This window comes from Rhizobium sp. A37_96, from assembly GCF_053521765.1.
In genome coordinates this window covers 1-55,647 of the sequence record NZ_JBNWDS010000016.1, presented here as the reverse complement: position 1 = coordinate 55,647, position 55,647 = coordinate 1, and the positions used below count along the sequence as shown (strand labels likewise).

The following is a 55,647-nucleotide window of genomic DNA, read 5'->3' as shown; positions in this document are numbered from 1 at the left end:
TGCCGTCAGCGTCGGAAAATTCCTCGAAGAGCTGCACGGGGAAGGAGTGCATCAGGTAGTCGATGACATATTCCCGCGGCGTCACGTCGACCTGCAGATCGCCCCATTCCTCGGTCGGGATCTGTGCCAGCCGGCGCTCGGTCAGCGCTGCCCCGGTTGAAACGAGCTGGACGATGGCCGCATGTCCGTCCTCCAGGTCTGCTGCAGTCGTTCTGAGAAGAGCCGGCGTCTTCATCGAGGTCAGGAGATGATTGAAGAAGCGCTGCTTGGAGCTTTCGAAGGCTGAACGCGCAGCAGCCTTGGCATTTTTGTTCAGCGTGACGGATTTGCCGGCCGCGCTGGTCGCACCAGTGATGCCCGAGGCCTCCATGGCAGCGTCCAGATGGTTGTGGATCACCTGGAACGCCTCAGCATAGGAATCGTAGATGCGCACCTGTTCCTCGGTGAGCTCGTGTTCGAGGATTTCGTATTCGACACCCTCGAAGGAGAGTGAACGCGACGCATAGAGACCCATCGCCTTGAGGTCACGGGCCAGCACCTCCATGGCGGCGACTCCCCCGTCTTCAATCGCGGCAATGAACTCGGAGCGCGTCGGGAAGGGGAAGTCGCTGCTGCCCCAGAGACCGAGCCGTTCGGCATAGGCGAGCGATTCGACTTCCGATGCGCCGGTCGCCGAGACATAGACGACGCGGGCGCTCGGCAGGGCGCGCTGCAGGCGAAGACCCGCCCTGCCCTGTTGCGATGCCGCCTTGTCGCCGCGCTCGGTCTTGCCGCCGGCGGCATTGGCCATGGCATGGCCTTCGTCGAAGACGATAACACCATCGAAGTCGGCGCCGAGCCAGTCGACGATCTGCTGCACGCGCGATCGCCGGCCCTCGCGTTCATCGGTGCGCAACGTCGCAAAAGTCGTGAACAGGATGCCTTCCTCCAGCTTGACCGGCTTGCCCTGCCGGAAGCGGGACAGCGGCGTCACCAAGAGCTTTTCCTGCCCGAGCGCGCTCCAGTCGCGCTGCGCGTCCTCGATCAGCTTGTCTGACTTGGAAATCCAGACGTGGCGACGGCGGCCCTTCAGCCAGTTGTCGAGAATGATGCCCGCGACCTGGCGGCCTTTTCCCGCGCCCGTGCCATCACCGAGAAACCATCCCCGGCGAAAACGAACGGCATGCTCCGTGTCGGGTGCGACGGCCTTCAGATTGTCGAAGGAGGCGTCGACGATCCAATGGCCGGCGAGATAGCCGGAATGAGCTTCGCCGGCATAGATGACGCTCTCGAGCTGGGCATCGGAAAGATCGCCGCTGGAGACGATCCGCTTCGGCAGTTGCGGGCGATAGCTTGGCTTCGGGGGCGCGACCGAGGCCATGGCCACGGATTCGACCAGCCTGTCGGGGTGAGGCTGGGTGCCGCGGATGTGGATCGCCTGCAGCCGATAGGGCTCGTAGATGCCATCGGCTGCGCCCGCCTCGTCCTTCGCCACAGCATCCCGCAATTCGTAGTTGAGCTCGATAATCTCGTCATCGACAGGCAACGAGCGGACCGTCGGAATGTGAGAAACCTGACCGGCGGCGGCTGGGCGATGCAGGGGAGCCGTGACGGCCGGCGAACGCATAGTTCCTGCGCCCTTTCGAACTGCAACCGTTCGAAGGGTGCTAGCGACGTTCGTCTCCATCGACGGCAAGCGCGGTGAAAGCCCTTCAATCCAGGCAAGCAACGTTTCCAGATCGGAGGCGACGCCCTTCGAGGCGACAAGCCTCTTCGGGTCGTCTGCCGGAACTTTGTCGATGACGGTAAGGCGCGTTTCGGTCGTCGTGCCATGGCGGGCATAGATGCTGCCGTCGATCGCCGCGGTGAACAGGACCGTGCCATGCCCCTGCAGCCGGACGAAGTCGTCGCGCCACGCAGGATTGTCGGGGGTGAGGCTTGAACCGGTGATCGCAACAAGCCGGCCACCGGGCGCAAGACGCGCGAAGGCTGAGGTCAGATGCCGCCAGGCGGCGTCAGCGACGCGGCCTTCGACATGAATAACCGCAGAGAATGGCGGATTCATCAACACGACGGTCGGCCGGACAGCATCATCGAGATAGTCGTCGATATGGGCGGCATCGTGCTGCGAGACCGAGACACCGGCGAAGAGCTGTTCGAGCAATGAGCGGCGCACGACCGCATACTCGTTGAGCGCCAGACGCGCGTCTGCGAGCTCGGCGAAGATCGCCAGCAGGCCGGTTCCGGCAGACGGCTCGAGAACGATATCGTCGGCCATGATGCCCGCGGCGCGGGACGCCACATACGCGAGTGGCATCGGCGTCGAGAGTTGCTGCAGCGCCTGGCTCTCCTCGGAGCGTCGGCTATGGGTCGGCACGAGCCTTGCCACCTTCGTCAGCATCGTAAGCGCCGACTGCGGCGCATGGACGCGCGCGATGATCGCCGCGCCGAACTTGCGGAGAAACAGGACCTGAGCGACCTCGGTCGCCTCGTAGGCGTCTTTCCAGAGCCAGAGGCCCTCGGCGTCGCTGCCGCGGAGGGCCTCGATCATGATCTGTCGCAGGTCGCCTGTGGTGACGACTTTACCTTGCTCCAGAAGCGACGTGATTCGACCGGCAGCACCTATAAGTGCGTCAGCGCGGGTTTTGGTCTCAAGACGCGGAGAGGTGGAAACGGTGTGAGGATGCGAGATGATATTCATCGGTCGAGGCTCCGAATGAGAGGGGAATGGGTCTGACCAAGTGCTCTCTTCCGAATTTCGGGAGGAGGAGAACTTGCGGCGTGAGGGTGTGGGAAATGATCGCAGATTGAAGGATGCCGGCGATCGTCAGCGTCTAGGTGGTCGGACCTACGATGAAGCCAGCGGGATCTTTTGGGTCCGGCGGCAGATAGGCGTCGTAGGGATTGCCGTCGGCGAGATGGCCGAATGGCGTGAAGACGTATTCGCCGTCACTGCGGCCGACGGCGCAGAGCACGTAACGCGGCTCGCGTGTCGCGGCATCAAGGCATTCCATGAGAGCAAGATTGCCATCGGACGCGGCGCGCAGCAGCGTGTCGAAGTTTGTACGGGCATGATTGGGGATAGCCATTGGGGTGCTCCAGACAAAATGAGGCCCGGCACTTGACCGGGCTCTGGGATGACGACGATCGGGTTCGCAGACGCGGCCGGGTCTGAGCCAGGCGCGCATGAACATGTCAGGCGGCGCTTTCGAGCAGCTTCTTTGCTTTGCCTTCGAGCTCCAGGCGCGTGTCCTGATTGGTCTTGGTGCGGGCGAGCGCCGTAATGCCCTGGACGAAATCGAAGATCGATTCCGGCGGCCGCCCCTCCTCCGACAGCACCATGTCGATCACCTTGCCGGTCTCGCCTTTCGAAAATCCACGCCGGCGCAGGAAGGTTTCGCGATCGTCATCCTTTCGCGCGACGATCCGCTCCCGTGCCGCTTTGATGCCGGCAATGAATGGCGCAGGCGACGAATTGGCAAAGCTGGTCAGCGCGGGCGCTGCCTCATGCGCGAACCGCTGGGCGGCAAATTTCGAGTGGCGGATGGTGATCTCCTCGAAATTCTCCGTGCCCCAGAGGTTTCGATTGGCGCAGACCGCTCGCAGATAGAAGGAGGCGATGCCGAGCGTTTTCGAGCCGACCTCGGAATTCCAGGCATAGAAGCCGCGAAAGTAGAGATCTGGCTCGCCATTCGGCAACCGGCCGGCCTCGATCGGATGGGTGTCGTCGACCAGGAACAGGAAAACGTCCCGGTCGCTGGCATAAAGCGTCGTGGTGTCCTTGGTGATATCGACGAAGGGATTGTGGGTCATGGTCGCCCAATCGAGCACCCCCGGCACTTTCCACATCGTGTCGCCGGTCCCATTGCCCGCAATCTTCATCACTGCCGAGACCAGTTCGTGGTCCCAGATGCGGCCATATTCCGGTCCGGTGACGGCCCGCAGTTCAACCCGACCATCGTCCAATTCTAACGTCTTGACCAATTCGGCGCGGTGATTGAGCAGGCCATGCTGCAGGTTGATGGCAGCGAGTGGCGCCGGTAACTGGCGCATATAGGTGGCGGGTGCGCCCACGAGGCTGCAGAGCTGACCGTAACTCCAATGGGTCGGTGCAATCGGCTGGCGCTGACCAGGGACGAGGAGTTCGAGCCGTTCGGCGTTGTCGCGTGTCGCCTCGACGCGGATCGCGGCGCTTTCGAGGGTTCGTGCATGCGCGCGGTCGGCGCGGGATCGAACGGTATCGTGGAGTTCGGTCAGCGACAGGAACCGCTCGTCGTCGGGGCGCGAGAACCATTCCGACGAGACACGTCCGATGCGTTCACCGCGGGAGATATCGACCTTGAAGCCGGAGGAAGCGGGCTGGTTAGTGGAAGCAAGGGAGTTCATTTGGATTGTCTCCATAAGACGAAACCCAGGCGCGGTGGCCGGGCGAGGTTGAGGGATGTCTGGGGAAGAAGAAGGATTAATCGGAGGTCAGTCGACGATGCGCCGAGCGGATCGCCGAGAGCGCGGCCTGGAATTCGGCGCTTCCCACCACGTCGGAAAAATCCATCGTGGTGGCGATGGACAGGCATGCGGCGTGGACCTCGTCGTCGGTCACGGCCTCCCGCCCTACAGCTTTGAAACTCGGATCGACTTCGAGCACCGCCGTGATTGCGTCGCGCACACCATCCTCTTGAAGCCTGACCAGGACGTGGGACGGCTTTGGCGGGTCGACCGGCTCTTCAGGATCCGGGTCTCCGGCGAGAATGGCTTCTCCTCTGGCAATCGCCCAGGCAGATCGCGCGAGCCAATCGAGCGACGGTGGCCGGGCCGCACGGACGTCATCGAACAGGATCTTCAATAGTCCGAGCAGGATCTCGAAATGACGCGCCCGGCGCTGGACAGGCTCTTCGAATTGCTGCGGGACCTGGATGGGCGGACCCGCATAGGCCGCATGTGCGCCGTTCCAGATGCCGGTGATATGAATTGGTCCCGAGGAATCGAAATCCTTCTCGGCGATATCCCAACTGTCATCCTCGATAGCAGCACGGCACGCCGCGTCCAGTGTGTCAGCCGCGTAAGTGCGATGCCGGAAGACCGGCAGGTGGTAGGTGGTCTCAATCGTGAAGTCGGGCATTGGTGCCTCCTGAAACGGAAAAACCCGGCACGGGGGCCGGGCTGGTTGCAAAGAAGACCCGACCGCAAAGGCGATCGGGTCAGCGGATGCGATGCTTATGAATCTATTCGGCGGCGGCGAGGTGCCCGCCGTCAATCTCATTCTCCGTATCGCCGGCGTTATCGTTCGATGTTCCTGGCTCATCGAGCAGGAAGGCCGGCAGGTCTGAAGCTTCGAATACAGGCTCAACCACCTCGGGCTGGACGGCACTATCTGCGACAGCGTCGCTTTCGATCGTGCCTTCCCCGATCGTCATGCGAAGCGGTTCCGGTAACCAGCCGCAACCTGTCATCAGTCGTTCGGCCTCGCGGGCCATATCGGTCTTCTTGAGATGGCCGATCAGCTCCGCCGCCTGGTCACCCTTGGCTTCTCGGACCGCCTGCAGGATGCGGGCCTTGGTGACGCGACCGAGATAGTTGTCGGCTGTCGGTGTCCAGCCGGCCCCCACCATGTCGAAACCAATCGAGCGGGCCAGCTGGTCAGCATGGGCGATCGCCCGGGTCCGCTTGTTCCAGGGTTCGATGACCGCGTTGACCGACAGCGAAGCGCAATGGCCAAACAGAGCCTGCCGGCTGACCTCGTCGAGCTTGATCAGGAACTCCCAGAGATCATTCGGATCCTTGGGAAGATCCTGGCCCCAGCCTTCATGCCGCTGCTCAATCTCCTTCGCCCATACCGTATTGCCGAGGCCGGGAGTCTGGCTGAAGCGGGCGCTTTGCAGCGTTACCTCCACGCATGAATCCGAGCCGTAGACGTAGAAGATCTTCAGGACGAACGCGTGCAGAACCGCGATGAAGGCGATGACCGGATTGTTCGCCAGCGCATTGCGCAAAGCAACCGTGCGCGCCGCTGTCAGATCGAGAACCAAGCGGTCGGGAAGCGGCTTGAGCGTTTCGTCCTCGTCGTCCGCCTGAACGCCGTCGCCGCTGGGAGACGACGGGTCGCTACCATGATCTGTGATATCGCCGCCGACATCTTCGGTTGAACTTCCCACGGCCTGTGGTTCGTCTACCGGCCGAACGAAACCGCGCTCGATCTTGAGCTCACCACCGGCGCCGAGCGAAACGAAGACACCGCCGCGGGCGACCTCCTGCGGGTCGAACACGTAAGGGCGGTCGTTGAGCCGGTCGAGCTCGGCACCAAGCTCCTCTAGTTTCTGTTCGGTCGCTTCCGAGTACTCGTCCGCCTCCGCATACTCTGCGTCCAGCTTGTCGTATTCCGCACGGGTTGCGTCAAAGCGGGCCAGTTCGTCTTCCGTCATTTCGGCCTGCTCGCCGTAGAAGCGGCGCAGACCGGACGTGTGGCCGTAGGGAAAATCGAAGGCGGCTTCGACCCATTTCCAGCCTTCGTTCACCCGGATCGCCTCGGCGTCAGCCTTGAGCTTATCCATTACGAGCTGCTCCAGGAGCGCCGGATCCTGCAGCCAACCGCCCTGATCTTGGTCGAACAGATCGCGCATGGTCACACCGCCGGCGGCCTCGTAAGATTCAGTGCCGACGTAGACGGCGCGGCGGTCGCTGGCACGGATTGCGGTTTCGGTCAGCAGCCTGCGAATGTAATACGGCTCGCGGCTATGCGAGCGCGAGATCGTGTCCCAGACCTGCTCCTGGCGAACGTGATCGTTCGCAATTGAGAAAGCCATGATTTGCTCCAGCGTCATCTCGTCATCGGCATAGAGATCGAGAAGCCGCGTCGAGACGGAAGCCAGCCGTAGGCGCTGCTTGACGGTGGCTACCGAGACGAAGAAGCGCGACGCAATCTCCTCCTCCCCGAGGCCCTGCTCGCGCAGGGTCTGAAAGGCGCGGAACTGATCGAGCGGATGTAGGCTGACGCGTTGGACGTTTTCGGCGAGCGAGTCCTCTACCTCGAGCGTTTCGCCCTTACTGACGATGCACGGGACACCCGCAGTCTTTGCCAGACGCTTCTGCACGACAAGGCGTTCAAGGGCGCGATAGCGACGACCGCCGGCAGGAATACGATAGATTCCGGTCTCGTTGCCGTCGCCGTCGAGTTCGGGACGGACGTTGAGGCTGGTGAGCAGCCCGCGATGAGCGATGTCTTCCGCCAGATCCTCGATCGAGACGCCCACCTTGATCTTGCGGACGTTCTGCTGGCTGAGCACCAGCTTGTTGAAGGGAATATCCCGAGCTGCACTGAGGGTGATTTTCTCCATAGCCTGAGCCATGTCAATTTCTCCATGACGGACCGGGCGGAGCCTCTCTCCAACCCTCTCAATCCGTCACAGCTTTCACCTCCCTCCTCTCCCTCTACCCCCTTCTCCATGCCCCACCGTCCCTTCCACCGGCGAAGCTTCTCGTTCGGCCAAGATCCGGCAATATTGCGTGGATGGAAGCCTTTCGGGTGAAGGCTGCCGCGGGCGGCAACCACAGAAGTGCCAAACGCCATTTCAATACCAGTCACTCGGTCTCAATGGCCTGCTGGAAATCGATCGTATTCCCGGCTTACCGGACGCCGGAACGCGACGCGTCGATAACGGAGTCCCTCGATTATTTTTCAACAGCGTCTGCAGCCAGCCCTTGGTCGACTAGAGGTAGGCTCTTGCAAAGAAAATGACGGTGGTCAGGAGGGCAACCACGACGGTGATAGCCCGGACAATCGGCGCCGGCAGCCTGCGCCCGAGATGGGCTCCGCTCCAGCCACCCGCAAAGGCACCCGCAATCATCGGCAGGCATTGTTGCCAGGCGATTGCGCCGGCCAGCACAAAGACGATCACAGCCACCGCATTTGCGGCGGTCACCATGACCATGCGGGTCGGATTGAGACTTTTGATATCACCGCCGCCAAGCAGGCTCCACGCGGCGAGCATCATCAGTCCCACCGCTCCGCCGAAATAGCCGCCATAGATGCCAAGCAGTAATTGGATCGGCAAGACAAGCGCGGTCTGCGAGCGTTTTGCCCGTTGCAGCCGAATGCCGAGCTTGGGTCCGAGAATGAGCATGGACGTGGCGATGAGCAAGAGCCATGGCAGCATGACGTCGAATGTCGTCGTGGGCGTTAAAAGCAAAAGGATACTGCCGGTGACACCGCCTGTGATGGTGGCAACTGCAATCGGCTTGACCCCGACACCGCATACATCTCTTACGCCCTCACGATAGACCCAGGAGCTTGCCAAGCCTCCCGGAAAGAGAGCGAAGGTGCTGGTCGCGTTTGCGATCACGGACGGGACGCCAACGGAGATCAGGGCGGGCAACGACACGAACGAACCGCCACCGGCCAGCGCGTTCATACTGCCGGCGAGGAAGCCAGCCACGAAAAGCAGCAAAAGATCGAACATGGTCGGAAAAAACCCCGGGCGATGCGACCATCCGCCTTCGTCTTCGAGGCAAAGGCGACGATCCTATGGATCACCTTCTAACCAGATCGCTGCCGCGCCCGCAAGAACAGTCCATGCACGGATGAATGCGACGCTTCGCAACAGGAGACGTCGGGGAGCTTGCCTGAGATGCGCCGACCAACCTCACTCAAATGGCAAAAAAACCGCTTTCGCCCAGCGCCTTCTTCATTCGGTATCGAACCGGCACAACATCGTCTGAAGTGCCCGATTTTCGTCACGGAGCTTGGCCATCAGGAGACGTTTCAGGCGGCGGTTTTCTGCGTCGAGTGCGTTGAGGTCATCCATGTGGTTGTCTGGTGGTAGGCCCGCCCGGCGATCGTTGACGGGGGTCATCGCCGGGATCGATGCAGGCTCAGTCTGCACCGAGGCAACGACGGTCCGCCTCGACGCAGCGGGAGTGCGCACATGCCGCGGCGTCGGCGGCACGGACTTCTCGGTTGCCGCAGCCTCTGATGAAAGCTCCTGCTTCGCCGCGCCAATTCCCTCGGGTAGGATGCCAGCAGCAGGTCCCTGGGGATTATGTTCGGGTATGGCAAGGAGATCCGGCGACGGGACGGGGGTTTCAGCCGGTTTTGGGTCGTTGACTGTCGGCCTCGCAACCGAATGTCCGGTATCAGGCAAAATCCCGTCGGCCTCGACCTGTCGGGCCACAGCCTGCAGATCAAGGCTGCCCCAAATGGAAGAAGGTCGCGTCTGGGTTTGCCGCCTGTTCGCCTTGTATTCGACCACGAAGGGCCGTTGTGGTATTTTCATAATTCGTCAATTTCATCGACAGCGGCGGCCAGTAAATCCTGTCCCGCGCAGCGTCATCGTCAAAACCAAGTTGATCAGGTGATCCCGAGCCGCTTGCGCAGTTCGGCGTTTTCGGTGCGGAGTTTTTCGCCAAGCAGTTTGCGCAGTCGGCGATTCTCTTCCTCGAGCTGAATGAATTCGGCAAACTCGTCGTCAACAGCAACTGGGCTGGACGACGTCCCAGACGTTGGTGCGGCGACGGCTTTCTTCCATGTATAATAGGTTTGGTCGGAGATCGAGGCCGCACCCACGGCATCTTTCAGGGTTGCCCCGCCGGCGACGGCTACCTCGATCTGCCTGATCTTCTCAAGCTTGTCCGTGTCACTCAAGCCTCGTGCCTTCGGCTTGTCGCTCTTCTGAACGCTGCTGGCAACCTTGCCCGCCGCAGCCTTGTTGGGGCTCGACCGTTTGCCGCGTCCGGTCACTTTCGTCTTCTCGACTTCAGCTTTGGTCTCGGCGCTATCCGGTTGTGTCAGAACGTCGTCTTCGATCATCGTTGATCCTCGCATCGTTGCATGCGTTTTCGGCCAGGCGCGGGAAAGAGTCAACGTCGCCTGGTCCACGGCCTTTTACACCAGCATGAAACACCCGCGGCAGTCACCGTTGACAAAATCGTTGACTACCCCTATCTGTAACATAACAGGAGAAGCTCATCATGCGTAACCCCTTGTGGAATAGCTTCGATATCGTAAGAGATCTAATCGCAAAAGACGATTTCAAAACAGTTGCCGAGAGAGTTGACTTGGCTCTCAATGCCTCAATGGAGACTGTCGCTGACGTCCTGCCCACTGCGGCGGCTCCGGTGTTACGCCAAGGTGTCGAAGCAGCAACAGGAGCGCTCAGCACGTTGCGAAGCAAGATCCGGGCTGATCGTTTGTCCCCGGATTACGCTGCCGGGCGGCTGGCAGCGGCCTTGGATATCATGGGGTATGCAGCGTCAGCCACAGCTGACGAGGACGCGATCAAGAAGGCAAAGCAGCAGCCGTTCGCGCGCATTCTTGATATGCTGGCCGTAAAATCTCTACGCAACACCGAGATCGCCGCAGCACTTGGCCAGGACAAAGGATATATTTCGCGTCTGCTGGACGAACTGCGGGCGATGGAGATGGTCACCAGCCATCGACACGGACGGAACCTTTACAACGCTCTGACGCCTGTCGGCCGGCTGGTTGTCGATGAAGGTGTCGAGGCTGCGCGCCGCGCGCCATTGGCCCAGAGCAAGATTGTCAATCTCGGATTCAGCCTCGACAACCGGCCCACCCCGCCCGATGTGCGCACGGCTGAGGTTCCCAGAATAAGTGCGACAGGTTAGCCATGGCAAAGTCACAGGTTACGACCTTCTACTCTTACAAGGGCGGAAGTGGGCGCAGCATGACGCTGGCAAACGTCGCCTGGGCACTGGCTTCGAACGATGAAAGAGTGCTTGCGATCGATTGGGATCTGGAAGCACCAGGGTTGCACCGCTATTTTCATCCGTTCCTAAGCGACCCGGATCAGGGCGAAAGCAATGGCCTGATCGACCGCGTTTGGGACTATCTCGAGCAACTCAACGCGCAGCCGGATCGCAAGGACAGATTCAAGCTCGGCGACTGCAGCGACATCGTCCAGCCTCTTGATCTGCCATTGAAGGGATCAGGTTGTCTGGACTTTATCGGCGCCGGTCGCCAGGACGAGCATTATAGCCACAAGGTTGGCGGTCTCGACTGGAACGGTTTCTATCAACGTTTCGACGGTGAGCCGTTTATCAATGCCATTCTGAAGTGGGCTCGAAACCGCTACACCCATGTTCTAATCGACAGTCGAACGGGTGTTGCCGATACCGCCGGTATTTGCACCTCACAGCTCCCCGACGCTCTCGTCCTTTGCCTTGTCTACAACCGTCAAAGTATCGAGGGGACGGCTGCGATCGCGCGTTCGATCAAGGAGGCGCGCAAAAGTCAGAAGAAACCGGCGCTTAAAATGGAGTTTGTACCCAGCCGGGTCGAGGAACGTTCGACTGTCGAGGCGGCGCGACGTCACACCGCGCAGCGGTTCATCGACCTTATCGAGGGCGGACCGCGCAAGGTCGAGCAAAGTCTCCGGCGGGCGGAAGTGCGCAATTATCCGTGGTGCGCTTTCGAAGAGAAGCTTGCTGTCTTTGAAGAGTACCCAGATGAAAGAGGGTCTCTCCTAGATGCCATGCACGACCTGGCCCGCCGGATTACCGGCTCTACTAAAATAGGCATTCGGCCAGTCGATGCAGACGTTCTATCATCATACTGGCGCCGCGCCGCATTCGACGATCCCCGGCTGTTTGACCTGCGAGCCATCAGCGACCAACCGACTTTGGACGCCTGGAGCCAGGTCCAGTTCTGGTTGGACAATGCGGTCGCAGACGATGGTGAAAGGCCCGAATGGCTGATGTCGCTTGCCGAAGCCGCATTGAGTTTCGTCCTGCGGCGCGACAACCGGCTTTCGTTCCGAACCGGAGCAACCTTCGCCGAAACAGCGGAACAACTTGCCCGCCGCGCCTACAACGAGGAACCAACCACGTATGCGACGCGATATGCACTGATCCTTGACGATATCGCCGGCTTGCTGCAGCGCAATGGCGAGTTCGAGAAAGCCCTCGGCTTGAGCCGCAATGCTGAGCGCCTGTGGCGGGCAGAAAAATCGCCGATCGCAAAATGGCGTCACGCGCGACTGCTCGACCGTCAGGCCGCAATTCTCGACACTTTGGGCCGCGCCGACGAGGTCATCGAGACGTACAAGGAGATAGCCGAGATCTATCGCGCAATTGGGAGACGCGCTCTACCCGTTGGCAACGAGATCGAACCGGCGAGAACCCAGCGTCTGCTGGCCAGCAAGCTTCTCGAAAGAGGTGACGGAAGTGGCGCCGAGCGCGCGATCGTCGCAGCGGTCAAACTTCTTTCGCAAACCTCCACCGCCCGCGACAGGGATCTCGGCGAGATCATAGAGATCCTTATCACGCGCCTCAAGGTCGCGATGGAGATCGGGGATGAGCGTTTTGAAAAAGTTTCAGGTCAGGTATTACTGCACGCCGACCGACTTCTGCCGGCAGATGGCGGACGGGACCGCGTCCAGGATGAGCTGTTCCTGTGCCAGTCGGAATTGTATCGGCGTCGCGGCCAATTCGACGAAGCGCTTTTCCGTATTAAAAGCACCTCAGCCGATTTCCAGTCGCTCCCGAGAGTGGCGCTCCAAGAAGCAGAGATCCTTCTCGATGCCGGCCGGGAACACGAGGCAATGGAGACACTGCTGTCGAATATCCGCAGCGGCGCACCGCTGACGGAGCAAGCGCTCGGTCTTTTTCAACGGGCGATCGCAAGCTCGGAGCATGGCGATCTGTATTTCAATGAACTGTTGTCAACGCTGACCAGGAGTGATGAACAAGGCGCCTCAACCTTCGTTCCGGCCATGCGAGCGCTGACCGACAAGATGCGACATGACGGAACGGACTTCTCGCAACTTGTCCCCCTGCTGCAAACCTTCATCCGCAAGCCGATCTGACGTCATGAAACCGGGACAACTATTCGCGGAATTGTGGCAAATCGTCGAACCCTATGAGGCTGAGGCGACGCTTGCCCCATGGTCCGGACGGCACGCAGCTGAATTCGGGCGGCTCGTCGAGCTCTTGGAGGGAGCGTCAACTGCAGACGTTCCAGCCATGGTAACCGACTATCTTGGCCGCCGGTTGGTGGCGTTCAGCTGTGAGGTCGACACGCCCCATGAACGTGCCTTTGTGGTGATGTGCGCCCTCGACCAGGTAGCGATGCGCATCCATCCCTCTATCAAGACGCGGCTCCCTGGCCGCTCATCGGCAGGTGGACAGATGTTGGCGGCGATGCGGGCGGAGCGGACGATGACAGGCGCCTATGCCGAGTTGTCTGGCAAAGGCTTCGTCCTTCCCAAAGGCCTGTTGATGCCGGGCAAGGAGCGGACAAAGGGATTAGAACAAAGTGGGGTTGCGCTCGCTCATCAGTTTTCCTTTCTGAGCTTCGTTCCTGACCTGCAGAAAAGTTTCAAATTGCGGCCGATGGCGCCGCCGCCAAGTCAAATCTATGTTTCGCACGACGCGGCTCAAAAAGTGGGCCTTGCGCCAATTGCCGAGGATCGTGACGACTTCGAATTTTCGGTGTCGGACCGACGCCATAAAGCGTTTCTGGACACGGTGCCGCGTTCGTCGATTACGGACGTCAGGATCGAAAACGAAGTCTCGGCTCTGTTGGATAAGGGAGCGGGCCTCGTTGTCTTGCCTGAACTCGTCGCCACCAGCTCAGCGGTTATGGGCCTTGCCGAAACGTTGCGCCGGGCGGCCCGCTTAGGTCACTCGTTGGTACTGACGGGAAGCGGCCCTTCCGAAGAGAGGTCAAAAGGGCTCGACAGGCCGTTCAATGAGGCCGTTGTCATGACGGGTGCCGGCGAAGTCCTGTTTCGTCAACGCAAGCTGAATGCGTTCAACATGGCCGCGCCCCGTATGAAGCAGTGCGCCCTACCCCGCGCAGACGGTCACGACGATGACTCGCACATGGAAGATTGCGCCACCGGAAGCGAATTGGTGCTTTGCGACATCCTCGGACTTGGGCGGGTGATGGTGCTGATTTGCGAAGATCTTGAGCAACAGACGCCGGGCGGAGACGCTGCGCTGCATGCACAACCCGACTGGATCTTGACGCCGGTCCTGGATGTGGGCCTCGTATTCGGTCGGTGGGAATACCGTCGCGCCGTTGAAATTGGTCGCAAGACCGGCTCGCGTGTTGTCGTCAGCTGTTCTGCCACCCTCGAGGTTCGCAGTCTCGGTAAGCAGAACCTCACTGAAACCGGACCGAACGCCGTCCGCACCGGCTTCTGCTTCGATGGATCGGTCGAGATGCGTGCTCTGCACCTTGAAACGGGCGGGCCAGCCTTAGGCCATCATATGCTGGTCGAATGGAACCCGAGAACCTGGAAAAAACACAAGCTGGTCGAGGAAAGCTGAACCCGCGAACGCGACGGCCTCGCTTTGGTAATGTCGTTTTGCATTTAATCGCAAGACTCCGCATCCAATAATTCAACAAGATAGCGCGGCACTTAAATTGAGATCAGGCACTTAATCTGAGATTCGCCGGTTCGATTTGGCACTTAGTGTGAGATTCACCACCTGGAAAAAGATGACCACCGATGGCCAAGCTTCATCGGAAAATGCGAAATATTACAGAACGCTATTTCGGAATCGGAGAGCGTCAAGCGCCGAAAAACCAACTGGCGAATCTCAGATTAAGTGCCATGAGCTGCCGGAACGGGCGCATTCTTACAGTTAAATGCCAAACGACAGCGGCTTGTTCGAAGATCTCAAAAGCCGCTTGAATCCCCGCGTTGGAACGACTGTCCTGAGACGCGCAGTCGCTGCGTATGTCCATTCAAAGCGGTACTATTTCGCGAGCGCCCAGCCAAACGCCATGCGTTATGATTTAGAAGGTGAGTGGTTGAGCCGGTCTCTGCAGCTGACCGAATGCTGGCGCAGGAGCGCTTTATGACCTTGAAGCGGGACAAAGGACCACCCTCGCCTGCTATCGTTGATGACAATGTCGCGGCTATAATACCAAGCAAAAATGGAATACTCCGCGCCGCCCTGCTTTCACGAAAAAGAACTCCCGGTCCGGCACCCCACTAGATTTTTCGCACCGCTGCGCGCGTCGACACGTTTGAAGTTAGGCGCGCCTAACTCGTAGCCACCCATCATGTGTACGCTTCAAGGTCGCCCGTTAGCCTGCCCCAAATCTCGCACCCTGTCTTGGTGCCCTAGCTGGCAATGATCGAGCCATGTTAAAGGATGACCGGCGAGCAGAGGTCGAATCCATGTTGCGCGCGCCACTGACACAGGCAAGTTAGGCGCGCCTAACTTCACACCGCAGAAGTGGGCCTGCCCTCACCTCTTTACGCTGCCCAGGTGCCTCTCCGATCGGTGGCGTCGAACCCCTATTCTGGCGGCGATCGGGAGTTCCAATGATCGTCGCGCATGCACCAATATGTTCAAGGCTCAGATGTCTGCATACGCCTTGTTAGACTCCCACCGAACAACCTCGACACCTCGTGTCTACGCCCATCTTGAAACACCGACCAATTCCGCATTTCTATATCACCGCCCGGATCCGGCTCGACACCGAATGCCCTGCACCCTTGAGGGACAATCACCCCGAGACGAATTTGGCGAGGCCACTCCCGGAACGGCGGGAACACGCATCAAACGGCTTAAAATTGACGCGAGATAAAAGAGGCGCGACTAAAACTCCGGGCAGCAGCTAGGCGCGTCTAACTGCTGCCCCACTGTTCACCTTCAGCTGCGCCATGACCATCGGGCCGAGCGAAAACTCTCCTCGTTCCCAGCGCCCGGTCAAATCGCGCAAGTAGCCACCAGGCGAGGTGATAAAGTTCGCCCTCTCGAGAATACAGGCGATCGCGATTGCCGCATTTTCCGGCCCCATCACATCGCAAGCATCTTGATAAGCCGATGGGCTCACACCCAACATCGATCTGACAACAACGGCAGCCAACATCAGATCACGCCAGCCTCCCACCACACCGCCTTGTCCATAGTCGCAAATCTGCGGGCACGCCTTTAGCACAACGCTCAACGGAAAGGATGTGGTCGCCAGACGCGAGGGCAAATCAACTCCACCAGACCTCGCCCCCTGCTCTTTTTCAGAGCGAGGTTCAAGTTCACGGATGGATTCGGGTTTTGAATTCTGTATGTGGCGCTCATTATGAGCATCATTGGTGCTATTAATTTCGATTTCCTCGTGAATATTCAGACGCCTAAGCACTTCAGCATAAAGCAACTGCATTTCGCTGAGCACGTTACCGACGTCTGCCTGCGACGGTGTGCGGGGGAGGCGAGCTATTAGATTGAGATAAATGTCCTCGATTGCTTGCCAATCGCCCTCCGCGCCTTCCTCGATAGCCGCGCTGATCAGTTTACGAACGTCCCTTCGGCATATTGTTAGTGTCTCCTTTGCCCTTCTGAACGCAACACGGGCAGCCACGACCTCCTGCGCCATCAAAGCAAGTTCATCAGCCCGCGCCAGAAGCGGAGACAGGTCGAAGCCGAAGGCCGTTTCGATATCGCCGTCACGATCCTTCCGCGCAAATCTCTTTCCGTTGGCGCTGTCTTTTCGCACAATCAGACCGGCGTCGACGAGGATTGCGAGATGGCGCCGAAGCGTGGCCCCAGCAATGCCGTGGGCGCGCAGTGTCAGCTGAGCATTCGAAGGAAAGACAATCATCTGTCCGTCCTGGCGCAGTTCATTGGTCGGAAGGAACGTTAGAAGCGCATCCAGGATGGCGACGCTGCGATCCTGAAGGCCAAGCGTTTCCCGGGCCTCAGCAACATCTCGGAACACTTTCCACTTTTCGACAGACTTACCAGGCTTGATCTCGTTCGCAGCCAGTTGCCGCTTCACGAGGGCAAGCGTCATCGACCGCCGCCCAAACGGCGTCGTCACATTTCCCGTATGCATCGTCTTTCACCTTTCAGAAGGCAAAAAAAATGAGCTCACCAAAATGGCGCCGAGACTCTTGACGAAGATTCATGGAAATGCGATTCTCTGTCTTGCTACAGAACAGATAAGGGCTTCCACGACGGCGACGTTGAGGGGGCTCTTTTCTTTTGCGGTTTTGACTCCGTGGCTTGTTGATCCAGCGTGCTATTTCGCTGAGCGGTGCTCGCGATACAGTTTTTCAAGCTTCTCCAGGACGAGCGCGGCAAACTCAGGCGCTTCTTTCCTGTCGATGGCGATTTCCAGTTTCCCGTCCGTGTTCAGCACTCTCGCAAGGCGCTTTCCGTCGTCGGCGGTCCACACGTCAACAGCCGCTCGAGCTGGCCGCGGTTTCAAGTGCGCGACAACAGCCTTGAAGCGTGCCTCAGAGGGGAGGGCCTTAGTTTCCGCCGATTCGAGAAACAGCTTGGCCGAATCGAGCGATCCGTCCTTGGCAAGCAGGTCTGCGAGCTCAACCCAGCTTCGGCGCCCCACACCCGGGGCGGCACCGATTGCATTGATTAGATCCCGGGGGATCCTGACCACGACAGACAGCATGTAAGATAGATCGCTCTTATAGACAGACAGGGCCGACATGATGACGTCCCTGGAAAAGCGCTGCTGCAAATTGTCGGCAAAGAGGGCTTTCTCGATATAAGTGAGATCCTCGCGCTCGTTGTTCTCCTGTCCCTGCGCCACAACGAGTTGCTCATCCGTCAAATCGCGAACGATTGCCTTGACCGGGCGTTTAAGCGCCTGAACGGCGCGAAGCCGACGGTGACCAAACGCCACTTGATAGCGGCCGGCCTGGTCCGGGTGCGGGCGGACAAGAATAGGCACCTGCTGGCCTTGCTCCTTAATCGAACTAATCAGCCCGTCGATATCGCCGGGCATGCGGTCTTGCACAAAGGAAGGCTCGACCTCGCCGGGGTCGATCTCGATCACAGTCTGGCCCTCTGCAAGTCGCCGCTCGATCTCATCTGCACGGGCCTGACGGGCCTTCTCCTCACGGATCGTGGACCCGACCTGCTTGACAAGCTTGTTGTCCGCCGAGGATTCGTCAGACTGCACAGACGTTGAAAGCAGCGGGCGGCCCTGTGTCTTTGCCGGACGCGCAGCATCGACCTGTACGAGGTTTAGAAGGTTCTTCCGGCTCATGCGGCTCTCCCCCAGGATTTCTTGATCAGGGTTTCGATTTCCTCATTGACGTTGTTCATCGCCTCGAGGGCACGGTCGTATGTGCTGCGCGTAAACTGACCTCTCTCGACCTCGTAAAGGGTCTGGTTGGTCAGTCCGGCATCAGAAACGGCCGTCGTCTTGAGCATTGGGAAATTTAAGACGTGGGAACCAAAGATCGACCGCAAATAGCCCACCATCTGGTTCTGCGGCCCATCGGCAGGCTCAAAGCGCGTAATCAGGTAGCGCATCCACGAAAAGTCGACGTTTCCCCCCGCTGTGGCCACCTCCCGAAGGAGCTCAGCCACCATCGCCAGGAACTGGTTCATCGACATAACGTCCAGCATCTGGGGATGAACCGTCACTATCACCGACGTCGCCGCGGTGAGGGCGGACAGCGTGAGATAGCCAAGCTGCGGCGGGCAGTCGATGACAACCACATCGTAGTTGCTTTCAACCTCGTCCAAAACCTGGCGAACCCGGTCGAAGAACATCACATCGCCTACTTGGCGCTTCATCAGCGCGCGCGGGGTATCGTGCTCAAATTCCATAAGCTCCAGATTTCCCGGGATCAGGTGGAGATCGGGAATGTATGTCGAACGGATGATCTCCTGGACGGGCCGGCGCTCGTCATCATATCGGATCGCGCCGTACATGGTTTCGTTGGAACCGACATCCAGTTCGGGCTGGTTGCCGAAGAGCGCCGACAGGCTCGCCTGCGGATCCAGATCGAGAGCAAGAACCCGGTACCCCCGCAATCCCAGATACTGCGCCAGGTGCGCCGCCGTTGTGGTTTTGCCGGAGCCACCCTTGAAGTTCATGACTGATATAACTTGTAGCGCTTCGCCATCGCGTCGGTGCGGAAGATACCGCCTGTCAGCGCGGCCGACACGATCGAGATGCCTGCGGATCTTGTCGATGTCTTCGACCGAATACGAACGGCGGCCGCCCGCCGTCGTGCTCACCTCAAGATCTTCGATATCGTTCGATACCTGACGAAGGTAGACCTCCTTGACACCCACGAGCTTGGCAGCTTCTGATGGCTGGAAATGCCGAATCCCTTTCTCGGCAACCGGTGGGAAAGTGCTCAGGTGATGAGCTTGAAGCTGCGCTGCAAGCGCAGAGGAGTGCCGTTCGATGAGTTCGACCAACGTCTCCTGTGCCGCCAATTTTTTCTCAGCCGTTCGCTTCATTTTTCAGCCCGATATTTCACAACAGCGCTTTGGGGCGGCCAAAACCGATTTACACCGCTGTTGCAATAAGCCCCGATTCTGGCGTGCGGGCAAGCTATTTATGGTAAACGAATTCTTAACGAACCTGCTGGTCTTAAAGGAAAATCGGCTCTCTTCACCCGCAAATTCCAAGCGAAACAAGCGTTTGACGTATTTAGGCGCACATCCGAAAGTCCTCGCAAAAAGCAGTTGAGAATACAGGCGCATGCCTCGTTTTCCTGCGTCGGAGCTTGCTTTCGGGTGGAGAACCGAGCGACTCAGTGCGGTGGCGTGTCCAGCCCACAACCTTATTCGACTTCAAAGGCGCCGCGGATAGCAATACCGACAAAACAAATGACTACGAGAACAATCGGGCCGCGCGCCCGGTCCGTCGGGTAGCGCTGTTGTAATAACTCGACGCCTGCTGCACCGAACGATGACGAGATTGCTCCATCGCCTCCGGAAGAGAAATGCCCCGATTGGCGGCTTCGGTCAAATATCCAGACCGCAATCCGTGTGCGGAAAACTCCCCACGCTCTAATCCAGCCAGTTCCACCCGCTGCTTGATGATCGCATTGACCGACTGCGGATCGATCGCCCGTCGCGAAACAGTACCCCAGCGCCCGATTCCCCTGAAGACGCTGCCCTTGTCGATCTTCGCCGCCGCCAGCCAGGCCTTCAACGCCTCGACAGGCCGACCTGTGAGGTAGACGACGTCATCCTGCTCGCCCGTCGTGTTTTTGGTTCGGCCGAGATGGATGGCGAGTGAGGGGAGGGGAGGGCCCTCGGGCGCCTCGACAGGCGGCTCGACTGTCAACTGCTCGACGCGTAAAGCGGCAACTTCACTGCGTCGGCGGCCGCCGGAGGCAAAGGCGACCATGAGAATTGCTCGGTCGCGGACATCACGCAGGCTGTCCGTTGAGCACGTCGCCAGCAGCTTTGCCAGAACGTCGCCTGTGACGGCCTTGGCGCTCTTCCGCTTTCGGGTCCGCGGGACCGCGCGCACGGCAAGGCGAATGGCGGATTTGAGGGCAGGGGAGGCGAAGGCGCCTTCGAGGCCGCGCCATTTCGTCAGTGTCGACCAGTTGGCCAGGCGACGGCGCACGGTTGCCGGCGCATGCGGGCCGGTCGATTTCAAGAAACCCTGCCGGCGCAGATTGTCGGCGACGTCGGGCGGCATGCCATGATCGAGATCGACTGCCCGCTTTTCCGGATCCCACAAATGTTGCGCGACGAATTTGAGCAGCAGCGCCTCGGGCGCCGGCCAGGGCAGTGATTTTCCGGTGGCCGCCAGTCCCCAGGCCTCGAGGTAAGCGAGATCGGAGGTCAGCGCTCTGAGTGTGTTGTCGCCCATGCCTTGGTTGACGAGATGGCGCAGCGTCTCGACATCCTGGTCGGTCAACAACTCCGCGAGCTCGTCGCGCCGTTCTAGCGGCAGGACGGCGGCAATGTTGTCGAGTTCTTCCGATCGGCGTTGGACGGCGGATTTCTGCGATGGCGGCATTTTGGCTCCTGATCGGGCACACCGAGTGTCGATCCGCTTGATTGAGCAGAATCAATTCCGTTGGAATGTTACAGCTTATTCCCTGCCAGGATCATTGGAATCTTCCGGATTCGCCGGAATGCGCGATGTGTGGACATGTTCATCATTCAACCGTTAACCATACGGCGTAAGACGCCACACAAGGACGCCTATTGTCTGAACAGACATCCTTGCTGAAGATGCGTATGGCGATCACGTTGTTTTTTAGATTGCCTTGCCGATCAGCGCGCCGACGATGCCCGTGGTCACCATCGCAAGCGCTCCCCAGAAAGCCACTCGGAATGCCGGCTTCGGAACGTTGGCACCCCCGGCGCGTGCGCTGAGAGCACCAAGTAGAGCCAAGGCGACAAGCGACACTGCCGGAATGGCCAGATGTATTGAACCGCCAGGTGCCAGAATGGCGGTGAGCAGTGGAATGGCCGCGCCGGTCGCGAATGTTGCGGCTGACGTCAACGCAGCTTGTACCGGACGGGCGGTGGATGTGTCGGTGATACCGAGTTCATCGCGGGCATGTGCGCCCAGCGCGTCATGGGCGGTCAACTGCCGCGCCACCTCAAGCGACAATTCCGGCGACACACCACGGGCTTGGTAGATGCTTGCCAGCTCCTGAAGTTCGAGTTCGGGGGCGTCTTCGAGTTCACGTTTCTCGCGCGCGAGGTCTGCGGCCTCGGTATCCGACTGTGAGCTGACGGAGACATATTCACCAGCTGCCATGGCCATCGCGCCGGCTGCAAGCCCGGCGAATCCGGCGACGATAACCTCATTTGCTGTCGGCGAAGCGGAGGCGATCCCGACCATAAGGCTGGCGGTGGAGATGATCCCGTCGTTTGCGCCCAAGACGGCGGCGCGCAACCAGCCAATGCGATCTATCGAATGTCGTTCACTGTGGGTCATTGCTACCAGCCTTCCTTGCGACGAGGGAGAACCGCGAATGTTCGCGTTATTTTAGAAGCATTCTAATTTTGACATACTGTCGTGTGCCGCTACGAAAATCTGATCTCGAAGGTTTGGCCCGAAGACGCTTCCGACCTGATCAGAGAAGCTCCATGAAGTTCGGCGATGCGGCCAACAATCCTCAGCCCTATGCCAAGCCCGTCGTGCGAGCGCGTTATACCGGGAGCCCGCGTCGTTGACGGTGGATAACGATCCTCGATCGTGATGCTTCTTTCACCGACCTTCAAGGAGATCACCGAGTGATCCGGGGTGTGCCGAACCGCATTCTCGATCAGATTGCGCAGAGCATCTCTCAAGAGAGATGGCGCTCCCCTCACATGACTGCTTGTGACATCTGGTAAGAGTTCCAGCGTGTGTTCGTTATCGTACACCCACGGAGCCAGCTGTTCGACCACGGACGATGACAACGCGACCAGGTCGATATCCTCGAACATGCCGTGGTCGACGCTGTCCAGTCGTGCGAGTGCCGTGATCTGCGCGACGAAACGCACGAGATCATCGAGGTCAGCCTCCGCTTTCCTCGCGCGTGGATGATCGATCTGGCCGAGTTCGAGCTTCAGCGCAGCGAGCGGCGTCCGGATTTCGTGGGCAATCCCCGACGTCAGCACCTTCTGTGAGGTCATCAGTTCGCCCACGCGTTCGAACGCCTGATTGACCGCAGTGGCGAGATGGGCAATCTCTCGCGGCATATCCGAGGGGTCCAGATGCGACCGCGAATCCAGGGGATCGATGCGGTCGGCGGCGTCGGCGGCCGCGCGCACCGGCCGCAGGGCCTGTCGTATTGCAAACAAGGTTCCGCCGAACACCAATAGCAGCAGAATGCTCATCGGCACGATCATGTGCTCCAGCACTTCGTTCCAGAGGACATCGGACATGACGTCGGCGGTATCGTCGATCGTCGCGATGTCGACCAGGAAGCGCCGTTCGCCAATCATGAACGCCCGTCCACCGACGAGCGAAAGCGGTTTGCCCGGTTTGATCGATCGCAGCCAGAAGTCCGGCGGGTTAACGTCGCGCGGGAGGAAATGATCCTGACATGCCCTGTCACAGGATTCGAAGACCAGCGTTCCGTCAGCGTCGCGTATCCGGGCGACATAGCCCGTGCTCTCGTTTCGATAGCGATCCTTCACGCTGTCAGGCAAACTGTAGTTGACCAAGCCGTTGTCGATCGTGATTCCGGATGCGAGGCGCTCGGTCTCTTGTTCCACGAAAAGCCGTGAGAGCTCGCCGACATTCCAGTAGTAGTCCGCAAAGACGTTGGCGAGTTGCAGGAGCATGGCCAGCACCGCGAAGAAGGCGATGCGACGTGCCAGAATGGCTCCAAGTGTCGGACGCAGGCGGCTCAATCCCGAACCTCGCGCATCAGGTAGCCAACGCCCCGTATCGTTTCGATCGACGCGCGCGTCGGGTGGCTTTCGAGTTTCTTGCGCAGACGGGATGCCGCCAGCTCGACGGCGTTGCTGCTCCTCTCGTCGCCGAACTCGGAGAAGGCGTGCTCTATCTTGGACTTGGAAACGACCTTCCCGCCATTACGCATCAGGAGTTCGAGCAGTCCTTTCTCCGACGGAGTGAGCGCGATCTCGTTGCCCGCGCAGAAGACTTGTCGCGACGCGACATCGAGCGTCAGCGCGGCGAATTCCAGGACGGGCATCGCGGTGCTGGGCGATCGACGGATCAGGGCCCGTATGCGGGCGGTGAGCTCCCCATTGTGAAACGGTTTCGTCAGGTAATCGTCCGCGCCCGCATCGAGACCGGATATTCGCTCGTCGATCGCAGCCCTGGCCGTCAGCACGAGGACCGGCGTTTGTATGCCGGCAGACCTCAAGGATTTAAGGACGGGAATGCCATCTTCGTCAGGCAGGCCGAGATCGAGGAGAAGAAGGTCATACCCATTCTCCCGAAGAGCGAAGCGTCCTTCTTCGGCGGTTCCGAAGGCGTCGATCTTCCAACCCTCCTTGCGCACGAGCTCGCAAACGAGTTCGCGAAGCCGGGCGCTATCCTCGATCAGCAGAATTCTCATGCCTTCTTTCGACCTGTTACCATAGACCACACCAGGTTTTCCCGATGCCTCCAGCTCTCCACGATGGCTGCGCCGGCGTGGATGAAGGCGAGCACCATAATGCTGTTGGCAATCGTGCCGTGCAATTGCTCAAGCCACTTCTCTCCCCAGAAAGCATCGAGCGTCGTCATCCATCCAGTCAGAGCGGTCGTCGCCAGAAGCGCCATCAGGAGGAGCATCATGACCGAGGCCAAGGGATTGTGGCCGAGATAGCGCTTCTCGTTTCTGCTGACGATAGCCCGAAGCTGATTTTTCAACCTGCGGGGGGTCGGGAAGAAGTCGGAGAACCTTGCATGTCGGGTGCCGACGAAGCCCCAGATCATCCGCACGGCAATGGCGGCCGCGACAACATAGCCCGTCATGCGATGCCAGTATTTTCCTTCTTCAAGGATGAAGAGGTTGAGCATGCAGGCAGTCACGATGGTCCAGTGAAAAATCCTGACCACCGGGTCCCAGACCTTTATGTCCTGCTGGCCACTGTTGGAGGGCGAGCCGCCCCCCGGTCTTGAACGGATGGCGGTCATCGATCAATCACCCTTCTGGACAATGTCGCCGGAGACAGGGTTGAAATAGACCTCGGCGCGCTTGCCATCCTTGTCCTTGCCGTAGATTTCGTAGCAGTTGCCCGTGACCTCGAACGTCTTGACCTTGTAGCCGAGCGCGTCGATCTTGGCCTTCATGGCGTCTTCGGTCATCCACTTGGACTTGGGTTCCTTGGTGCAGCTCGGGCTAGCGAAGGCCAGTGCCGGCGTTGCTGCGATGACTGCGACTGTGGCGATGAGTTTCAGCATGTTTCGATCCTTTGGTTACACCCGGTCGGGCGACGACCGATGGATAGCGGCGGTTTCCTGTCTGTTTGCTGTACGGCCATGTACTTGGTGATGAGCCGCCCAATCCGCACATTGGCACAGCAGCCACGTCGCCAATCTCTCGATGAGGCGCAAAAATCACGTGCTGCGTGGTGGCTGGCCAGTGCCATGCCGTGATCTGCCGTTTCTCATCGCAGAAGTGGTGCATGGCAAACTCGATGTGTCTTCTGACTGTCATCGTTGCGGGGCATTCTGCTAGGTGCAGCGATTGATCGTGGCCGAGCTGATAGCTCGGCTAGGAGGTTCCAATGGCGCAGACACCCGACAGGATGCTTGTCAGAGAGGCCGCTTGGCAAAAGGCGGTTAATCGCGAAGCCGTCATCCGGCCCATCGCTTTCGAAAAGAAGTTGACCGCTCCGGACAGACTTGCCGCGTGCAGGGAGTTGGGCCTCAAGCCAACAAGGTTCTATCAGCTGCTCGCCCAATTCCGGCGAAAACCGGTCACCTCCTCATTGCTGGATGAAACGCCCGGGCCAGAGAAGGGGAGGCGGCTCTTGTCATCGGAACAGGAAGATGCCGTCACCTGCGCCATCCAGGAAACCTATTGCCGTCGTGAGCGGCCGACGATCACCGCCGTTCATGATCATGTCCGCGTCATTTGCCGTCAGCGAGACATACCTGCACCTTCCTGGAAAGCCGTGAAGGTTCGCATCGATCGCTCCGACCAGAAGAAGCTGGCCAAGGCCCGAGAGGGGGCCAGCGTCGCCCGTCAGCAATACAAACCCGTTACCGATGAGTACTCAGCCGGAGCCGCGATGGAGGTCGTTCAGATCGATCATACCTTGGTCGATCTCTTCGTTGTCGACGCTGTAAACCGCCAACCATTGCAGCGTCCCTGGCTGACGTTGGCGATCGATGTCGCCAGCCGCATGGTGGCCGGCTTCTACCTGAGCCTTGAACATCCATCGTCAACGTCGGTCGCCTTGGCCATCCGGCACATGGTTTTGCCGAAGACATCGTGGCTCGCGGAGCGAAACGCGGCTGGCGACTGGCCCGTCCACGGTCTGCCCACCGCCATCCATCTCGATAATGCTCGGGAGTTTCGGGGAAAAGCGCTGGCGTGGGGAGCGGCCGAGCACGGCATCAATCTCATCCATCGACCAGTTGCTCGCCCACATTACGGCGGTCACATCGAGCGGCTTATCGGCACCATGATGGGCGCCGTTCACTTTCTGCCCGGTTCAACGTCGAGCGATATTGGCTCTTGTGGCGATTACAATCCCCAAAAGCATGCAGTCATGACTTTTGACGAGCTGGAGCGGTGGCTCACCCTTGAGATCATCGGCCGCCATCACGCTGATATCCACCGGGCGCTAAAAATTCCGCCTCGGTTGGCCTGGGAAGATGCCGTCCTCTCGCGTCGGGAGCCTCTGCGGCTTCCCTATGACGAACACCGTTTCGTTCTGGATTTCCTGCCGTTCGAGGAACGCATCATACGTCGCGACGGACTGCACCTGTTCGGCCTCAGATATTGGGATGATGTCCTGAGCCCGTTGACCGGTGTTCCGGACAAGATGCGGGTCCGTTACGATCCTCGCGACATTTCCTGCGTGTTCGTCGACGGGCCAAACGGCGAAAGCTGGCCGGTTCGGTTTGCAGACCTCAGCCGGCCGCGGATCACGCTCGGCGAGCACCGGCAGGCCGTCGCCGCTTTGAGGGCTCGTGGTCTGCAATCGGTCGATGAGCATCTAATCTTCGAGACCATCGAAGCCCAGCGACAAATTGTCGAGGTGGCAGGCCGCCAAACACGGAGCATCCGCCGGGGAGCCGAGAGACGGTCGCGAGCGCTGGCGGCGACCGACCGGCAGCATGTGGAGACAATAGATGATGCCGACGAGGACAATTTCTCCGATCTGGCACCGTTGTCGGTGGAGGAATGGTCGTGACGGAGGACCCCCATATCCTACCAGCCTATCGCCAGTATGCCGAGATGGGGATCGAAGAACGGGTCGCCTGGATCCGTGCCGATCGCTGGTTGGAGACAGCCGATGCAAAAGCTGCGCTGACGCGGCTTGAGGATCTGCTCTCCTATCCGCCGCGGGACCGAATGCCCTGTCTGCTTCTCTACGGCGATACCGGCATGGGAAAGACAAAAATCATCAGAAAGTTTCTTCGCAATCATCAGCCCGTCTTCGATCGTGGAACCGGGGTGACGAACATGCCGGTCGTGGCAATGCAGATGCCAGCCGAACCCGTCGAACGCGATGTCTACGGTGAGCTCCTCAATGCACTGAGTGCACCGGGCCCAAGTGGAGACGCAACTTACCGACTGAAGACTACGTGCCGAACCCTGATGCGGAGGATGGGTGTACGGATGCTGATCATCGATGAGATCCATGCCATGTTGACGGGGACATATCGGCAGCAACGAGTCTTCCTCAACGTCATTCGCTTTCTGGCGAATGATCTGAAAGTCCCGTTGATCTGCGCCGGGACCGATCTTGCCCGACAGGCGCTGTTGACGGATCCGCAGCTTGCCGAAAGGTTTGAAGCCCTTCACCTGAAGCGCTGGTCCAATACGCAGCAGCTTGCCCAATTGCTCGCAAGTCTCGGGAGCATACTGCCTCTGCGTGAGCCATCACAGCTCGGGACCGCAGCAGTGCGCCGCAAGGTGCTCGATATGACCGACGGCGTTACGGTGCGAATTTTTCGCCTCATCGAGACTGTTGCGGTCGAAGCGGTCCGGAATGGGAACGAGAGGATTATCTTGGAGAGCTTCGACGCCGACAACCTTGTCCTACCTTTGGTCGCGATGGCGCGGCGCAGTGAAACGCGCCTGCAGCGCCGTGCAATCCCGTGAGACCGGTGCGGCTGCTGGCGATCGCCCCACGGCCCTATGAGGATGAACTTCTCAGCTGTTGGCGTTGGCGTGTAGCGAGCCATTACTCCAGCTCGCCCCGGCAGATCGAGAACTGGATACGTGGTGCTTGGGACGTCTCCAAGCCGCATCTCCTCAGCGATGACATCCCGACCGAACCATCGGCGGCCCGTTTATGGGCGTTAGCCTGTCGCCTGAAGCAAGCAGATGTAGAGCGACTGTCTCTGCAGAATACCCGGCGCAGCAGGGCGTCATTTGTCAGCGAACCCGCGCACCGAGGCGTTTGTCCGACATGCCTTGACGAGGATGCCGAGGAGGGGAGGGACCACTATTGCCGACGGTCCTGGGCATGTGTCGAGGCCGTGGTCTGCCCCCGGCACAAGACTGGGCTCGAGATCAACTGCGGCGGATGTTTCCGCAGCGGGCTGTTTCAGTTTCGGTCTACGCCTGCCGGCCTCGCCAGACTGTTTTGCCGTGAATGCGATGCTGTTATCTCGGCGAGGAGGTTCCAGCGCCGCGATCAAACAGACTTGCTGCAGGTCGCCTCGCTTATCGGCGAGGCCATCGGCAAGGGCGGACCGCGGTTTGAGCGTATCGAGACGGCAAGCCGATTCCTCTGGTCGCCTCAGCCGGAAGGGATGCCCTTTATCACCGCGCTGGGCTTACCGCTGCCATATGGCCAGCGACCGTCAGTTACAGCAGGGGCGGCGGCGCTCGCCAGCCTTCCACCAGCATGGCGGGCCGTGACCATTACGGCCATAGCCGACCTCCTCTTTGAGGAGACCGCCACGGATCCTCTACTCTCTGCCTCTCTCCGTGAAGCCTTCCGCCAATTCGAGCGCGGGCCGGTCCGAGCGTATCATCAGGCGCCTCCTCAAAGGCTGGCCGCGTCTGTCCTAAATCTCCGTGCGGAAACCGAATACCGGCAGCTCGCTCGCGGCATTGTTGAAAGCGAAGGCTGGAAATCTCTGCCGTCCAAAGCGGGGCGCGCAAGAAACCGGGCAATCGGCAGGCTGATGCTCCGCGCCCTCAATGACGAATGAGGCCAAATCGATGTGCTTCGTCCAGCAGGTGGCGAACAGAGGAAGGCTGCCATTTGCGCCCACCGCGCGCCGGCCGCTCTCCCATCTGATCAAGCTGGGCGGCAATATCGCGCAGCGGCGGGCCGGGATCAGCAATGGCAATCGCCGCAACGAGCTTAATCAGGTGATCTTACGGGGCGCGACGGAGCGAGCGCGCCAAAAGCTTGGGGTCGGCCCGCTTCTCGCGGACCATCCGATGCACCGCATAGCGCAGGCGTTCCTTCATCCAGTCATGGCGGCTAGCTACGCCACGCCGTATTGTTGATCGCGACGATGGACGCGGGGAGGCGAGGGGCCTTTTTTGGTCCTGAGCCCGCTGCAACGGCGGGATCACAGGGCGCGCTTGAAACATTCACAATATACGTTATATTAGAATGTATAATGTTTCATCTGACTTCGGAGCCAGCCATGTCTATCATTAAGATTTCTGAGAAGCTGTCGGTCTCGCCGCAGCCGAGCGTCGACGACATCAGGTCCCTGAGGGACAGGGGATTTGCTATGCTCATCAACAACCGCCCGGACGCTGAGGACGCGACACAGCCGGGATCGGAGGCCGAACGCCAAGCAGCCGAACATTGCGGCCTCTCCTACTCCTTCGTTCCGGTCACGCTCGGCACTGTCACCGAAGCGGACGTGCGCGCGTTCCAGAAGGCGCTTGATGCCTCCGAAGGACCGGTTTTCGCGCACTGCAAGTCGGGCACGAGATCTCTCAGCCTGTACTTGATCGGTGAGGTTCTGGACGGGCGGATGGCTGCCGAAGAGGTCGCTGCATTCGGACGTGCCCACGGCTTTGACGTCAGTTCCGCTGCGGCTTGGCTCAAGCAGAACGCGGCAAGCCGACCGCATGTGAAGGGCTTCTTCGACAAGCGCACCTGGAGCGTCCAGTATGTGGTGTCCGATCCCGCAACCGGCAGCTGCGCCATCATCGATCCCGTTCTCGATTTCGATGAGAAGGCGGGAGCCACTGGCACCATCAATGCCGACGCGATCCTCGACTACGTCAAGGAGAATGACCTGACGGTCGAGTGGATCCTCGACACCCATCCTCACGCCGATCATTTCTCCGCAGCCCAGTATCTCAAGGAGAAGACCGGTGCCAGAACCGCAATAGGCGAACGTGTTGTCGATGTTCAGAAGCTCTGGAAGGGCATCTACAACTGGCCCGAGCTCGCCACCGACGGCGCGCAATGGGATCGGCTGTTCGCGCATGGAGAGATGTTCAAGATCGGAACCATCGACGCCAAGGTGATGTTCTCGCCAGGCCATACGCTCGCTTCGATCACCTATGTGGTCGGAGACGCAGCTTTCGTCCACGACACCCTGTTCATGCCTGACAGCGGCACGGCGCGCGCCGACTTCCCCGGTGGCGACGCCCGCATCCTTTGGAAGTCGATCCAGGACATCCTTGCTCTTCCGGACGAGACCCGCATCTTCACCGGACACGACTACCAGCCGGAAGGTCGCGCTCCGCGCTGGGAGAGTACGGTGGCCGAGCAGAAGAAGTCCAACCCGCATCTTGCCGGCGTGACCGAAGAGCAGTTCGTGGCGCTCCGGACGAAGCGCGACAAGACGCTGCCCATGCCGAAGCTTATCCTGCATGCCCTGCAGGTGAACATCCAGGGCGGTCGTCTGCCTGAACCGGAAGCGAATGGCATGCGCTACCTCAAGTTTCCGCTCGACGCATTGCAGGGAGCCGCATGGGAATGAGCACCAACTCAGAGAACGTGATGAAGGTGCAGCTCTCTCCCGCCCAGATGGCCGGCCGGGCCGGCGAGGTTGCCGATCTCCTGAAGACGTTGTCTCACCAGGCCCGGCTGTTGATCGTGTGCACGCTGGTCGAGGGCGAGTTCTCGGTCGGCGTGCTTGAGGAAAAGCTCGACATCCATCAGCCGCATCTTTCGCAGCATCTGACCGTGCTGCGAAACTCCGGCATTGTCGACACCCGGCGGGACGGAAAGCAGATCTACTACCGACTGACCGAGGAGAAGGCCGCGCAACTGGTCTCCGCCCTCTATGACATCTTCTGTGTAAAGGAAGCGACATGACCATCTATCTCCAGTCGCTGAGCGGCGGCATGCTGATCGGCGCCTCCGCGGTCATGCTCCTGCTTCTGAACGGCCGGATCGCCGGCATCAGCGGCATCGTCGGCCGCCTTGCCCAAGGTATCGGCCTGATCACCAATCTTGCGTTCGTGCTTGGCCTCGTGCTCGGGCCGCTCGTCTACCTGCTGCTCGCCGGTGGATGGCCGACCGTCGAGATTACAGCGGGCTGGCCGCTGATAATCGTCGCCGGACTGCTGGTCGGCTTTGGCTCGCGCATGGGATCCGGCTGCACTAGCGGCCACGGCGTGCTGGGGCTTGCCCGCCTTTCTCCGCGATCGATGGTTGCTGTCGCCACCTTCCTATCGACCGGGATTATCGCAGTCACCGTTCTACGAGGTATCGGATTATGAACAGAAACATCTTTCAGTTCGGCGCCGCCCTCGCCTCTGGCATCGTCTTTGGTTTCGGACTGTCGCTTTCGGGCATGCTCAATCCGGTTCGCGTCCAGGGCTTCCTCGACGTCTTCGGAAACTGGGATCCAAGCCTTGCCTTCGTCCTAGGCGGCGCCGTCGCCGTGGCCTTCATCGGAGTAAAAGTGATGAAGCGATTGCGCCGTCCCGTCTTCGACGACACCTTCCACGTGCCCACGAACCGGAAGATTGACGTGCCGCTGGTCATCGGCTCGGCCCTGTTCGGTCTCGGCTGGGGGATCGGCGGCTTCTGTCCCGGCCCGGCCGTCGCCTCTATGTCGGTCGGTATTCCACAGACGCTGCTGTTCGTGGTCGCCATGCTAATCGGCATGACATTCTACGACCGGGTTTGGAGCAGAAGGACATGAGTGACTCCATTCTACTGGCCGTCGGTTCCGGCGGGATCGTCGGCTTCATGCTCGGCCTTCTCGGTGGCGGCGGCTCGATCCTGGCGACCCCGCTCCTTCTTTACGTCGTCGGCGTCGCGCAGCCGCACGTGGCCATCGGAACCGGCGCGCTTGCAGTCTCCGTCAACGCCTTCGCCAACTTCGCGAGCCACGCCATGAAGGGGCACGTGTGGTGGCGCTGCGCCGCGGTTTTTTCGGCGCTCGGCGTCCTTGGCGCGCTGGCGGGCTCAAGCCTCGGTAAGGCGATGGACGGAGACCGGCTGATCTTCCTGTTTGGAATTCTGATGGTCGTCGTCGGCGTCCTGATGCTCAAGCCCAGGAAGCCGACGTCGGCCGAAAACCGGCCGGTCGACCTTAGGATGTGCTTTATCACAGCCGCCGTAGCGCTGGCCGCCGGAGCGGCGTCAGGCTTCTTCGGGATCGGCGGAGGCTTCCTGATCGTGCCGGCTCTGATGCTGGCGACCGGCATGCCGATGATCAACGCGATCGGCACTTCGCTCCTATCCGTCGGCGCCTTCGGATTGGCAACCGCGCTGAACTATGCCGCGTCCGGACTGGTGGACTGGTGGCTTGCCGCAGAGTTCATCGGTGGCGGCATCGCAGGCGGCCTCCTCGGCTTGACACTGGCAACGCGTCTGAGCGCCTACAAGAACATACTCAACCGACTGTTTGCGGTGCTCATCTTTGTCGTCGCAGGTTACATCTTCTACCGGAGCGTGGCATCCAGGACTGCAGGGTGATGCTGCGCCTACAATGACGCGTTCGTGCGGCGTTGCGGAGCCCAACGCGGTGACGTAGCACCATCAAGGATCCGTCAGTCCCGAAGAAGCCCGAAGCGAAATGCCTCGTCCATGAGCGCTTTTACTGACGAGGGCTGCCATTTCCGGCCGCCGCGAACCGGACGCTCTCCCATCTGATCCAACTGTCCGGCAATGTCGCGCAGTGACAAGCTCGGATCCGCGATAGCGATTGCCGCAACGAGCTTCATCTGGTGATCGTCGACCGGCCGACGGGGAGAGCGGGCCAACAATTCGGGGTCCGCGAGCTTTTCGCGAACCATCCGATGAACCGCGCGGCGCAGGCGTTCCACCGTCCAGTCATGGCCGCGGCGATTGAGAACCCGTACAACGTTGTCCCAGCTATGTTGCGGGCGGAGCTGTCGCACCATCGGCAGCCAGGTCTGCGCGGACGAGATCAGCTCGTCGAGATAGAGTTTTTCTCGTGCCTTCGACACCGCCTTGATTGCCTCTGGCCGCCGCTCTCGCAGTCCGGGGTTGCCCGGCAACTTGCCACGTGCTTTCGCGGCCTTGATACCTGCCTTGGTCCGTTCGGCGATCAGCGCCCGTTCAAGCTGTGCGACGGCGCCGAGAACCTGGAGGGAGAACATGCCCTGCGGTGTGGACGTGTCGATCGGATCGCGGATCGATCGGAAATGGACGCCGCGCTCTTCAAGATCCTCGATCACTTGCAAGAGATGACTGACCGAACGAGCGAGGCGATCCAGCCGGACGACGACGAGCACGTCGCCAGCGGCGAGCTCGCCGAGCAGTCTGGTCAGAACCGGCCGGGCCCGTGATGCGCCGGATCCGTGCTCCTGAAATATCCGCTCGCAGCCGGCCGCGCGCAACTCGTCCATCTGTGCGTCATGGACCTGATCGTCGGTGGAGACGCGTGCATAACCGATAAGACGTCTGGTGGCCGGCGACGGTTTGGCGGCTTGCCGTTTTGCCATGGTTTCTCGCCCAATTTTCCGGTGCTCTGTACAGATAATGAATGCGTGAGAAAATGAACAGTTGCAAGCGTGTTTTATCGGGCAAATGCAGCCCCGCCAGACACGAAATCCAATGTCGAACGGGCATCCGGCAGCAATCGGCGTGAAACGCACCCTGGCGGCCATCCTTGGCGGAAATGCCGGAAACTAGGGCGTTCGGGGGAGGGGAGGGGTAAGAAGCGCTGACCGAGGGAGGGATTGCAGAGAAATCCGCGCTGGCCTGAGAGAAGAGTGCCCCTCGCCGAGGCTCTTGTATCCACCGCTATTCCGCCGATCCTCGCCGAAAGCTGCCTGAAAGGCCGGAAAACCAAGCGTTTCCGCTCATTCAGGCCGACCGACATCTGATTTGCGCCGCGAAATCAATCTACCATCGATAAGGGGTACTTATCGATGGTTATAGCCGCACCTAACAATCATACCATGTGAGGAACAGTAATATTGTACTAGAGTTCCTTTAGCAAATCATTTACCATGATTTCAATGGCTTACGATCTCGCGAGAATCAGCATGACAGCCCTGATGCCGCCGGCTTTCGACGCCGGTGTCGCGCTTACCCGTCTCGACGAGCGCATCGCCCGTTCACCGGTCGGCGCCGGCTTCCTCGAACGCCAGAATTTCGCCGACGCCTGCGCCTCGCTGTGGATCGACGGCGAGCTCGTCCATCTCGAAGACCTCGTCCTCCACGATGCCACCCGCGATATCCGCACCCCAACCCACGAACTCACCATTGCCCGCGACGTGCTGCGCACCCGCCGGCGCATTGTTGCGCAGTCGCCAGATTGGGCGTTATCGCCAGAGGGTATCAGAATTCTGCGACAAACGTCGGACATCACTGCGACCGGCGCCGAGGCGATGGAAGCGGCCGGCGTCATTCCGCCGGCGGCCGCGGTGAAGTATCCGGAGGGGGAGGATGTCGAAGACGTCGAAAATGTTCCCGGTGTTGATCTTGCCGCCATCGATGCAGTGCTCGCCCGATCGGAGGCGGCGATCGAAAACGCGACGCGTCCCGGCCGCGCCGGTGGCCAAGACAAAGATCCGATGATCTATGATCTCGACTGGGACGAGGATGCCCGGCTCGACGAATGGCGCGGCGTGCTGCGGCAGGCTCAAGATATGCCAACAGTGCTGCAGGCGATCGTCGCCCTCGATGCCTGGAACGAGATTTCGGTCCTTCAGCACGCACCATGGCTCGGCCGGCTGTTTGCGGCCTCGATCCTTCGCCAGGCCGACGTCACGACCGGCGCGCATCTCGCCGCCATCAATCTCGGCCTCAAAACCATTCCCGTCAATCGGCGCCGCCACCGCGACCGGGAAACCCGACTGCTCGCCATTGCCCACGGTCTTTTGGCGGCCGCCGAGATTGGCCTGAAAGAGCACGATCGGCTGACGCTCGCGCGAAAATTGTTCGAGCGGAAACTGGAAGGGCGACGGACGTCATCGAGATTGCCGGAACTGGTGGAGCTCGTCATGGCAAAGCCGCTTGTTTCAGCCGGGATGGTGGCGAAAACGCTCGAGGTCACGCCGCAGGCGGCGCGGCGGATCGTCTCGGAGCTTGGCCTGCGCGAGATGACCGGGCGGGGGAGGTTTCGGGCGTGGGGGATACTCTGAGCGCTGAAAAAGCTGCGTCCTCCGCGGATCCGCGTCCCAGGCTCGCAGGGTTCAATCCCAATATTTCAGCCGAGATGGTCGTTCACCGAGGCTTCGCAAGGCTTCTCGGGCAGTCCTCTTTCCTCTATGAAAGGGAGGGAAGGCGGAAATCCTGACCAGCCTCCGAAACCTTGATTACATATTGGCCAACTTTCGCTGCGACGTCGAAGCTGATCCGGCCACGACCTAATTTCTCTGTTATGTCCTGCCGCATCACTGCGAATACAGAATGCCGTCCGCCCAAGGTTGATCGTAGGAATCGGCGCTAGAACGGGATATCGTCGTCCAGATCTCTCGAAAAGTTTCCGCCCGTGGATCCGATCGTCGTGACGGTAACTTCGCCCTCAATGATCGCGAACGGCGATGCGCTTCCGACGACATGGTGACGTCGTGCCAGGCGCTGTGCCGTCTCCGTGAAGGGAGTGGTTCCCTCGTTACCATTGGCGATCATCAGTCCGGCCTCTGTGTAATAGGAGATCAAACGTTCAAGTGTGCTCCGCGAGATTTTGAAGCAGCCAGTCGTGTCGACTGTCGCCAACTCTCCCGCGATTGCCGACGCGATCATTATGCATGAGTCGTCGTGATCGATGTTGAAATAATACTCCCCATTCCAGTCGTTCGTGGAGACGTCGAGATTGGAGAAGAATAAGGGAAAGAAGGATATCCAGGACCCCTGGATTTTGGCGGAGCTCCCGCGCTTCTTGTCATTGCTCGAGGTCAACGGAAGTAGCGTCAGAGTAATTAGCTCATCGGCGTTCGGTAACTTGGGAAGCGGTATCTCTACGCTGAGATTTCCCAGCGCAACACGGAATTTTTCATTTTCTTTGCGGACCTCATTCAATTCCTCAAGCGTGTCGATACTTGCGACAGCGTCTCCTCGAATCCAGCCTACACGCGGCTTGGTCGCCTTCGCGTGATCTAGGGCCTCACGAACAGCCAACTTAAGATCGCCGAGTGTCGTCCAAGTCTTCCGCAGGCGCTTGTGCTCAGCCTCCTTGATGAAATCTTTCAGAAATTGCCGTCCCGCATCAGCTGGCTCGAGCTTCTCGGCCGGGATCTTTCCCGGTTCTCCGTGAAGCATCACCAGAACAGGGACACCTTTCTCCACGGCATATCGAAACTCTTTGTGGGTATAGCTGATGCCGTCTTCGGCCGGGCTGCCGTAACGTCCCGCGATGATAAGGACGTAGTAGTCACACTTGTCGATCAGGGACTTGATAAACTCGAACTGATCTTCGTCGGCGGCTGGAAAGGACTCCATTTGCACAGGAAAGTCCCCCATGCTTATGATTACATCCTGTACCGCGCGGCGCTCTTCGCGGAGATCCTGAAATGTCGAACTGATGAAGACCTGATACCGCTTGTCGTGCACGTTTGGTTCCTCTGAGGCCAACGGGGTAAAACATTAGTTGTGTCCGTCGAAAAGGTCCATGACTGCAGGTAAAGGTGGCTACGCGGCACGCAGTACTCCACAGCTTCCCCGGTGCGCTGGTCCGAACCGAACTGGAGCGAGTCGGCGGGTATCTTCAGGAAATATATCGAAGTCCCATGTTTATCAGCCCCGATACGGCGCTCGCTCTGAAAAAAATGTATCTGGCTATGACAGAATCCTGCATGTTCGGGCCATCGAAACAGCACACGATGATCGATCAGTCCTGAAGGAGAGCGGCCAAAAGTGACATGGAAACAGGTCGATATGGAATCCATGGTAGCCGGACCAATCGCGCAACCGCTCGTCGGTAAAAGTGCGTCATATCCGTTCCAAGTCTCCATCGCATGTTGGATTGATCTGCTGGGTTATGGTGGCATGATTGCAGCTGCGGATTTCAATCCGCTTCACGCCAAATCAAAGGAGGCGTTGCGGCGGCTCCGCGGTTTTCATAAAATCGTCGCAAGCCACAGTGCGCGCCATTTTCCGACGCTGGTCATGAACGATGGAGCGGTCGCCTACCGCGATCTTTCGCTGAGATCGCCTTCGGTAACGTACGATTTCCTGGTACGCTCCTGGGGCCTGTTCAGCGAAATCAAAGACTTCGAAACCGCCGCTGGACATCCTGGCGCCCGCATGGTGTTGGCTTGCGGATTTCGCATGCGCGGGAGGCGGGCGGGCATGGATGCCTCGGCTAGCCAGTTACGATCCATACTCGCCCGATTGGAGGAGGGTCGGATCAACTCGGAGCAGGCCGTTCGTGAAGCGGCATCAGTGCGACCTACCTTTGACATCATCCCACAACTCCAGGCGAACTTTGCCTTCACCAAGGCCTATGTCGCCGAGTCGTCGGGAAAGGCAGGCGGGATTGCGGGTGCAAATTTCTACGTCGATCTGGCGATTTTCGATCGACTAGATTTGGACTGGATTACGCTTGGCGAAGCGATCAATTGGTCGCATCCAAGGCTTGGACTATCTGCAGACTTTGCGTCCGTACTGGGCATCAATTGTCGAAATCGGACCCCGGTTTCTCCTGAAGGCGTTCGCGATGGTCTGCAAATCGCTGAACAACTGACCAGTGATCCCAATGTTCTTCACGCCCTGAGGCAAGCGAAGGACATATAGAAATGCGCGCGAGTGACCTGTACGCCTTGAAGGCGCACATGATTGACAACGAGAAGACTTTAGCCTATATTCCGTCAAAAGATGGAGGCTGACGTGCCCAGCATAGCAAACGAGAACAGTGAGCGTATGAGTTTGAGGGTGCCTGCCACGGCCAAGGCTAAACTTGTGCGCGCTGCGGCGCTTCGTAATACCGATCTGACGGATTTCGTGACGCAATCCGCCCTGCGAGAAGCAGAGGCTGTGATCGAGGAAGCCGAGACGATAAAAGTGTCGAAGCGCGATCATCTTCGCATTCTTGAGCTTCTGGAAAATCCGCCTAAACCTAACGCCAAGCTGCGCGCGGCGATTGCCGGTTTGCCTGGCAGCCTATGACTTTACCTGCATGGCATGAGGAACCGATCGCTAAGTCTCACGGTCGGGCAGTCTTCGATTGCGGCGACGCCCAGATGAACGAGTTCCTGCTCCGCTTTGCCCGACAAAGCCATGAACAGAATGCCTCGAAGACCTTCTGTGCTATCGACGACGCAGTGCCCGGCCGTATTCTTGGGTTCTATACAATCGCGCCTTCGGCAGTCGATCATGCGACTGTGCCTGATGCAATGACACGCGGTCTTGCCCGCCATGATGTGCCGGGCTTCAGGCTTGCTCGACTGGCTACCGACCGCACGGTTGCCGGCCAGGGACTGGGAGGCCGGCTCCTAGCCGCCGCAGCGCTCCGCTGCCTGCGACTTGCAGGTGAGGGCGGGGGACTTCTACTGATCATCGATGCCAAAAGCGAGCGAGCCGCCAACTGGTACGCTTCCTATGGTGCCGAACCTTTGAAGGACAAGCCGCTAACTCTCGTAATGCCGCTTATCTCCTTCGCGGCCGACTTGCGTGCCAAAGGTCTCCTATGATCCCTTAAGGCGCGGGAACACGATTGATTTCGCCGCATTACGAACTATCGCATCGTGATGATCATCTTGAGGATAAGCTGTACCACCAATGACCATATGGCGAGCCGGCGCCTGCGGCGGCCCGGCTAGAGAGGAAAAAGGCCGAAGCGGCCTTCGTCAGCCATTCCGGAGAAATGAATGACCCGATTGCCGAGTTCGACATCGGACGGCGGATCCATGTTCTCAACGATGATGGCTTGTCGGTCCCTGTCGAGGCCGAGAAGGTATCTGTAAAAGTTCCCATTTAGATTAGTGTCGCTGAGATCATCCTCTGCACCGTCGGGCTCGCGGTAAGATAGCAGAGGAGAGTCAAGCACAACGATCCCGGGGTGAGGCAGATCATTGTCGGCGCAATATTGCATAAGAGAAATCGTGAACGCCGACTGCGTAATGGCCCTGAGCCCTTTTCCGTAGGACGTTCTCGCTTTCCCGGACACCACAAGATCTTTGGCGGTTGTGTCGAAGTGCACATGCTCGACCGCAGGGAAACCCCATTGCCGGAGCACGCTTTCAACACGTTCCGCGAACGGGGCCGCCACGGTATTTGTCAGGCGATTGTTGGACGTGGCATCGCCTGTCCCCCCTTCGTTCTGCCGTTCCAGGTTGGCCTTGCGAGTTGTGAGATCATTCAGATTGCTAAATAGACCGAGCGCTTCGCGTACGTTCGCGCCCTTGTCCGCGAGCTCCTTGTATGTTGCGCGTTGTCTTCTAAGGTCAGGTGATACAACGGTCTCGATCTCAATTGAGAGTTCGCTCAGTGAATTCCTCATATGGGGAAGCGATTTCCGAATTGATTGCGCCTCCGCGTTCAACGCGGCAATTGTAGTCGTCAGCTCGGATTGCCGCGATTCGATTTTTTGCATCTCCGCCTCGGCTGCTGCGACGGTCACCGCTACATCGCCGTGGCAGACCGCACTGGGATCGTGATGGTCGGGCGAAGCACCGCATGTGGGGCAGACCTCCTGTTGGAGAACCGAAAAAAAGCTACCCGCCTCGCGGATACCTAAGAGGCGCTCATAGTCCGAAATGTAGTGCTCCCGTAGAAGATTGAAGCGGTCAAGCAGAGTGGCAATTTCCGTGTATCGATCGTTGGTAATCTCGAGCTTTTGGATGATGGCCCGCCTTCTGGAGGAGATCGCCTTGAATTTTTCCTCGGTGAAGGCGAGCTGTTCGGCGCGATTGTCCATCGCTCTCGTAAGCCGCTCCTCCTGATCAGACAGTTCGTCGCGTGAGCCGGATATTGTCGTGATACGTTTTTGAGCATCCGCGATCAGCTGATCGAGAAGATCGATTTGGGCCAGTCGCTTCTGGTCTTCGGCGGACGTGCTTTTGCGTGACAGGAGCGCTGTGTCATCAACGCCGGTCAACAACATCGTGAAGACGGACGTATTTGCCGTATTCGCCGTATAGTTCCCATCGGACAGGGGCGAACGCTTCTGGATGATCTCCTCCTCGTTGACGATCGCCAGCCGCGCAATGTTTCGGAAGCTCAGCGCCTGCGTTTCATCCTTAGCATTCTTTTTGATCCGCTTGTTTGAAAGGCCGATCTTGGAAAGAAGAAACGACGAGAGGTTCGTTTCATCGCGCTCGTTGTGAATTTCACCAAGGGGAGTCCCCTCAGCATCCGGGATCGACGTATGCAGACCCTCGAAGGCCTGGAACTGTCCACCGGCCATGCTTCGAAGCAACGTCGTTTCCGATCCGTCGTCGAAAGCAATCGCGAGCAGTACGCGATCATAGCCGTTCGCCTGCGGGATATCGGGAAGAGGGGCCTTGCCGCCGAGCATAAAATCTATCGCTTCGACAATATAGGACTTCCCTGTGTCGGAAGCCCCATAGACGACATTAAGGCCGGACTGAAACGAAACGACCGCCGGTTCTTTTCCCGAGCCGTGAAAGCAAAGGTGACGGATCTGGAAGCCTGAATATGTCATTATGTCGGTCCGGATGCTTCGTCTTGAAATTCAGAGACCCAGTTGGTGAGAAGATTGCGCATCAGATCGTCAAAAGCTTCATCATCGCAGTTCTGGAAGTAACCTGCGAGCCATTCGGCGCGCTCGTACAATTGTCGGAGATATGGCGTTTGAAGCGCGGTGACAAAAAACTCCGCATTGTCTCCAGCCTGGAACAGGATCCCGCTTTCATCGATAACCTGCTCGACTAGCCCTCGGGACATCATCAGCGCCACGGCAGATTGAACAGACTTTCTTCGGACCTGCGTGACGGGTGACATGATCGGCGTCGGGGGATGCAGGTCCGCTGGTCCGTCGAGGACACTCGTTCGCACGACAAGATAATCCATGGCGGTCAGCCGGTTCAGATCTACCGCCCGGGGGAAATGCGCATGCAGAACGAAGACGGCCCTCACGCCCGTTTCGAGCGACCCGTTGAAAGCCGAGACCGTAGGCTTTAACGGCGCCATGTCAGCTTCCCATCGTTCGCAAGCTGATGACAAATTCCCCGGCGGTCGGTGGGAAAAGCGCTTCTGTTCAGAGGATGAGCGTCAAGAACTAAGGACTGCGCTTTCTCGGTTACGGCGACGACGCGCGCATATCCGTCCGCGTGTTCTCCGTCGTGAGTGTCCAGCACCCCGTCCAGTATCTCGTTTTGCAACCCCTCAAACGTACCAGGCTCCACTTTCTCGCGCACGAAGACCCGCAGGGACTCCGCATGATAAAAGGCCTCACGAGATCGATGAAAATGGGATTTCAAACTTGCCCATTTATCGAGATGCGAGACCGCAACGATTGTCTCGCCTTTGTGCTCTGCATAGGCATCGAGCAACTTGCTTGTATAGGTCGCCTCCGTCTCTCCGATCTCGACAGGGACAGCGTCGGGCCTCGGACGGGAGGGCAATCCGCCACCGAAGCGGCCGATGTGATAGGGCGTTCTAGAATGGGCTTCGATGATCGTTCGGGGCTGCTCGGCCGAAAAGATCCGAAAATCGAAATCCCCGACGTAGTCGAGGAATTTTCCCTCCAGGGTGACGGGCCCGGTCGAGGTGATTTTTCCGGAGATGGTTTTGTCCCACTCCGCAATCACCCTCGCTTTCAGTTTGTCCGCATTCGAGAGCAAGAGCGACAACGATGTCGAAGCGCCTTTCGGCGCGATGAACCGACATGCCCTTGGAGCTTTGTATTCTTGTGAGAAAGAGTACCAGAGCATCTTCCCGATTTCAGGCGCGACTACGCCGAAACTCAAGGGTGACGTGTAGTGCTTGCACTGGTGATTGTCCCAGACACCGAGCAGCTGGTCGGCGTCACAGAACCCAGCAATATCGATGCCTTTATCTCCCGCACCGGTCGGTCGCATAACGCTGACATACGTGGTTTTGAGCGAATGGACCCATTCGTCAATGAACGTTTCCCATTCGCTGGCTTCATAAATCTGGATGATCTTGAGAGGGTCGATTTTTGGCCCGTTCTCGAAATCGCTTGCCAGAATGATTCTTGCTGATGGCAGGTCTTTCACCGCATTCTGTAACGACATCAGAGTTGCCTGCATTTCAGCCTTGTTCTCGAAGCAAGATGGTAGCTTGGATAAGGTGTAAGTCTTACCAGTAGCAAGGACATATGCAATCGAAAGTATATCATGCGGCGGGAGAGTATCGCTATTTTCAACCAATTTCCGCCGCCGGAAGTCAGCCAAGCGTGGCCGCGCGATGGCGGATGACCACAGACGAGGACTGGAGTCTGCAAGCCGCTGGAAAACAGCAAATATCGCCTTTTCGCGGTCAAGATAATTGAGGGGCTGTAGGTTCGTATCCTTTCAAGAGCTTAGATCTGAGTGCGAGGATCTCAGAAAATCTAGAAAAGCGCGCATTGCCTTGCTGCTTGACGTCGGCACCTATCAGCAACAGCATTCCATAGCGACCCTTTATCTCGCTACTGTCACCATCGTCTGCTGGACGCTCAGCACTCGGCAAGCCGTGATATTTACGATTGCAGTCGCGATGATCGCTGGGGCGCGTTACCCGATGTTAAATCCCGATCCTGACTTCTGAACGGGTTACGATAACAACCTCGGACTAGTAATTTCGTTTGGCGTCAACGCGGCGGTCGTTATGGAGGCAAGGGAAAGGTCCAGTTGGTGATGGTACCGCGTCCGAGCAGGTTCCTGCCAACCGAGACTTCGAAATCGTAGGCGGCTAAGAGCAAAAACTCCGGTCGATATCTGACATCGGCGGTTCTGGCGAGCATGGCGGCCTAAAAGGCGAGTGACGAAAAGCATCGCGTGAAGACGGAAAGTTCCAGACTGCCCAATGGCATTCAAAACCAATAAACCAGGCCGGCAGGGAAACTGCCGGCCTGGAAGTGTATTCAGAGGGCTTTGTCTTCGTCCATAGCCGCCGAAACTAGTTTATCCCGTTCACGCAATCCTCTGTTGAAGAGCCTTGCTACGGTGGTCGTCAGCTTCCCAATTGCTGCTGGGTCACGGTCGATGCCCTTCGCAGACGCGACTTCCTTAACAACGGCGGCACATAGGCGCGCATCTTCTCTCGAAATAGGAACTGCCATTCTCGTAGTTCCAAGATGGCCCACCGCGCAGAGGCGGCGGGCCATATCTCAGCTTAGAAGTCCATGCCAGCGCCGGCCGGGATCGCCGGAGCGGCATCCTTCTTGGGCTTTTCAGCGATCATTGCTTCAGTGGTCACGAGCAGGCCAGCGACAGATGCCGCATCCTGGAGTGCCGTACGCACAACCTTGGCCGGATCGATGACGCCTTGCGCGTAGAGATCGCCATACTCGCCGGTCTGGGCGTTCCAGCCGAAAGAGAAGTCGGTCTCCTCGCGGAGCTTGCCGACGATGACGGAGCCTTCGGCGCCAGCATTTTCGGCGATCTGGCGCACCGGTGCCTCGATCGCGCGGCGCACGATCTCGATGCCGACCTTCTGGTCCTGGTTGGCGGTTGCGAGATTGTCGAGTGCCTTCACGGCACGCAACAGGGCCACGCCGCCGCCCGGCAGGATACCTTCTTCCACGGCCGCGCGGGTTGCATGCAAGGCATCGTCCACGCGATCCTTCTTTTCCTTGACCTCGACTTCCGTCGAGCCACCAACGCGGATGACGGCAACGCCGCCAGCGAGCTTCGCAAGGCGCTCCTGCAGCTTCTCGCGATCGTAGTCGGACGTCGTCTCCTCGATCTGCGCCCGTATTTGAGCGACGCGTCCGTCAATCTCGCCCTTGGAACCAATGCCATCGATGATGGTGGTGTTTTCCTTCTCGATCGCCACCTTCTTGGCACGACCGAGCATGTTGAGGGTCACGTTCTCGAGCTTGATGCCGACGTCGTCGGAGATGACCGTTCCACCCGTGAGGATGGCGATGTCTTCGAGCATTGCCTTGCGGCGGTCGCCGAAGCCCGGCGCCTTGACGGCAGCAATCTTCAGGCCGCCCCGGAGCTTGTTGACGACGAGCGTTGCGAGCGCTTCGCCTTCGACATCCTCTGCGATGATCAGAAGCGGCTTACCCGACTGGACCACGGCTTCCAGAACCGGAAGCATCGCCTGAAGGTTCGACAGTTTCTTCTCGTGGATGAGGATATAGGGGTCCTCGAACTCGACGCGCATCTTGTCCTGATTGGTTACAAAGTAGGGGCTGAGATAGCCGCGGTCGAACTGCATGCCTTCGACGACTTCGAGCTCGGTGTCGGCGGTCTTGGCTTCCTCGACGGTGATTACGCCTTCGTTGCCGACCTTTTCCATTGCTTCGGCGAGATACTTGCCGATCTCCTCGTCGCCATTGGCAGACACTGTGCCCACCTGAGCAATTTCGGCATTGCTTGTAATCTTGCGAGCGTTGGTCTTCAGTTCCTTCACGACCGCGTCGACGGCAAGATCGATACCGCGCTTCAAGTCCATCGGGTTCATGCCGGAAGCAACCGCCTTGGCCCCTTCCTTGACGATCGCCTGGGCGAGAACAGTTGCGGTGGTGGTACCGTCGCCGGCAAGATCGTTGGTCTTCGATGCCACTTCGCGCAGCATCTGGGCGCCCATGTTCTCGAACTTGTCTTCCAGTTCGATTTCCTTGGCGACTGAAACACCGTCCTTGGTAATGCGCGGCGCGCCGTAGGACTTGTCGATGACAACGTTGCGGCCTTTTGGGCCAAGCGTGACCTTCACGGCGTTGGCAAGGATATCGACACCACGCAACATGCGTTCGCGTGCATCGGTGTTGAATTTGACTTCTTTCGCAGCCATTTGTTCACTCCTTCAATAGGCAGCTTTTTGACTGATGGGCGGTAATGCGTGATTACGCTGCCCGCTTCTGCTCGGCCTGAGCTTCGATAACGCCCAAGACGTCGCTTTCCTTCATGATCAGCAGGTCTTCGCCGTTGATCTTGATTTCGGTGCCGGACCATTTGCCGAACAGAATGCGGTCGCCAGCCTTGACGTCGAGCGCCTGGGTCTGGCCAGCCTCGTTGCGCGCACCAGGCCCGACGGCGACAACTTCGCCTTCCTGCGGCTTTTCCTTGGCAGTGTCGGGGATAATGATCCCACCCTTGGTCTTTTCTTCGGATTCGACCCGGCGAACAAGAATGCGATCATGAAGCGGTCGGAACGACATGTTTTCCTCCATTGGACAAAAAAGATGACGCAAAATCCCCTACCGGACCGGGTGACCAATCCGGACGGGTGCGAACCTCATCCGAGCGTTCGCAGGCAAAATTTATTTTCGAGATTTTTCGATTTCAAGAGGGTGAATAGGAAAAATTAGCACTCGATCCATATGGCTGCTAACGTGCTGAAAAGGAACAATAAACAGCTCTGCGAATTCAGAAAACCATTGATCACTGCAAAATTTTACGTCACCTTCGCAATGTCATGAAACGGAGATGAAGCATGCAATTCTCGTCGGATTTCGAGCGTCAGCTCAATGGCTATGGACTGACCACGGCGCATATCCTCTACCGCATTCCCGATTTTGAATCGGTCCTGCAGACCTACGTCTGGCAGGACTACGATCTCGCACCTGATTTTCCGGAGATGCACAGGTTCCTGGACTTCTGGCAGGCGAAGCTAGACGGGCCTCTCCACTCCGTCCGCTACAGCCACCAGCGGCTGATCGGTCCGAACGAATGGCGCCGGGTCGAGGGCGAGTTCAAGCTTCACTAAGCTCTTGAATTTGATTTTTCCGCTTCCCAGCTCATCGACCGCCCGAGACGTGGAACTCGGTGTGCGTCGATTGTGTATGGAGTGACACCTGCATGGAAGCGAATATCAGCATCATCAAGAATGTTGGCATCGATGAACGCGAAGAGATCATCGTCGATTTTGCCAGGTGGCTTGAGACCGCCTCAAAAGAAGCGCTGGTTTACGGAGAAGGCAAGTTCGCAATGATGTCCGCCAGCATGGCAGAAGCCATGCGGGTCAATGCAGACGAACTTGCTCGCGACAATCCCGAAAAGACCGAACGTGTGCTGCAGCAGGCGAGCGCCATGATGGCTCAGTTCAAGGCTGCCTATCCCCATCGGGTTATAAGTCGATCCGTCCATTGAGGGGCGATGAGGCGGACTTGTCAGCGCGTGGATAAGGAAATGCATTTCGCCGGCAATGATGCGAGCGGATGAAGTTGAAAATCATCTGATCTAACGGGGGACGAATTTTTTCGCGCCACGGATCTTGAAACCGAAATTCTCGAAAACCAAATCGTTTGCCGCCAGCTGCTGAAGACAGAGCTGGCCTCGCTGGAAGCACCGTCTTTCGGCGCTTCTGTACCCATGTTGCTTCAAGGAGGATATGGCTATGGCAACATCTTACGACTATGCACCGCTATACCGTTCGAGCGTTGGCTTCGATCGCGTCTTCAATCTTCTCGAAAACGCCCAGCGCGCCCGCTCGATCAGCGATTGGCCGCCCTATGACATCATCAAAACGGGCGACGACAGCTACCGGATCTCGATTGCGGTCGCAGGGTTTGAACGGGATGATCTCGATATCACCTTCCAGTCCAACCTGCTAACTGTCACCGGCAAAAAGCAGGAGGCCAATACTGAGGGCTATCTGCATCGCGGCATCGCCGGACGCCCGTTCGAGCACCGGTTCGAGCTTGCCGACCATGTGCGGGTGGACGGCGCGGATTTGAGCAAGGGTCTCCTGTCCATCGAGCTTGTTCGTGAAATCCCGGAAGCCCTGAAGCCGCGGAAGATTTCCATCCAGAGCACGCCTGCCTTAACGTCGGCCGCTCCGGCTCAGATTGAAGCACAGAAGGCGGCTTGATCGTTAAGTTCATCCAGTGAGTCAGGGGCGCCATTCCCGTGGCGCCCGTCAGCATTCCGGGTTGGGAAGGAGACAGCGATGAAACCCGATATGTTTAGAGAACCAGTCACCATCCTTGTCGGTCTGGGCTTTCCGGCCGAGGTACGAAGCGCAACGGATGCGTATCGTCATCTTTGCGAATGGCCAGCGAGGTTGAGGGACCATGCCCACGCCGTCGCCTTGAAAGCCTGCGGCGCGGCGCTGCGTGGCGAGATCGAGGCCGAGACGGCCCGTGGGCTGTTTGCGGCATTTGCCGAGAAACACGATTTGCTAGCGCCGGAAACGAGTGCCATTGCCGCTTCGCGCCTGAGGCGGGATCGGGATCCGCATATCAGGTGAGGAGGTGGCCATGCACAGCGAACTTCAACGGGCTGCCAACGACGCAATGGCCATGGGACCAGCGGTTCTGATTCCAACCCATCAGCTTTGCCGGCCGATCGATGTCGTGCGCGCGGCATCCCTTTCGATCGATGATCGCCGGGCAATCCTAGCGGCCTGGGCATCCGACCTTTACGCGGTGGATTCGCAACCGTCCCTGCGGCAGCTGCCGGGAACGCCCAGTCCGGTTTCGATCGACGAGGTGCAAGCGGCGTTAAAAGAACTTGATCGCCGATCTCATTATTGAGCGGAATGCTGGGGAGCAACCCATCGTTTGGGTGCTCTCGATGTAAGCCGAGACAGTCTCAAATCCGGCAATCGAGGGTGCATCCGAGTCAAATGACCGCTTTGGTCCGGAGACGTTTCGCCGATTTGTCGTCGACAGGCTATCTCGTCCGTGGCGTGCCGAAAGCTGGCTCCACGAGAGCAGGTAGTCCTCACTGGGCCTACGGGTCCACGGGGAACCTTGCTCCCGAACTTTGACGCTCCGTTGGGCCTTATCGAGCGATGTCACTTCTGGCAATGTCTTCGGCGCCGACCGGCTGAAAACAGTGGCACCCAGATGCGTTCAGACTGCCAACATCGTGCGGATCATCGTTACCACTTCATCGGATATATAGGGCTTGGGCATAAAGGGCGAGCCTTTTGGAAGCGTCTCTGCTCCCGGGAAGCGGTGACCGGATGTCACGATGATCTTTATCGGCGGCCAGCGGTCTCGAACGAAGCCGGCGAGCCGAATGCCGTCCATCATGCCCGGCATATCCACGTCTGTGAATACGAGCGAAACTTCAGGATGTTGTTCAATGATTCTTATCGCATCGTCGGCGGAGCCTGCCTCCAACACAACAAACCCCTCATCCTCCAACTCTGCGGAGATCGACAACCGAAGAAGGGGCTCGTCCTCGACAACGAGCACGACTACAGGCTCCGTGGGCATTTGCTGCTCGCTTCTTTAGAGGATGCTCCCGAGATATAGCGCGAGCTGTTATGTCATTTGACATAGCTATGCCTCTATCCTGGAAAATCCAGTGGCGACCATCACAGTTACGATCGGTAGCGTCACTTTCATCAGCGCCCTATGGCTCACGTCTTTTTAACGATGTACCGGCGCCGGTCGAGCGAGCAGTTTTTGAACAGATAAAGCGCTATTGAAATAGTGCAGCGTGCCACACATTGACACACGCAAAGTTCCATGAGACGAGCCAGTCATGGCCAAACGTCTCACACGCAATTTCTCGCTGACCCCGGAGCTTGAGGGGTTCATTTCCGAATGCCTGTCGTCAGGTGACTACGGCAATGCCAGTGAGGTCGTTCGATCAGGGCTGCGCTTGCTTCGCGACGGTGCCAAACCTGCGGCACCACTTACAGCAGCATGGCCAATCGGAGGCGGGGCATGCGGAAAGATCATCCGCGAAAAGGACTGGTCGAAGACTGCGCTTGGGCCAACGAGCGGCTGGTCCGTCGAGCTCCGCACCACGGTTGCCAACATCGTCAATTCGCCGGTTGCGAAAGTGCTGATGTGGGGACCCGGCCATGTAATGGTGTACAACGACACCTACGCCAGGATCGCGGGAGAAAAACATCCTGATGCTCTCGGCAGCAATGTCGCGGAAGTCTGGTCAGAAATCTGGGACTGGAACCGCGAAATGATCGAGGCCGGCCTTCGCGGCGAGCTGCGTTCCTATCACGATCAAAGCATGATGCTCATCCGAGATGGGCGGTCCGAGGAATTTATCTTCGATCTCTTCTACACGCCTGTTTATGAGGCCGACGGTAAAATCGGCGGCGTGATGTGCACGGTCGTCGACAACAGCGACCGCGTCGCGATGGAAAAGCGGGTCAATGACAGCGAAGGCCAACTCCGCCGCGTGACCGATGCTGTGCCGATGCTGATATCATATGTCGACCGTCAGCATGTTTATCGCTTCGCAAATCATGCCTACGAGGCGTGGTTCGGGATGAAGGCGGATGACATGATCGGTAAACACATCGCCGCAGTAATTGGTCAGGGGCCATACGAAAACCGGCGGCCTGACATTGATCGCGCATTGGCTGGTGAAGTCGTGACAGGCGAGGCCGACATGCCGGTGAAGGGCGGCGCGCCGCGTCGTCTCGAAATTCGTTACGTACCGCATGTCGAAGCGGACGGATCAGTCCCGGGCGTCTACATCCTTGGCATAGATATCGAAGATCGTGCTGTGCGCGAAGCCGAGCTCGAAATGAGCAATAGCCGCTTTCGCACGGCTATGAACGCGGTGCATGGCGTTCTCTGGACGAACAGCGCGGATGGCAGAATGGTCGGCGAGCAGCCGGGCTGGGCAGCACTCACCGGTCAGACGTTCGATCAATATCAAGGTTTCGGTTGGGCGCTAGCCGTGCATCCGGATGACATGGATGCCTCAGTCGCGACCTGGAACGCGGCTGTCGAAGCCAAATCCATGTATCTGCATGAGCACCGCGTCCGCCGACACGATGGCGCCTGGCGCCAGTTCGCTATCCGCGCATTGCCGATCATCAGTTCCAAGGGCGATATCGTCGAATGGGTGGGCGTGCATACTGACATTACGCACCAGCGTGCAGCCGAGGCGGCGTTGCGCGATCAAGCGGAAGCGCTTGCGCGCCAGGTTCGTCACCGGGAGCGGGCCGAAGAGCAGCTCAAGCAGCTGAATGAAAATCTTGAGGCGCGGGTGATCTCCGAAATCGCCGAGCGCCGCCAGGCGGAAGTGAAGCTGGCGCAAGCTCAAAAGATGGAAACAGTCGGGAAACTGACCGGCGGCGTCGCGCATGACTTTAACAACCTACTCCAGGTGGTCAGCGGCAATCTGCAACTCCTATCGAAGGAGGTCGCCGGGAACCAACGCGCCGAGGCTAAAATCGCGAACGCCATGGCCGGCGTCTCGCGAGGTTCAAAACTCGCCAGCCAACTGCTTGCCTTCGGGCGACGCCAAGCACTCGAACCCAAAGTTGTCAATATCAGCCGTTTCGTCCGTGACATGGATGACATGATCCGCCGCGCGATCGGTGAAGCCATCGAGGTCGAGACGGTTGTTGGAGGAGGACTTTGGAATACCTTCATCGATCCTACACAGATCGAAAATGCTCTCCTTAACCTCGCGATCAACGCACGCGATGCCATGGAAGGGCGAGGCAAGCTCACCATCGAGCTGTCAAACGCGCATCTCGACGATACCTATGCGCGCACACATGACGAGGTCACCTCCGGTCAATACGTGATGATGGCGGTGACCGATACCGGTTCCGGCATGACGCCGGAGATCATCGATAAGGTGTTTGAGCCATTCTTTTCCACGAAGGCGGAAGGCAAGGGCTCCGGTCTTGGGCTGTCAATGGTTTACGGCTTTGTCAAACAGTCGGGCGGCCATGTGAAAATTTACTCGGAAGTCGGCCACGGCACGACGATCAAGCTCTATCTGCCGCGCGCAATGGAAGCGGAAGATATCGAGGTTACCGTCGACAATGGGCCGATCGTCGGGGGCACGGAAACTGTTCTCGTCGTAGAGGATGACGCGCAAGTCCGCGAAACCGTCATTGCGATGCTGAGCGACCTTGGATATCGCACGCTGAAGGCGGTCGATGCATCGAGCGCGCTGACGGTGATCGACAGCGGCATTCCGATCGATATCCTGTTCACCGACGTCGTGATGCCAGGTACGCTGAAGAGCCCCGAACTTGCCCGCAAGGCGAAAGAACGGCTGCCGAACATCGCCGTGCTGTTTACGTCTGGCTACACCGAGAACTCGATCGTTCACGGAGGCAGGCTGGATGCAGGGGTCGAGCTGTTGTCGAAGCCCTATACCCGTGAGGCGCTGGCTCGAAAATTCCGGCATGTTCTGGCCAATCAAGCTCAGCGCGAAAATCCAAAGTCAACGATCCTCCCACCAGAAGCACTGCCAAAGCTGAACACGCCGGTGATGTCCGCCGAGAGCGCAGCGGCGGCGACTGCGGAAAAAGTCGGACGCGTGACGGTATTGCTGGTCGAGGACGATGTGCTCATCCGCATCAATACCGCCGAGATGCTGCAGGATGCCGGACTGATTGTCGTGGAAGCGGGAAGCGCGGAGGAAGCCAAGGCGGCGCTGCAGACGATGCCAGTCGATATCCTCATGACCGACCTCAATCTCCCGGGCGCATCAGGATTAGAGCTGGCGGCTGAGGCCAGGGCTCTTAACCCGTCAACGACGATCATATTCGCCACCGGGGACCCGTCTGCGGTCCGTCGTGAGGCAGGTGCAATCGTGTTGGCGAAACCCTACAACGCCGCGAAACTCGCTGATGCCCTAGCCAGTACCGGGGCATATCGGTTTGCAGAAGGAAACCCGGCACGCAGCGGCGCCGGCGAAGCGGAAGAAGTATAGGTGCAGCGAGCGCTCCCGAGCCTGAAAACGACCTTGTGGTGGGACTTGCTTGCGGCGCCGTGACGTTGGCCGCCCATACTGGTAGTAAAAGTAATGCGCGGATGAAAACCACGGGGCGATGAATTGGACTTCATGAAAATGCCGAAGTCGCTCGAAGAACTGCTCAACGAGCTGGTGTCCTGGCTGCTGTTTTATCCGATAACCATGTGGCGCTCGGTCTCAAGGCCACTCAACATGATGCGCTACGCCGATACCTAACTCGCCGACAGGCCGGAAGACAAGTACGAAGATACTCTGAGCCCGCCACTGTTCCTGCTGATCACGCTTCTGCTTTCCCAGGGCCTGTCCGGATTGCTTCCATCAGTCTTTGATCCCGCCGAGGCTGCCAGGCAGCTCGGGTCCGGATCAAACCTTCTCATCGCAAGAGGGGTGATCTTTGGCGTCTACCCGCTTTCGATGTCGGTCACGTTGCTTCGATGGAAGCAGGTCGGAATTACCCGAGACACGCTTCGACCGCCGTTCTTCAGCCAGTGCTATGTGGCAGCACCCTTCGCGTTCCCCTTTCTGCTCGGCATTGATTTCTTCAGCATGCCACTGGAAATGGGAATTCTGCCCGGCGTTATCGCTGTCGCAGTCGCCTTGGTGTGGTACGCACAGGCGCAGATCCGCTGGTTCACGCGAGATCTGGAGATCAGCGCAATCAAAGCGACGATTACCTTCATCGGGGCGTTCATGATCGCTACGGTCGCCGCGCTGTCGGTTGCCGTGATGATCAATCTCGATGCGCAAAGTTTTGTTCCCGGGGCAATTTGATTTGTCGGACTTGCCAAACGTGCAGGAAAGATGAATGCGGGTATTGTGGTGCAGCCTCGGAACGGGTCTCAGCGCTTGTCGGCATGCAATCCGACAAGCTCGTCCGTTGTCAGCATGCTTGGTTGTGCCAGAATGAATGCAACTAAAGAATGTAAGTAAAAGTATTTCAAAACTAATCGTTGACGCGGCGCGTTTGTTCCCCTATTGATACGACATCGATCTTTTGCTTGCCGAGCTTTGTTCACCGCGCGATTGGCACCGTGCTCTAAGCGAACTTCTCTTTCAAAAATAGTCGGTTTTTACCTGCGTGGCATCCGCTCCGCAATTCCTCACTCTATGCTTTGAAAGGGTTCATCATGACCACTGGCACAGTAAAATGGTTCAATTCCACCAAGGGCTTCGGTTTTATCCAGCCTGACAACGGCGGCGCTGACGCCTTCGTTCACATTTCTGCCGTTGAGCGCGCCGGAATGCGCGAACTCATCGAAGGCCAGAAAATCGGCTTTGAACTCGAGCGCGACATGAAGTCGGGCAAGATGTCGGCCACCAATCTTCAGGCTGCCTAAGGATATCCGCTTCCCTTTGACCACGGATGTACTGGCACTGCCGGGAGCGATTATCAGTGTGGGGCCAGGCATTACGCCTGGCCTTTTTCGTTTTGGCCTCATGGCCAACATCGAGGAAATTCATGACAGAGACATACAGTAAATCCCGCCGGCAGGCCGAGGCGGCTTTCGGCAATCTCCAGACTGAGTTCTTTGCCAAGAACAATGCGGCGGAAGAGCTCCAATCCGTGGCCCAGGCACGTGATGCCAAAACTGTCAGGCTGCGCGAAGCGCGGCTGGCCAAGGAGCAAGCCGACCGGATCTCCGCAACATCGGCGCTGCTCGCCAAACGATCCAAGGCCAGCTGATCATCCCGAATACCCACATCAGGATAAAAATTTGAAACACGCCAGAGACAACGAACTCACCGACCGACGCTCCGCTGCTGCGGACGCAAAGGCAGCTCTTCTCACAGCCTACCGCGCAGCAAAGACCGCGGCAGAGCCATCCCAAGCCGCAAGACAGGCGGAACGCATCTCACTTGTTGAAGCCCGAGAAGCGCGCCGTGCGGAACGGGAACGACTGAAAGTCGAGGAGCGTACCCGCCTTGACACTCTTGCTGCCCAAGAGCAGGCAGCCATCGCGGCAGCAGCGACAGCCGAGATCGAGGCGCGACGGTCGGCGGAAAATGCCCGGATATCGCGCGTCATCGAAGACGAGGCCGCCCGCAAGGCTGAACGCGACAGGCGCTACGCTGCCCGCAAAGCCCGGCAGGCTTAAAATCCAAGTGCCCATCTTCTCGGAGATGCGGCCGTGGAACAGATTAGGGCGTGATATAAAGTCGCGCTCGAACTTACTCATTCCTTGGGAGCCTTTGATGGCACCGGACACGAACGAGCTGCAGGCAATCAATACCGCCTGGCAGATAGCGATCCAGGAAATCCTGCGCATGGTCATTCGTGACATGTACCATGGCGCTGGCGAAGAGGCCTTCAGCGCCCATATCAAGCGGATCGAAGAAGCGGCTGTCGACAGCATCCAGACCGACTTGAGGCTTCGCGGCACCAGCGAATGGACGGAAATGCTGGTCAAGGAACGGGCCAGCATTTTCGTGACGACACTGTTGACGTCTTTTACCTACGACGGTGCCTGACAGCAGTAGACGCTGATCGAAGCGCTCGTCTGCATCTCAGGCGCGCCTCGCTCAAACTTTTTGATGGTTTGGGAGGTTGATCTGTCAGGCACCTGCCTAAATCACTCCAACGTCACAGTGAAAGCCGAGCAGTCGGGCATGGATGAACACAGCGCAGAACGCCTCGCAGCCATCGTCGAGTCTTCTTTCGACGCGATCATCAGTAAAGATCTTTCAGGCACGATCGTCAGCTGGAACAAGGCGGCCGAACGCATGTTCGGCTATCCGGAGACTGAGGTGGTCGGACAGCCGATCTATCTTATCATCCCCGACGACAAACGGGATGAGGAGGCGGATATCCTGCGCCGGCTGAAGCTGGGGGAGCGGATCGAGCCGTTCCAGACGACCCGACGCCATCGAGACGGGCAGATTGTCCCGATTTCGATCACTATTTCTCCAATCAAAAGCGGGGCCGGTAGACTCATTGGTGCATCGAGCATCGCCCGGGATATCTCGGAGACACGCGAAAGCGATCGCCGGCTTCGCCTTTTGATGCGGGAAATCAATCATCGCGTCAAAAATCAGTATGCTGTCGTGCTTGCCGTTATCAGGCAAACGGCGACACGCTCCCGCTCAATCGAGGAATTCGAGAAGCGGGTTCGCGAACGGGTCATGGCGCTCTCTCATTCTCACGATCTTCTGTCGCAGGTCGAATGGGCCGGCGTCAGCCTTGCTGATCTCGTCTCGCATCAACTCCAGCCATTTGAAGTTTTCCAACCAGTCCAGGCCCTCGGCCCGAAGTTGATACTCGACGCCAATGCCGTCCTCAATCTCGGTATGGCCTTCCACGAACTGATCATGAATGCGATGCGCTTCGGCGTGACCGATAACGGCGGCATTTCCGTGACGTGGGGCCTGACGCACGGCGACAACGGGGACACTTTCGAACTCCTCTGGTCCGAGCCCGCGGTTGCTTATGCTGATATACTCGCACAGGAGGAAGGCTTTGGCGCTCTCGTTCTATCGCGGCTGGTGCCGTCCGCTCTGTCCGGTCAAGCGAAATGGACTTTCACGGAGGGGCGCATCGTCTGGAAGCTGACGGCACCACTTGCACGCATCCAGATCGGGCTTGGCTCTGCCGTTTCGTTATGACGAAATCGGACCAAGGGCCTTCTTCGCAAGATTGTGCGTTGGTTCGTTGACCAAGAGCATCGGAGAGATCCGCGCGTCTCATTGGCCTGCTGCCGGTTTTTCGGACACCGAGTTAGGCTAATCCTACCTTGATTTCAAATTCCATCGGGCTGAGATAGCCCAGTATCGAATGCCGTCGCTTCGGATTGTAGAAGCGTTCAACGTAGTCGAACACGTCTGCCTTAGCATCATCCCTGGTCCTATAGACCTTGCGAGCTGTCCTTTCCGTTTTGAGTGATGAGAAGCAGCTTTCCATCGCGGCATTGTCCCAAACGTTGCCGGATCGGCTCATCGAGCATGTGATGCCGTGATCGGCCATGAGACGCTGGAACTGCTCGCTGGTGTACTGGCTACCCTGGTCCGAATGGTGGAGAAGCGCATCTGGCTTGCCTCTGCGCCAGATGGCCATGATCAGCGCATCTGTGACGAGCTGGGCCGTCATGTTGGCGCTCATTGACCAGCCAACGACACGGCGCGAGAACAGGTCGATGACGACAGCCTGTGTTTCGGCGTGGAATATTGGCTCTGACGCACATTTGCTGCTGTGCAGGTCTACGACGCACCGATCAACCGCGCCTGCAGGAGATCGAGTTTTGCTCTTCCGTACATCTGGCGCTTA

At 58.8% G+C, this 55,647-nt stretch carries 55 protein-coding genes and 3 pseudogenes (1 of these 58 only partly in view); 31 read left to right on the top strand and 27 right to left on the bottom strand.

What is annotated here, in order from left to right; all coding sequences use genetic code 11:
* From ACQZ6J_RS28340 to ACQZ6J_RS28305, 8 genes are all read right to left on the bottom strand, one after another.
* Nucleotides 1-2,680, bottom strand: the 5' portion of a protein-coding gene (locus tag ACQZ6J_RS28340) for a bifunctional class I SAM-dependent methyltransferase/DEAD/DEAH box helicase (protein WP_047636041.1). The gene continues 1,739 nt to the left of window position 1, outside the view; 2,680 of the gene's 4,419 nt are visible here — the first part of the coding sequence; it begins with the start codon at nt 2,678-2,680; its stop codon lies off the left edge, out of view.
* A 133-nt stretch (nt 2,681-2,813) separates the two neighbouring features.
* Complete coding sequence (locus ACQZ6J_RS28335) at nt 2,814-3,068, bottom strand: DUF6117 family protein (RefSeq protein ID WP_047636042.1); 255 nt, start codon at nt 3,066-3,068, stop codon at nt 2,814-2,816.
* Between the two features lie 106 nt (nt 3,069-3,174).
* The gene (locus ACQZ6J_RS28330; RefSeq protein ID WP_047636043.1) at nt 3,175-4,365 is read right to left on the bottom strand and encodes a hypothetical protein; all 1,191 of its coding nucleotides are present in this window, start codon (nt 4,363-4,365) and stop codon (nt 3,175-3,177) included.
* Between the two features lie 76 nt (nt 4,366-4,441).
* Nucleotides 4,442-5,098: a hypothetical protein gene (locus tag ACQZ6J_RS28325; RefSeq protein ID WP_047636044.1), complete on the bottom strand. Its 657-nt coding sequence runs from the start codon at nt 5,096-5,098 to the stop codon at nt 4,442-4,444.
* Nucleotides 5,099-5,201: 103 nt separating this feature from the next.
* Nucleotides 5,202-7,322, bottom strand: coding sequence for a ParB/RepB/Spo0J family partition protein (locus tag ACQZ6J_RS28320; RefSeq protein WP_047636045.1), 2,121 nt, complete (start codon nt 7,320-7,322; stop codon nt 5,202-5,204).
* A gap of 360 nt (nt 7,323-7,682) precedes the next feature.
* The gene (locus ACQZ6J_RS28315) at nt 7,683-8,432 is read right to left on the bottom strand and encodes a sulfite exporter TauE/SafE family protein (protein WP_047636046.1); all 750 of its coding nucleotides are present in this window, start codon (nt 8,430-8,432) and stop codon (nt 7,683-7,685) included.
* A gap of 225 nt (nt 8,433-8,657) precedes the next feature.
* Nucleotides 8,658-9,221: a hypothetical protein gene (locus tag ACQZ6J_RS28310; RefSeq protein ID WP_449086497.1), complete on the bottom strand. Its 564-nt coding sequence runs from the start codon at nt 9,219-9,221 to the stop codon at nt 8,658-8,660.
* A gap of 98 nt (nt 9,222-9,319) precedes the next feature.
* The gene (locus ACQZ6J_RS28305) at nt 9,320-9,778 is read right to left on the bottom strand and encodes a transposase (protein WP_047636048.1); all 459 of its coding nucleotides are present in this window, start codon (nt 9,776-9,778) and stop codon (nt 9,320-9,322) included.
* A gap of 161 nt (nt 9,779-9,939) precedes the next feature.
* On the opposite strand from ACQZ6J_RS28305, the gene ACQZ6J_RS28300 reads away from it, so the two are divergent.
* From ACQZ6J_RS28300 to ACQZ6J_RS28285, 4 genes are all read left to right on the top strand, one after another.
* Nucleotides 9,940-10,596, top strand: a complete 657-nt coding sequence (locus tag ACQZ6J_RS28300) for a helix-turn-helix domain-containing protein (RefSeq protein ID WP_047636049.1) — start codon at nt 9,940-9,942, stop codon at nt 10,594-10,596.
* A gap of 2 nt (nt 10,597-10,598) precedes the next feature.
* On the top strand, nt 10,599-12,794 hold the full coding sequence (locus ACQZ6J_RS28295) for a KGGVGR-motif variant AAA ATPase (protein ID WP_068391584.1): 2,196 nt from the start codon (nt 10,599-10,601) through the stop codon (nt 12,792-12,794).
* 157 nt (nt 12,795-12,951) lie between these two features.
* A complete protein-coding gene (locus ACQZ6J_RS28290; protein WP_077472856.1) occupies nt 12,952-14,262 on the top strand; it encodes a carbon-nitrogen hydrolase family protein in 1,311 nt (436 codons plus the stop codon).
* Nucleotides 14,263-14,584: 322 nt separating this feature from the next.
* Nucleotides 14,585-14,800: a ProQ/FINO family protein gene (locus ACQZ6J_RS28285; protein WP_077472857.1), complete on the top strand. Its 216-nt coding sequence runs from the start codon at nt 14,585-14,587 to the stop codon at nt 14,798-14,800.
* A gap of 765 nt (nt 14,801-15,565) precedes the next feature.
* On the opposite strand, the gene repC is transcribed toward ACQZ6J_RS28285, so the two are convergent.
* The 3 genes from repC to repA form a co-directional block, all read right to left on the bottom strand.
* On the bottom strand, nt 15,566-16,780 hold the full coding sequence (gene repC, locus ACQZ6J_RS28280) for a plasmid replication protein RepC (RefSeq protein WP_047636052.1): 1,215 nt from the start codon (nt 16,778-16,780) through the stop codon (nt 15,566-15,568).
* Between the two features lie 186 nt (nt 16,781-16,966).
* Nucleotides 16,967-17,956: a plasmid partitioning protein RepB gene (gene repB, locus ACQZ6J_RS28275; protein ID WP_047636053.1), complete on the bottom strand. Its 990-nt coding sequence runs from the start codon at nt 17,954-17,956 to the stop codon at nt 16,967-16,969.
* Nucleotides 17,953-19,167: a plasmid partitioning protein RepA gene (repA, locus tag ACQZ6J_RS28270; RefSeq protein ID WP_047636054.1), complete on the bottom strand. Its 1,215-nt coding sequence runs from the start codon at nt 19,165-19,167 to the stop codon at nt 17,953-17,955. Before repA ends, repB begins: the two co-directional genes overlap by 4 nt.
* On the opposite strand from repA, the gene ACQZ6J_RS28265 reads away from it, so the two are divergent.
* Nucleotides 19,112-19,399, top strand: a complete 288-nt coding sequence (locus tag ACQZ6J_RS28265; protein ID WP_168600371.1) for a hypothetical protein — start codon at nt 19,112-19,114, stop codon at nt 19,397-19,399. The two genes, repA and ACQZ6J_RS28265, sit on opposite strands and share 56 nt — an antisense overlap.
* Before the next feature lie 144 nt (nt 19,400-19,543).
* Here the strand turns inward: ACQZ6J_RS28265 and ACQZ6J_RS28260 are convergent, their stop codons facing one another.
* The 6 genes from ACQZ6J_RS28260 to ACQZ6J_RS28235 all read right to left on the bottom strand — a co-directional run bounded on the left by ACQZ6J_RS28260 (nt 19,544) and on the right by ACQZ6J_RS28235 (nt 24,532).
* The gene (locus ACQZ6J_RS28260) at nt 19,544-20,689 is read right to left on the bottom strand and encodes a tyrosine-type recombinase/integrase (protein WP_047636055.1); all 1,146 of its coding nucleotides are present in this window, start codon (nt 20,687-20,689) and stop codon (nt 19,544-19,546) included.
* 243 nt (nt 20,690-20,932) lie between these two features.
* On the bottom strand, nt 20,933-21,622 hold the full coding sequence (locus ACQZ6J_RS28255) for a VIT1/CCC1 transporter family protein (protein ID WP_047636056.1): 690 nt from the start codon (nt 21,620-21,622) through the stop codon (nt 20,933-20,935).
* 89 nt (nt 21,623-21,711) lie between these two features.
* Nucleotides 21,712-23,028, bottom strand: coding sequence for an ATP-binding protein (locus ACQZ6J_RS28250; protein ID WP_047636057.1), 1,317 nt, complete (start codon nt 23,026-23,028; stop codon nt 21,712-21,714).
* A complete protein-coding gene (locus ACQZ6J_RS28245; RefSeq protein ID WP_047636058.1) occupies nt 23,025-23,702 on the bottom strand; it encodes a response regulator transcription factor in 678 nt (225 codons plus the stop codon). Before ACQZ6J_RS28245 ends, ACQZ6J_RS28250 begins: the two co-directional genes overlap by 4 nt.
* A complete protein-coding gene (locus tag ACQZ6J_RS28240) occupies nt 23,699-24,265 on the bottom strand; it encodes a cytochrome b/b6 domain-containing protein (protein ID WP_047636059.1) in 567 nt (188 codons plus the stop codon). Before ACQZ6J_RS28240 ends, ACQZ6J_RS28245 begins: the two co-directional genes overlap by 4 nt.
* Nucleotides 24,266-24,268: 3 nt before the next feature.
* Nucleotides 24,269-24,532: a PepSY domain-containing protein gene (locus ACQZ6J_RS28235; RefSeq protein ID WP_047636060.1), complete on the bottom strand. Its 264-nt coding sequence runs from the start codon at nt 24,530-24,532 to the stop codon at nt 24,269-24,271.
* Nucleotides 24,533-24,858: 326 nt separating this feature from the next.
* Between ACQZ6J_RS28235 and ACQZ6J_RS28230 the strand changes: the two genes are divergently transcribed.
* The 4 genes and pseudogenes from ACQZ6J_RS28230 (at nt 24,859) to ACQZ6J_RS28215 (ending at nt 28,471) form a co-directional block, all read left to right on the top strand.
* Nucleotides 24,859-26,496, top strand: a complete 1,638-nt coding sequence (locus ACQZ6J_RS28230; protein ID WP_047636061.1) for a Mu transposase C-terminal domain-containing protein — start codon at nt 24,859-24,861, stop codon at nt 26,494-26,496.
* On the top strand, nt 26,493-27,410 hold the full coding sequence (locus tag ACQZ6J_RS28225; RefSeq protein WP_244509911.1) for a TniB family NTP-binding protein: 918 nt from the start codon (nt 26,493-26,495) through the stop codon (nt 27,408-27,410). The genes ACQZ6J_RS28230 and ACQZ6J_RS28225 overlap by 4 nt, the downstream gene beginning before the upstream one ends.
* Nucleotides 27,407-27,808: pseudogene (locus tag ACQZ6J_RS28220) on the top strand (TniQ family protein); the annotation flags it as partial. The gene ACQZ6J_RS28225 and the pseudogene ACQZ6J_RS28220, both read left to right, overlap by 4 nt.
* A 150-nt stretch (nt 27,809-27,958) precedes the next feature.
* On the top strand, nt 27,959-28,471 hold the full coding sequence (locus tag ACQZ6J_RS28215; RefSeq protein ID WP_236774530.1) for a hypothetical protein: 513 nt from the start codon (nt 27,959-27,961) through the stop codon (nt 28,469-28,471).
* Here the strand turns inward: ACQZ6J_RS28215 and ACQZ6J_RS28210 are convergent.
* A pseudogene (locus ACQZ6J_RS28210) lies at nt 28,458-28,814 on the bottom strand (recombinase family protein); the annotation flags it as partial. The gene ACQZ6J_RS28215 and the pseudogene ACQZ6J_RS28210 sit on opposite strands and share 14 nt — an antisense overlap.
* Nucleotides 28,815-28,918: 104 nt before the next feature.
* On the opposite strand from ACQZ6J_RS28210, the gene blh reads away from it, so the two are divergent.
* From blh to ACQZ6J_RS28185, 5 genes are read left to right on the top strand one after another with little or no spacing between them, the layout of a single operon-like run.
* Nucleotides 28,919-30,217 (top strand): bifunctional sulfur transferase/dioxygenase Blh, encoded by a 1,299-nt coding sequence (gene blh, locus ACQZ6J_RS28205; protein ID WP_047636078.1) that lies wholly within the window; start codon nt 28,919-28,921, stop codon nt 30,215-30,217.
* Nucleotides 30,208-30,555 carry a sulfite-sensing transcriptional repressor BigR gene (gene bigR, locus ACQZ6J_RS28200; RefSeq protein WP_112636353.1) on the top strand — a complete coding sequence of 116 codons (348 nt, stop codon included), beginning with the start codon at nt 30,208-30,210 and terminating at the stop codon, nt 30,553-30,555. Before blh ends, bigR begins: the two co-directional genes overlap by 10 nt.
* The gene (locus ACQZ6J_RS28195) at nt 30,552-30,962 is read left to right on the top strand and encodes a YeeE/YedE family protein (protein ID WP_047636066.1); all 411 of its coding nucleotides are present in this window, start codon (nt 30,552-30,554) and stop codon (nt 30,960-30,962) included. Before bigR ends, ACQZ6J_RS28195 begins: the two co-directional genes overlap by 4 nt.
* Nucleotides 30,959-31,390 carry a YeeE/YedE family protein gene (locus ACQZ6J_RS28190; protein WP_047636067.1) on the top strand — a complete coding sequence of 144 codons (432 nt, stop codon included), beginning with the start codon at nt 30,959-30,961 and terminating at the stop codon, nt 31,388-31,390. Before ACQZ6J_RS28195 ends, ACQZ6J_RS28190 begins: the two co-directional genes overlap by 4 nt.
* Complete coding sequence (locus ACQZ6J_RS28185; RefSeq protein ID WP_183079491.1) at nt 31,387-32,169, top strand: sulfite exporter TauE/SafE family protein; 783 nt, start codon at nt 31,387-31,389, stop codon at nt 32,167-32,169. The genes ACQZ6J_RS28190 and ACQZ6J_RS28185 overlap by 4 nt, the downstream gene beginning before the upstream one ends.
* A gap of 74 nt (nt 32,170-32,243) precedes the next feature.
* On the opposite strand, the gene ACQZ6J_RS28180 is transcribed toward ACQZ6J_RS28185, so the two are convergent.
* Nucleotides 32,244-33,161: a recombinase family protein gene (locus tag ACQZ6J_RS28180; protein ID WP_047636069.1), complete on the bottom strand. Its 918-nt coding sequence runs from the start codon at nt 33,159-33,161 to the stop codon at nt 32,244-32,246.
* A gap of 510 nt (nt 33,162-33,671) precedes the next feature.
* Between ACQZ6J_RS28180 and ACQZ6J_RS28175 the strand changes: the two genes are divergently transcribed.
* Nucleotides 33,672-34,808, top strand: coding sequence for an RHE_PE00001 family protein (locus tag ACQZ6J_RS28175; protein WP_052227963.1), 1,137 nt, complete (start codon nt 33,672-33,674; stop codon nt 34,806-34,808).
* A 304-nt stretch (nt 34,809-35,112) separates the two neighbouring features.
* Here ACQZ6J_RS28175 and ACQZ6J_RS28170 read toward each other — a convergent pair whose 3' ends face one another.
* Entirely contained in the window at nt 35,113-36,219 is a 1,107-nt protein-coding gene (locus ACQZ6J_RS28170; RefSeq protein ID WP_052227964.1) for a DUF4062 domain-containing protein, read from the bottom strand.
* A 303-nt stretch (nt 36,220-36,522) separates the two neighbouring features.
* On the opposite strand from ACQZ6J_RS28170, the gene ACQZ6J_RS28165 reads away from it, so the two are divergent.
* The 3 genes from ACQZ6J_RS28165 to ACQZ6J_RS28155 all read left to right on the top strand — a co-directional run bounded on the left by ACQZ6J_RS28165 (nt 36,523) and on the right by ACQZ6J_RS28155 (nt 38,297).
* Nucleotides 36,523-37,401 carry a hypothetical protein gene (locus ACQZ6J_RS28165; RefSeq protein WP_244509909.1) on the top strand — a complete coding sequence of 293 codons (879 nt, stop codon included), beginning with the start codon at nt 36,523-36,525 and terminating at the stop codon, nt 37,399-37,401.
* Between the two features lie 81 nt (nt 37,402-37,482).
* Nucleotides 37,483-37,773, top strand: a complete 291-nt coding sequence (locus ACQZ6J_RS28160; protein ID WP_077472898.1) for a type II toxin-antitoxin system TacA family antitoxin — start codon at nt 37,483-37,485, stop codon at nt 37,771-37,773.
* Nucleotides 37,770-38,297: a hypothetical protein gene (locus tag ACQZ6J_RS28155; protein WP_047636070.1), complete on the top strand. Its 528-nt coding sequence runs from the start codon at nt 37,770-37,772 to the stop codon at nt 38,295-38,297. The genes ACQZ6J_RS28160 and ACQZ6J_RS28155 overlap by 4 nt, the downstream gene beginning before the upstream one ends.
* Nucleotides 38,298-38,422: 125 nt before the next feature.
* Here the strand turns inward: ACQZ6J_RS28155 and ACQZ6J_RS28150 are convergent, their stop codons facing one another.
* The 5 genes from ACQZ6J_RS28150 to groES all read right to left on the bottom strand — a co-directional run bounded on the left by ACQZ6J_RS28150 (nt 38,423) and on the right by groES (nt 44,902).
* On the bottom strand, nt 38,423-40,270 hold the full coding sequence (locus tag ACQZ6J_RS28150) for an AAA family ATPase (protein WP_047636071.1): 1,848 nt from the start codon (nt 40,268-40,270) through the stop codon (nt 38,423-38,425).
* Nucleotides 40,270-40,758, bottom strand: a complete 489-nt coding sequence (locus ACQZ6J_RS28145; protein WP_068391577.1) for an ABC-three component system middle component 2 — start codon at nt 40,756-40,758, stop codon at nt 40,270-40,272. Before ACQZ6J_RS28145 ends, ACQZ6J_RS28150 begins: the two co-directional genes overlap by 1 nt.
* Nucleotides 40,746-41,960: an ABC-three component system protein gene (locus ACQZ6J_RS28140; RefSeq protein ID WP_246662471.1), complete on the bottom strand. Its 1,215-nt coding sequence runs from the start codon at nt 41,958-41,960 to the stop codon at nt 40,746-40,748. The genes ACQZ6J_RS28145 and ACQZ6J_RS28140 overlap by 13 nt, the downstream gene beginning before the upstream one ends.
* A 946-nt stretch (nt 41,961-42,906) precedes the next feature.
* Nucleotides 42,907-44,535: a chaperonin GroEL gene (groL, locus tag ACQZ6J_RS28135; protein ID WP_068391566.1), complete on the bottom strand. Its 1,629-nt coding sequence runs from the start codon at nt 44,533-44,535 to the stop codon at nt 42,907-42,909.
* A 52-nt stretch (nt 44,536-44,587) separates the two neighbouring features.
* Entirely contained in the window at nt 44,588-44,902 is a 315-nt protein-coding gene (groES, locus tag ACQZ6J_RS28130) for a co-chaperone GroES (RefSeq protein ID WP_068391602.1), read from the bottom strand.
* Nucleotides 44,903-45,177: 275 nt separating this feature from the next.
* On the opposite strand from groES, the gene ACQZ6J_RS28125 reads away from it, so the two are divergent.
* From ACQZ6J_RS28125 to ACQZ6J_RS28105, 5 genes are all read left to right on the top strand, one after another.
* The gene (locus ACQZ6J_RS28125; RefSeq protein WP_068391563.1) at nt 45,178-45,450 is read left to right on the top strand and encodes an usg protein; all 273 of its coding nucleotides are present in this window, start codon (nt 45,178-45,180) and stop codon (nt 45,448-45,450) included.
* Between the two features lie 92 nt (nt 45,451-45,542).
* A complete protein-coding gene (locus ACQZ6J_RS28120; protein WP_068391561.1) occupies nt 45,543-45,833 on the top strand; it encodes a hypothetical protein in 291 nt (96 codons plus the stop codon).
* Nucleotides 45,834-46,080: 247 nt separating this feature from the next.
* Nucleotides 46,081-46,554 carry an Hsp20 family protein gene (locus tag ACQZ6J_RS28115; protein WP_068391558.1) on the top strand — a complete coding sequence of 158 codons (474 nt, stop codon included), beginning with the start codon at nt 46,081-46,083 and terminating at the stop codon, nt 46,552-46,554.
* A 78-nt stretch (nt 46,555-46,632) separates the two neighbouring features.
* Nucleotides 46,633-46,932 (top strand): DUF982 domain-containing protein, encoded by a 300-nt coding sequence (locus ACQZ6J_RS28110; protein WP_068391555.1) that lies wholly within the window; start codon nt 46,633-46,635, stop codon nt 46,930-46,932.
* 10 nt (nt 46,933-46,942) lie between these two features.
* Nucleotides 46,943-47,218 carry a hypothetical protein gene (locus tag ACQZ6J_RS28105; protein ID WP_068391552.1) on the top strand — a complete coding sequence of 92 codons (276 nt, stop codon included), beginning with the start codon at nt 46,943-46,945 and terminating at the stop codon, nt 47,216-47,218.
* Between the two features lie 321 nt (nt 47,219-47,539).
* Here ACQZ6J_RS28105 and ACQZ6J_RS28100 read toward each other — a convergent pair whose 3' ends face one another.
* A complete protein-coding gene (locus tag ACQZ6J_RS28100; RefSeq protein ID WP_449086496.1) occupies nt 47,540-47,887 on the bottom strand; it encodes a response regulator in 348 nt (115 codons plus the stop codon).
* 292 nt (nt 47,888-48,179) lie between these two features.
* On the opposite strand from ACQZ6J_RS28100, the gene ACQZ6J_RS28095 reads away from it, so the two are divergent.
* From ACQZ6J_RS28095 to ACQZ6J_RS28060, 8 genes are all read left to right on the top strand, one after another.
* Nucleotides 48,180-51,347, top strand: coding sequence for a type II toxin-antitoxin system ParD family antitoxin (locus ACQZ6J_RS28095; RefSeq protein WP_068391546.1), 3,168 nt, complete (start codon nt 48,180-48,182; stop codon nt 51,345-51,347).
* Nucleotides 51,348-51,479: 132 nt separating this feature from the next.
* On the top strand, nt 51,480-51,605 hold the full coding sequence (locus ACQZ6J_RS28090) for a hypothetical protein (RefSeq protein WP_275507236.1): 126 nt from the start codon (nt 51,480-51,482) through the stop codon (nt 51,603-51,605).
* Between the two features lie 93 nt (nt 51,606-51,698).
* Entirely contained in the window at nt 51,699-52,160 is a 462-nt protein-coding gene (locus ACQZ6J_RS28085) for a hypothetical protein (RefSeq protein WP_449086495.1), read from the top strand.
* Between the two features lie 356 nt (nt 52,161-52,516).
* A complete protein-coding gene (locus ACQZ6J_RS28080) occupies nt 52,517-52,726 on the top strand; it encodes a cold-shock protein (RefSeq protein WP_068391543.1) in 210 nt (69 codons plus the stop codon).
* A 122-nt stretch (nt 52,727-52,848) separates the two neighbouring features.
* Nucleotides 52,849-53,073, top strand: coding sequence for a hypothetical protein (locus ACQZ6J_RS28075; RefSeq protein WP_068391540.1), 225 nt, complete (start codon nt 52,849-52,851; stop codon nt 53,071-53,073).
* Between the two features lie 31 nt (nt 53,074-53,104).
* Entirely contained in the window at nt 53,105-53,485 is a 381-nt protein-coding gene (locus tag ACQZ6J_RS28070; protein ID WP_077472900.1) for a DUF6481 family protein, read from the top strand.
* Nucleotides 53,486-53,582: 97 nt separating this feature from the next.
* On the top strand, nt 53,583-53,858 hold the full coding sequence (locus ACQZ6J_RS28065) for a hypothetical protein (RefSeq protein ID WP_068391535.1): 276 nt from the start codon (nt 53,583-53,585) through the stop codon (nt 53,856-53,858).
* A gap of 63 nt (nt 53,859-53,921) precedes the next feature.
* On the top strand, nt 53,922-54,989 hold the full coding sequence (locus ACQZ6J_RS28060; protein WP_449086494.1) for a sensor histidine kinase: 1,068 nt from the start codon (nt 53,922-53,924) through the stop codon (nt 54,987-54,989).
* A gap of 112 nt (nt 54,990-55,101) precedes the next feature.
* On the opposite strand, the pseudogene ACQZ6J_RS28055 reads toward ACQZ6J_RS28060, so the two are convergent.
* Nucleotides 55,102-55,527 (bottom strand): annotated as a pseudogene (locus ACQZ6J_RS28055) (IS3 family transposase); the annotation flags it as partial.
* Nucleotides 55,528-55,647 lie beyond the last annotated feature (120 nt).

Excerpts from the sequence above, each read along its gene's own strand:
- ACQZ6J_RS28115 (WP_068391558.1), top strand. The coding sequence starts at position 46,081 with ATGGCAACATCTTACGACTATGCACCGCTATACCGTTCGAGCGTTGGC.
- ACQZ6J_RS28120 (WP_068391561.1), top strand. The coding sequence starts at position 45,543 with ATGGAAGCGAATATCAGCATCATCAAGAATGTTGGCATCGATGAACGC.
- ACQZ6J_RS28150 (WP_047636071.1), bottom strand. The coding sequence starts at position 40,270 with ATGACATATTCAGGCTTCCAGATCCGTCACCTTTGCTTTCACGGCTCG.
- ACQZ6J_RS28190 (WP_047636067.1), top strand. The coding sequence starts at position 30,959 with ATGAACAGAAACATCTTTCAGTTCGGCGCCGCCCTCGCCTCTGGCATC.
- ACQZ6J_RS28230 (WP_047636061.1), top strand. The coding sequence starts at position 24,859 with ATGGCGCAGACACCCGACAGGATGCTTGTCAGAGAGGCCGCTTGGCAA.
- ACQZ6J_RS28125 (WP_068391563.1), top strand. The coding sequence starts at position 45,178 with ATGCAATTCTCGTCGGATTTCGAGCGTCAGCTCAATGGCTATGGACTG.
- groL (WP_068391566.1), bottom strand. The coding sequence starts at position 44,535 with ATGGCTGCGAAAGAAGTCAAATTCAACACCGATGCACGCGAACGCATG.
- ACQZ6J_RS28075 (WP_068391540.1), top strand. The coding sequence starts at position 52,849 with ATGACAGAGACATACAGTAAATCCCGCCGGCAGGCCGAGGCGGCTTTC.
- ACQZ6J_RS28060 (WP_449086494.1), top strand. The coding sequence starts at position 53,922 with ATGGTTTGGGAGGTTGATCTGTCAGGCACCTGCCTAAATCACTCCAAC.
- ACQZ6J_RS28105 (WP_068391552.1), top strand. The coding sequence starts at position 46,943 with ATGCACAGCGAACTTCAACGGGCTGCCAACGACGCAATGGCCATGGGA.
- ACQZ6J_RS28110 (WP_068391555.1), top strand. The coding sequence starts at position 46,633 with ATGAAACCCGATATGTTTAGAGAACCAGTCACCATCCTTGTCGGTCTG.
- ACQZ6J_RS28175 (WP_052227963.1), top strand. The coding sequence starts at position 33,672 with ATGATTTCAATGGCTTACGATCTCGCGAGAATCAGCATGACAGCCCTG.
- groES (WP_068391602.1), bottom strand. The coding sequence starts at position 44,902 with ATGTCGTTCCGACCGCTTCATGATCGCATTCTTGTTCGCCGGGTCGAA.
- ACQZ6J_RS28195 (WP_047636066.1), top strand. The coding sequence starts at position 30,552 with ATGACCATCTATCTCCAGTCGCTGAGCGGCGGCATGCTGATCGGCGCC.
- ACQZ6J_RS28325 (WP_047636044.1), bottom strand. The coding sequence starts at position 5,098 with ATGCCCGACTTCACGATTGAGACCACCTACCACCTGCCGGTCTTCCGG.
- ACQZ6J_RS28080 (WP_068391543.1), top strand. The coding sequence starts at position 52,517 with ATGACCACTGGCACAGTAAAATGGTTCAATTCCACCAAGGGCTTCGGT.
- blh (WP_047636078.1), top strand. The coding sequence starts at position 28,919 with ATGTCTATCATTAAGATTTCTGAGAAGCTGTCGGTCTCGCCGCAGCCG.
- ACQZ6J_RS28305 (WP_047636048.1), bottom strand. The coding sequence starts at position 9,778 with ATGATCGAAGACGACGTTCTGACACAACCGGATAGCGCCGAGACCAAA.
- ACQZ6J_RS28245 (WP_047636058.1), bottom strand. The coding sequence starts at position 23,702 with ATGAGAATTCTGCTGATCGAGGATAGCGCCCGGCTTCGCGAACTCGTT.
- ACQZ6J_RS28185 (WP_183079491.1), top strand. The coding sequence starts at position 31,387 with ATGAGTGACTCCATTCTACTGGCCGTCGGTTCCGGCGGGATCGTCGGC.
- ACQZ6J_RS28265 (WP_168600371.1), top strand. The coding sequence starts at position 19,112 with ATGAGTTCGACCAACGTCTCCTGTGCCGCCAATTTTTTCTCAGCCGTT.
- ACQZ6J_RS28240 (WP_047636059.1), bottom strand. The coding sequence starts at position 24,265 with ATGACCGCCATCCGTTCAAGACCGGGGGGCGGCTCGCCCTCCAACAGT.
- ACQZ6J_RS28090 (WP_275507236.1), top strand. The coding sequence starts at position 51,480 with ATGAAAATGCCGAAGTCGCTCGAAGAACTGCTCAACGAGCTGGTGTCC.
- bigR (WP_112636353.1), top strand. The coding sequence starts at position 30,208 with ATGGGAATGAGCACCAACTCAGAGAACGTGATGAAGGTGCAGCTCTCT.
- ACQZ6J_RS28295 (WP_068391584.1), top strand. The coding sequence starts at position 10,599 with ATGGCAAAGTCACAGGTTACGACCTTCTACTCTTACAAGGGCGGAAGT.
- ACQZ6J_RS28255 (WP_047636056.1), bottom strand. The coding sequence starts at position 21,622 with ATGACCCACAGTGAACGACATTCGATAGATCGCATTGGCTGGTTGCGC.
- ACQZ6J_RS28320 (WP_047636045.1), bottom strand. The coding sequence starts at position 7,322 with ATGGCTCAGGCTATGGAGAAAATCACCCTCAGTGCAGCTCGGGATATT.
- ACQZ6J_RS28290 (WP_077472856.1), top strand. The coding sequence starts at position 12,952 with ATGGTAACCGACTATCTTGGCCGCCGGTTGGTGGCGTTCAGCTGTGAG.
- ACQZ6J_RS28095 (WP_068391546.1), top strand. The coding sequence starts at position 48,180 with ATGGCCAAACGTCTCACACGCAATTTCTCGCTGACCCCGGAGCTTGAG.
- ACQZ6J_RS28330 (WP_047636043.1), bottom strand. The coding sequence starts at position 4,365 with ATGAACTCCCTTGCTTCCACTAACCAGCCCGCTTCCTCCGGCTTCAAG.
- ACQZ6J_RS28300 (WP_047636049.1), top strand. The coding sequence starts at position 9,940 with ATGCGTAACCCCTTGTGGAATAGCTTCGATATCGTAAGAGATCTAATC.
- ACQZ6J_RS28160 (WP_077472898.1), top strand. The coding sequence starts at position 37,483 with ATGGAGGCTGACGTGCCCAGCATAGCAAACGAGAACAGTGAGCGTATG.
- ACQZ6J_RS28155 (WP_047636070.1), top strand. The coding sequence starts at position 37,770 with ATGACTTTACCTGCATGGCATGAGGAACCGATCGCTAAGTCTCACGGT.
- ACQZ6J_RS28315 (WP_047636046.1), bottom strand. The coding sequence starts at position 8,432 with ATGTTCGATCTTTTGCTGCTTTTCGTGGCTGGCTTCCTCGCCGGCAGT.
- ACQZ6J_RS28335 (WP_047636042.1), bottom strand. The coding sequence starts at position 3,068 with ATGGCTATCCCCAATCATGCCCGTACAAACTTCGACACGCTGCTGCGC.
- ACQZ6J_RS28145 (WP_068391577.1), bottom strand. The coding sequence starts at position 40,758 with ATGGCGCCGTTAAAGCCTACGGTCTCGGCTTTCAACGGGTCGCTCGAA.
- ACQZ6J_RS28180 (WP_047636069.1), bottom strand. The coding sequence starts at position 33,161 with ATGGCAAAACGGCAAGCCGCCAAACCGTCGCCGGCCACCAGACGTCTT.
- repA (WP_047636054.1), bottom strand. The coding sequence starts at position 19,167 with ATGAAGCGAACGGCTGAGAAAAAATTGGCGGCACAGGAGACGTTGGTC.
- repB (WP_047636053.1), bottom strand. The coding sequence starts at position 17,956 with ATGAGCCGGAAGAACCTTCTAAACCTCGTACAGGTCGATGCTGCGCGT.
- ACQZ6J_RS28065 (WP_068391535.1), top strand. The coding sequence starts at position 53,583 with ATGGCACCGGACACGAACGAGCTGCAGGCAATCAATACCGCCTGGCAG.
- ACQZ6J_RS28260 (WP_047636055.1), bottom strand. The coding sequence starts at position 20,689 with ATGCCGCCATCGCAGAAATCCGCCGTCCAACGCCGATCGGAAGAACTC.
- ACQZ6J_RS28235 (WP_047636060.1), bottom strand. The coding sequence starts at position 24,532 with ATGCTGAAACTCATCGCCACAGTCGCAGTCATCGCAGCAACGCCGGCA.
- repC (WP_047636052.1), bottom strand. The coding sequence starts at position 16,780 with ATGCATACGGGAAATGTGACGACGCCGTTTGGGCGGCGGTCGATGACG.
- ACQZ6J_RS28285 (WP_077472857.1), top strand. The coding sequence starts at position 14,585 with ATGCCAAACGACAGCGGCTTGTTCGAAGATCTCAAAAGCCGCTTGAAT.